At 72.7% G+C, this 57,671-nt stretch carries 43 protein-coding genes and 2 tRNA genes (2 of these 45 running past the window's edge); 17 read left to right on the top strand and 28 right to left on the bottom strand.

Annotation, left to right across the window (positions count from 1 at the left end; translation table 11 throughout):
- A protein-coding gene (locus WME89_RS16695; RefSeq protein WP_438010132.1) for a hypothetical protein crosses the window boundary here: on the top strand, positions 1-495 show its end. It extends 2,112 nt beyond the left edge of the window; 495 of the gene's 2,607 nt are visible here — the last part of the coding sequence; the start codon falls outside the window, past its left edge; the stop codon is at positions 493-495.
- A gap of 214 nt (positions 496-709) precedes the next feature.
- On the opposite strand, the gene WME89_RS16690 is transcribed toward WME89_RS16695, so the two are convergent.
- Entirely contained in the window at positions 710-1,105 is a 396-nt protein-coding gene (locus tag WME89_RS16690) for a GNAT family N-acetyltransferase (protein WP_438010131.1), read from the bottom strand.
- A 102-nt stretch (positions 1,106-1,207) separates the two neighbouring features.
- Between WME89_RS16690 and WME89_RS16685 the strand changes: the two genes are divergently transcribed.
- Positions 1,208-2,896 (top strand): L,D-transpeptidase, encoded by a 1,689-nt coding sequence (locus WME89_RS16685; protein ID WP_438010130.1) that lies wholly within the window; start codon positions 1,208-1,210, stop codon positions 2,894-2,896.
- A gap of 174 nt (positions 2,897-3,070) precedes the next feature.
- Positions 3,071-4,372, top strand: coding sequence for a UDP-glucose dehydrogenase family protein (locus WME89_RS16680; RefSeq protein WP_438010129.1), 1,302 nt, complete (start codon positions 3,071-3,073; stop codon positions 4,370-4,372).
- A 53-nt stretch (positions 4,373-4,425) separates the two neighbouring features.
- On the opposite strand, the gene WME89_RS16675 is transcribed toward WME89_RS16680, so the two are convergent.
- The 6 genes from WME89_RS16675 to WME89_RS16650 form a co-directional block, all read right to left on the bottom strand.
- Positions 4,426-6,030 carry a sigma-54-dependent transcriptional regulator gene (locus WME89_RS16675; protein ID WP_438010128.1) on the bottom strand — a complete coding sequence of 535 codons (1,605 nt, stop codon included), beginning with the start codon at positions 6,028-6,030 and terminating at the stop codon, positions 4,426-4,428.
- Entirely contained in the window at positions 6,027-8,345 is a 2,319-nt protein-coding gene (locus tag WME89_RS16670) for an ATP-binding protein (RefSeq protein ID WP_438010127.1), read from the bottom strand. The genes WME89_RS16675 and WME89_RS16670 overlap by 4 nt, the downstream gene beginning before the upstream one ends.
- Before the next feature lie 270 nt (positions 8,346-8,615).
- On the bottom strand, positions 8,616-10,589 hold the full coding sequence (locus WME89_RS16665) for a hypothetical protein (protein WP_438010126.1): 1,974 nt from the start codon (positions 10,587-10,589) through the stop codon (positions 8,616-8,618).
- Complete coding sequence (locus WME89_RS16660; protein WP_438010125.1) at positions 10,586-11,692, bottom strand: hypothetical protein; 1,107 nt, start codon at positions 11,690-11,692, stop codon at positions 10,586-10,588. Before WME89_RS16660 ends, WME89_RS16665 begins: the two co-directional genes overlap by 4 nt.
- Before the next feature lie 144 nt (positions 11,693-11,836).
- Positions 11,837-12,145: a hypothetical protein gene (locus tag WME89_RS16655; RefSeq protein ID WP_438010124.1), complete on the bottom strand. Its 309-nt coding sequence runs from the start codon at positions 12,143-12,145 to the stop codon at positions 11,837-11,839.
- A gap of 309 nt (positions 12,146-12,454) precedes the next feature.
- Entirely contained in the window at positions 12,455-13,930 is a 1,476-nt protein-coding gene (locus WME89_RS16650; protein ID WP_438010123.1) for a DUF4178 domain-containing protein, read from the bottom strand.
- Between the two features lie 196 nt (positions 13,931-14,126).
- Here WME89_RS16650 and WME89_RS16645 point away from each other — a divergent pair, with 196 nt between their 5' ends.
- From WME89_RS16645 to WME89_RS16635, 3 genes are all read left to right on the top strand, one after another.
- Complete coding sequence (locus WME89_RS16645; RefSeq protein ID WP_438010122.1) at positions 14,127-15,719, top strand: polyamine aminopropyltransferase; 1,593 nt, start codon at positions 14,127-14,129, stop codon at positions 15,717-15,719.
- Between the two features lie 4 nt (positions 15,720-15,723).
- A complete protein-coding gene (locus tag WME89_RS16640) occupies positions 15,724-17,373 on the top strand; it encodes an FAD-dependent oxidoreductase (RefSeq protein WP_438010121.1) in 1,650 nt (549 codons plus the stop codon).
- Between the two features lie 350 nt (positions 17,374-17,723).
- Entirely contained in the window at positions 17,724-18,542 is an 819-nt protein-coding gene (locus WME89_RS16635) for a PP2C family protein-serine/threonine phosphatase (protein ID WP_436617418.1), read from the top strand.
- 287 nt (positions 18,543-18,829) lie between these two features.
- On the opposite strand, the gene WME89_RS16630 is transcribed toward WME89_RS16635, so the two are convergent.
- The 4 genes from WME89_RS16630 to groES all read right to left on the bottom strand — a co-directional run bounded on the left by WME89_RS16630 (position 18,830) and on the right by groES (position 22,020).
- Complete coding sequence (locus WME89_RS16630) at positions 18,830-19,597, bottom strand: MBL fold metallo-hydrolase (protein WP_438010120.1); 768 nt, start codon at positions 19,595-19,597, stop codon at positions 18,830-18,832.
- Positions 19,598-19,601: 4 nt separating this feature from the next.
- Positions 19,602-19,745 carry a hypothetical protein gene (locus WME89_RS16625; RefSeq protein ID WP_438010119.1) on the bottom strand — a complete coding sequence of 48 codons (144 nt, stop codon included), beginning with the start codon at positions 19,743-19,745 and terminating at the stop codon, positions 19,602-19,604.
- A gap of 206 nt (positions 19,746-19,951) precedes the next feature.
- Positions 19,952-21,649 (bottom strand): chaperonin GroEL, encoded by a 1,698-nt coding sequence (gene groL / locus WME89_RS16620; protein WP_438010118.1) that lies wholly within the window; start codon positions 21,647-21,649, stop codon positions 19,952-19,954.
- Positions 21,650-21,714: 65 nt separating this feature from the next.
- Positions 21,715-22,020, bottom strand: coding sequence for a co-chaperone GroES (groES, locus tag WME89_RS16615; RefSeq protein WP_436617414.1), 306 nt, complete (start codon positions 22,018-22,020; stop codon positions 21,715-21,717).
- A 526-nt stretch (positions 22,021-22,546) separates the two neighbouring features.
- Here groES and WME89_RS16610 point away from each other — a divergent pair.
- From WME89_RS16610 to WME89_RS16595, 4 genes are all read left to right on the top strand, one after another.
- Positions 22,547-22,620 (top strand) — tRNA-Gln (locus tag WME89_RS16610).
- Positions 22,621-22,659: 39 nt separating this feature from the next.
- Positions 22,660-22,731, top strand: a tRNA-Glu gene (locus WME89_RS16605).
- 293 nt (positions 22,732-23,024) lie between these two features.
- Entirely contained in the window at positions 23,025-23,720 is a 696-nt protein-coding gene (locus WME89_RS16600) for an NUDIX hydrolase (RefSeq protein ID WP_438010117.1), read from the top strand.
- Between the two features lie 79 nt (positions 23,721-23,799).
- Complete coding sequence (locus WME89_RS16595) at positions 23,800-24,183, top strand: hypothetical protein (RefSeq protein ID WP_437666103.1); 384 nt, start codon at positions 23,800-23,802, stop codon at positions 24,181-24,183.
- Here the strand turns inward: WME89_RS16595 and WME89_RS16590 are convergent.
- Positions 24,175-25,152 (bottom strand): hypothetical protein, encoded by a 978-nt coding sequence (locus tag WME89_RS16590; protein ID WP_438010116.1) that lies wholly within the window; start codon positions 25,150-25,152, stop codon positions 24,175-24,177. The genes WME89_RS16595 and WME89_RS16590 overlap by 9 nt on opposite strands.
- 640 nt (positions 25,153-25,792) lie before the next feature.
- On the opposite strand from WME89_RS16590, the gene WME89_RS16585 reads away from it, so the two are divergent.
- Entirely contained in the window at positions 25,793-26,680 is an 888-nt protein-coding gene (locus WME89_RS16585; protein WP_438010115.1) for a DNA adenine methylase, read from the top strand.
- A 27-nt stretch (positions 26,681-26,707) separates the two neighbouring features.
- On the opposite strand, the gene WME89_RS16580 is transcribed toward WME89_RS16585, so the two are convergent.
- On the bottom strand, positions 26,708-26,974 hold the full coding sequence (locus tag WME89_RS16580; RefSeq protein WP_438010114.1) for a hypothetical protein: 267 nt from the start codon (positions 26,972-26,974) through the stop codon (positions 26,708-26,710).
- Between the two features lie 295 nt (positions 26,975-27,269).
- Here WME89_RS16580 and WME89_RS16575 point away from each other — a divergent pair, with 295 nt between their 5' ends.
- The 3 genes from WME89_RS16575 (at position 27,270) to WME89_RS16565 (ending at position 34,599) form a co-directional block, all read left to right on the top strand.
- Positions 27,270-31,886, top strand: coding sequence for a DUF2339 domain-containing protein (locus WME89_RS16575; protein WP_438010113.1), 4,617 nt, complete (start codon positions 27,270-27,272; stop codon positions 31,884-31,886).
- Positions 31,887-31,974: 88 nt separating this feature from the next.
- Positions 31,975-32,868 carry a LysR family transcriptional regulator gene (locus WME89_RS16570; protein ID WP_438010112.1) on the top strand — a complete coding sequence of 298 codons (894 nt, stop codon included), beginning with the start codon at positions 31,975-31,977 and terminating at the stop codon, positions 32,866-32,868.
- Positions 32,869-32,910: 42 nt separating this feature from the next.
- Positions 32,911-34,599: a right-handed parallel beta-helix repeat-containing protein gene (locus WME89_RS16565; protein WP_438010111.1), complete on the top strand. Its 1,689-nt coding sequence runs from the start codon at positions 32,911-32,913 to the stop codon at positions 34,597-34,599.
- Between the two features lie 24 nt (positions 34,600-34,623).
- Here the strand turns inward: WME89_RS16565 and WME89_RS16560 are convergent, their stop codons facing one another.
- The 3 genes from WME89_RS16560 to WME89_RS16550 form a co-directional block, all read right to left on the bottom strand.
- A complete protein-coding gene (locus tag WME89_RS16560) occupies positions 34,624-35,349 on the bottom strand; it encodes a type II toxin-antitoxin system RatA family toxin (RefSeq protein WP_438010110.1) in 726 nt (241 codons plus the stop codon).
- A 514-nt stretch (positions 35,350-35,863) separates the two neighbouring features.
- Positions 35,864-37,405: an aminopeptidase gene (locus tag WME89_RS16555; protein ID WP_437626197.1), complete on the bottom strand. Its 1,542-nt coding sequence runs from the start codon at positions 37,403-37,405 to the stop codon at positions 35,864-35,866.
- Positions 37,406-37,721: 316 nt separating this feature from the next.
- Entirely contained in the window at positions 37,722-38,834 is a 1,113-nt protein-coding gene (locus WME89_RS16550) for an S-(hydroxymethyl)glutathione dehydrogenase/class III alcohol dehydrogenase (protein WP_438010109.1), read from the bottom strand.
- A 428-nt stretch (positions 38,835-39,262) separates the two neighbouring features.
- Here WME89_RS16550 and WME89_RS16545 point away from each other — a divergent pair, with 428 nt between their 5' ends.
- On the top strand, positions 39,263-40,471 hold the full coding sequence (locus tag WME89_RS16545; RefSeq protein WP_438010108.1) for a hypothetical protein: 1,209 nt from the start codon (positions 39,263-39,265) through the stop codon (positions 40,469-40,471).
- A 189-nt stretch (positions 40,472-40,660) separates the two neighbouring features.
- Here the strand turns inward: WME89_RS16545 and WME89_RS16540 are convergent, their stop codons facing one another.
- The gene (locus WME89_RS16540; RefSeq protein WP_438010107.1) at positions 40,661-41,653 is read right to left on the bottom strand and encodes a serine/threonine-protein kinase; all 993 of its coding nucleotides are present in this window, start codon (positions 41,651-41,653) and stop codon (positions 40,661-40,663) included.
- Between the two features lie 595 nt (positions 41,654-42,248).
- Positions 42,249-42,671 carry a TerB family tellurite resistance protein gene (locus WME89_RS16535; RefSeq protein ID WP_437666123.1) on the bottom strand — a complete coding sequence of 141 codons (423 nt, stop codon included), beginning with the start codon at positions 42,669-42,671 and terminating at the stop codon, positions 42,249-42,251.
- 286 nt (positions 42,672-42,957) lie between these two features.
- On the opposite strand from WME89_RS16535, the gene WME89_RS16530 reads away from it, so the two are divergent.
- Positions 42,958-44,004 carry a serine/threonine protein kinase gene (locus WME89_RS16530; RefSeq protein WP_438010106.1) on the top strand — a complete coding sequence of 349 codons (1,047 nt, stop codon included), beginning with the start codon at positions 42,958-42,960 and terminating at the stop codon, positions 44,002-44,004.
- 70 nt (positions 44,005-44,074) lie between these two features.
- On the opposite strand, the gene WME89_RS16525 is transcribed toward WME89_RS16530, so the two are convergent.
- The 10 genes from WME89_RS16525 to WME89_RS16480 form a co-directional block, all read right to left on the bottom strand.
- Positions 44,075-44,560, bottom strand: a complete 486-nt coding sequence (locus WME89_RS16525) for an SET domain-containing protein-lysine N-methyltransferase (protein WP_438010105.1) — start codon at positions 44,558-44,560, stop codon at positions 44,075-44,077.
- Between the two features lie 6 nt (positions 44,561-44,566).
- Positions 44,567-46,294, bottom strand: a complete 1,728-nt coding sequence (gene ftsH, locus WME89_RS16520; protein WP_438010104.1) for an ATP-dependent zinc metalloprotease FtsH — start codon at positions 46,292-46,294, stop codon at positions 44,567-44,569.
- A gap of 367 nt (positions 46,295-46,661) precedes the next feature.
- On the bottom strand, positions 46,662-49,571 hold the full coding sequence (locus WME89_RS16515; RefSeq protein WP_438010103.1) for a PAS domain S-box protein: 2,910 nt from the start codon (positions 49,569-49,571) through the stop codon (positions 46,662-46,664).
- 225 nt (positions 49,572-49,796) lie between these two features.
- Entirely contained in the window at positions 49,797-50,252 is a 456-nt protein-coding gene (locus tag WME89_RS16510) for a DoxX family protein (protein ID WP_438010102.1), read from the bottom strand.
- Positions 50,253-50,393: 141 nt separating this feature from the next.
- Positions 50,394-51,230: an ABC transporter ATP-binding protein gene (locus WME89_RS16505; protein WP_438010101.1), complete on the bottom strand. Its 837-nt coding sequence runs from the start codon at positions 51,228-51,230 to the stop codon at positions 50,394-50,396.
- Positions 51,227-52,159: an ABC transporter permease gene (locus WME89_RS16500; protein WP_438011941.1), complete on the bottom strand. Its 933-nt coding sequence runs from the start codon at positions 52,157-52,159 to the stop codon at positions 51,227-51,229. The genes WME89_RS16505 and WME89_RS16500 overlap by 4 nt, the downstream gene beginning before the upstream one ends.
- Positions 52,160-52,161: 2 nt before the next feature.
- The gene (locus WME89_RS16495) at positions 52,162-53,592 is read right to left on the bottom strand and encodes an ABC transporter substrate-binding protein (RefSeq protein WP_438010100.1); all 1,431 of its coding nucleotides are present in this window, start codon (positions 53,590-53,592) and stop codon (positions 52,162-52,164) included.
- A 4-nt stretch (positions 53,593-53,596) separates the two neighbouring features.
- Positions 53,597-54,601 (bottom strand): HEAT repeat domain-containing protein, encoded by a 1,005-nt coding sequence (locus WME89_RS16490; protein WP_438010099.1) that lies wholly within the window; start codon positions 54,599-54,601, stop codon positions 53,597-53,599.
- 21 nt (positions 54,602-54,622) lie between these two features.
- Positions 54,623-54,907 carry a 4Fe-4S dicluster domain-containing protein gene (locus WME89_RS16485; protein ID WP_437626184.1) on the bottom strand — a complete coding sequence of 95 codons (285 nt, stop codon included), beginning with the start codon at positions 54,905-54,907 and terminating at the stop codon, positions 54,623-54,625.
- Positions 54,908-54,925: 18 nt separating this feature from the next.
- The gene (locus WME89_RS16480) at positions 54,926-56,659 is read right to left on the bottom strand and encodes a fumarate reductase/succinate dehydrogenase flavoprotein subunit (RefSeq protein ID WP_438010098.1); all 1,734 of its coding nucleotides are present in this window, start codon (positions 56,657-56,659) and stop codon (positions 54,926-54,928) included.
- A gap of 660 nt (positions 56,660-57,319) precedes the next feature.
- On the opposite strand from WME89_RS16480, the gene WME89_RS16475 reads away from it, so the two are divergent.
- Positions 57,320-57,671 carry the start of a serine/threonine-protein kinase gene (locus WME89_RS16475; protein ID WP_438010097.1) on the top strand. Its footprint extends 4,097 nt past the window's final position, so only the first 352 of its 4,449 coding nucleotides appear in the window; it begins with the start codon at positions 57,320-57,322; the stop codon falls past the right edge of the window.

Raw genomic sequence — 57,671 nt, 5'->3', positions numbered from 1 at the left:
GACGCGGTGATGTCTCTCGAGCCAAAATGGGTCGCCGCCGCGCTGGTGGGCGACCATGCGGCCCTGGCGATCGAGGTGCTGGGGCTCGACGCGTCGGTCGAGATCGCCGAGCGCGGCGGCGGCTCGGGGCACGCGCGCATCGCCGCCCTCGCGGCGCTGTGCCGCGCTGCGCCCGAGGCGTCGCGGTCATCGCTCGCCGCCCGCGCCGTCGCGGCATACCGCGAGAGCGGGGAAACGGATGGGCTGGAGAAGGTGATCCGCTGCGCTGCCTGGATGTCGCTCCACGACGCAGCGTGGCTGTTCGCCAGGAGCCTCGGCGACGCAGCCGGCTCGGTCACGCTGGTGTCGACCCTGAGCGGCTGGGGAGGCGTGGAGATGCTCGCGCCGCTCGTGGCACGGCTCGGCGGCGAAAGCGCGCTCATCGCCGTGGCGGACGCCCTGCACGAAGCGAACGAGTGGCTCGCGTGGATGGAGTCCGGCGACAGGAGCGCCTGACGCGGCGCGCCCTGCGCCGGGAGCCGGCGGAGATCTCAGGCGGCGCGCCGACCCGCTCCAGGGGATCCGAAACTGAACCGGAAGGACGCTGACGCCCGCGCCGGCACATCGCGACCGGCCCGCGCCCCCTCACGAGGGGGGTGCGGTCGATCCGAGTCCCTGCCGAACGGCCTCCGGAGCCCGCCCGCAGGGGAGCGCCGACGCTCGGGGTCGCTCATCCCCCGAGCTTCATCAGACCGGCCTCGGTCGGCGCGAAGCCGCAGCCCCGGTAGAAGCCGGCGAGGTGCGGCTCGAAATCCACGTGAAGCCACTGCATGCCGCGCTCGCGCGCCACGGCGGCCGCGCCCGAGACGAGCTCGCGCCCGACCCCGCGGCGCCGGTGCGCCGGGTGCACCGTCGTGTCCAGCACGAAGGCGTGGATGCCGCCGTCCCACGCCAGGTTGACGTAGCCGATCAGGCGCCCGTCGGCGAACGCGCACACGAAGGCGAGGCTGTGCGCGTGCTTCCGCTCAAAATCGGTCGGCTCATGCGCAGGCCAGGAGGCGGCGAAGAGCTCATTGAGCTCGTCGTTGCTCACGACGGGGCAGGTGCGGTGTTCGATCGACGGCATGATGGCGACTCCTGGCGGCCTCGGAGAAGCTCGGTTACAGGGCCACCGGACCCGCCGAAAACTGGCCTGCCTCCCCCTCCTGTGCATTACGGTCGCCCGGCCATGGACACGCCGCCCCGAACGCGCGCCGCAGCCCCGCTCGCGGCGAGCCGCCATGCCCTCGCCCTCCTCGCCCTCGCCGCGCTCCTCCCGGGCTGCGGCAACGGAGGCAGCGCGCCCGACTCGCCGGCCGAGCACCAGGGCGCCGGCGATGGCCAGCGCCCCGCGGGCGCCTCGCCCTCCGCCGCCGCCTCCGCGTCCCCCGCCGCCCCCGCCGCGGCCGAGGACGAGCCCCCGCCCGGCCAGCCCGTGGGCCCGCCCATCGTCTCGCTCTCCGGCGTCGCCACCCCGCCCCAGCCGCCCCCCGAGGGCAGCCCGCGGCTCGCCAGCATCGCGATGCTCACGCGCGTCTACGCCAGGCCCAGCATCGACGCCAAGCGCGTCGGCTTCCTGCGCGCCGGGGCGGTCGTGGAGATGGATCCCGAGCCCGCCGGCACGGCCGGCTGCCCCGGGGGCTTCCGCAAGATCAAGCCGTTCGGCTACGTCTGCATCGGCCCCGACGCGACCCTCGACCTCGATCACGAGATCGTCCGCGCCACGGCCCGCCGCCCCGACGTCACCCAGAAGCTCCCGTACATGTACGGCACCGTGACGCGCGGCGGCCCCGCCTACGCGCGCATCCCCACCGAGGACGACCTCGCGCGGTACGAGCCCAGCCTCAAGAAGCACCTCGACCGCTGGGCCAAGGACGAGCAGAGCGGCGCCACCTACGGCCTCGACGTCTGGCTCAAGTGGCGCACCGAGCCCGCGCCGCCCGCGCTCGACGCGCTCGCGCAGCGCATCACCGACCGCGACGTCCCCTGGTTCCTGCGCGACGGCCGGCGCGCCCCCAACCTCTCCGGCCTGATCAAGACCGCGGACGCCGTGAAGATCGACGAGGTCTCGCGGCGCAACGGCATGGCGTTCATCGAGTCCTTCCTCCACGAGGGCCGGCGCTACAACGTCACCACCGACCTCCGGGTCGTCCCCGCCGATCGCTTCCGCCCCATCCGCGGGTCGGACTTCCACGGCGTCGAGATCGGCAAGGACATCGACTTCCCCTTCGCGCTCGTGCGACGCGCCGGCGGCAAGCGGTGGCGCGTGGAGGGCAAGAAGCTCGTCGAGGGCGGTGAGCTCGAGTGGCGCTCGGCCGTGCCCCTGACAGGGAAACAGCAGTTCTTCGGCGGAAAGCTCCACTACGAGACGAAGGACGGCGACTGGGTCGACGACCGCCACGCCGGCCGCATCGACCCCGCGAAGAAGATGCCGGCCTGGGGCAAGAACGGCGAGAAGTGGCTCGACGTCAACCTCACGAAGCAGGTGCTCGTCGCCTACGAGGGCACGAAGCCCGTCTACGCCACGCTCATCTCGAGCGGCGAGGCCGGGCTCGAGGACCACGAGTCCACCACCGCGACCAAGCGCGGAATCTTCCGGATTCACACGAAGTACATCTCCATCACCATGGACTCGGACGCGGTGGGCGAGGAGTTCGAGCTGCGCGACGTCCCCTACGTGCAGTACTTCGAGGACGGGTATGCGCTGCACGGCGCCTACTGGCACGACAAGTTCGGCCGCCCGAAGAGCCACGGCTGCATCAACCTGTCTCCGGAGGACGCGCGCCGCCTCTTCTTCTGGACCGAGCCCGCCGTCCCGCCGGGCTGGCACGGCGCGGCGCGCTCGCTCACCGGAACGGTGGTGTTCGTACACCCCTGAGCCACGCGGCCCCCGGCGCGTCAAGCTCCCCGCGGCCCGGCCGCGGCCCCGGCCCCGGGGCGCGGCCGCCGGGTGCTCGACGCGCATACTGCAGGCGCGGGACCTGTCGATCGCAGGCCACACTTCGCGCGACTGCCGGCTCGAACAGCAGCGGAGTCGTGGTAGATCCCGCCCATGCAGCTTGCCGTCGTTGGAACAGGGTATGTCGGCCTGGTGGCCGGCGCAGGTTTCGCGGATTTCGGGAACGACGTGGCGTGCGTCGACGTGTCCGCTGCAAAGATCGAGATGCTGAAGCGCGGAGAGATGCCGATCTACGAGCCCGGCCTCGACGTGCTGATCGCGAAGAACACGCGCGACGGCAGGCTCCGGTTCTCCACGGACGTGGCCGGCGCCATCCGCGACGCCGAGATCGTCTTCATCGCCGTCGGGACGCCGCAGGCCGACGACGGCTCCGCCGACCTCTCCGCCGTCGAGGCCGTCGGCGAGACGATCGGCAAGAACCTGAACAATTTCAAGGTGATCGCCACGAAGAGCACGGTCCCTGTCGGGACGGCGGACCGGCTCCGGCAGATCATCAGCGCGCACACCTCCCAGGCGTTCGCCGTCGCGTCGAACCCGGAGTTCCTCAAGGAGGGCGACGCGGTGAACGACTTCATGAAGCCGGACCGCGTGATCATCGGCTCGGACGACCCGAAGGCGCGCGAGATCCTGCGCCACCTGTACAACCCGTTCGTCCGGGCGAGCGACCGCATCCAGCTCATGGACGCCCGCTCGGCCGAGCTCACCAAGTACGCGGCCAACGCCCTGCTCGCGTCGCGCATCTCGTTCATGAACGACCTCGCCGTGCTCGCGGAGAAGGTCGGCGCAGACATCGAGCTCGTGCGCAAGGGCGTCGGGTCCGACCCCCGCATCGGCACGAAGTTCCTCTTCGCCGGCCCGGGGTTCGGCGGGTCGTGCTTCCCCAAGGACCTCTCGGCCATCCTCCACACAGCGAGCACGGTGGGGCACGACCTGGAGATCGTCCGCGCGACGGAGCGGATCAACGCGCGGCAGAAGCGGCTGCTCGCGAGCAAGGTGAGCGCCCACTTCGACGGCGCGCTGAAGGGCAAGACGGTCGCGGTCTGGGGGCTCGCGTTCAAGCCGCAGACCGACGACATCCGCGAGGCGCCCGCGCTCACGCTCATCGACGCGCTGCTCGAGGGGGGCGCGACGGTGCAGGCGCACGACCCGCAGGCGATGCCGAACGTGCGCGCGATCTACGGCAACCGCATCCTCCTGAGCGACAACATGTACGGCGCGGCCGAGGGCGCGGACGCGCTGGTCGTCGTCACCGAGTGGCACGAGTACCGGCGCCCCGACTTCCACCGGCTGAAGCGCATCCTGAGCTCCCCGGCGCTCTTCGACGGGCGCAACGTCTGGGAGCCCGACGAGCTCCGCGGCATGGGCTTCACCTACACGGGCATCGGCAGGAAGTAGCGTCCACGCGCGGCCCGCGCGCGCTCCGACCGTGAGCCGCCGCGCGCCACCGCTCAGGTGTCGTCCGGATCCGACGGCAGCGTGAAGCGGCGGCTGCTCGGCGGCTCCTCCCCGAGGTAGCGCGTCGCGTGCGCCGGCGTCAGCCGCCGGCTGCTCGGCGGCTCCTCCCCGAGGTAGCGCGTCGCGTTCGCCGGCGTCAGCCGCCGGCTGCTCGGCGGCTCCTCCCCGAGGTAGCGCGTCGCGTTCGCCGGCGTCAGCCGCCGGCTGCTCGGCGGCTCCTCGCCAGTGTGCCTGTCCCAGCGCCGCTCGAGCATCTTCCGGTCGACCCCGATGAGCCGCGCCGCGGCCGCCTTGTTGCCGCCGCAGCTCTCGATCGCGTGGTGCAGCACCGCGCGCTCGATCACGCGCAGCTTCGACCCGAGCCGCTCGGGCAGCGCGAGCAGCGCGCGGGCCAGCCGGTCGATCTCCGCGGTGGCGTCGATGACCGGCCGCTCGCGCGCGAGCTCCTCGAGCGTGGGGACGTCGATGAGATCGTCGTCCGCGAGCAGCGCCAGCCGCTCGACGACGTTCCGGAGCTCCCGCACGTTGCCGGGCCAGGGCCGCCGGACCAGCCACGCGATCGCGTCGTCGGTGTAGCGGAGCTTGCGCGGGAGCTCCGCGGTGAACGCGAGCAGGAGCTCGAGGAGATCGGCGTCGCGCTCGGCCAGCGACGGGACGTGCACGGTGACGACGTTGAGCCGGTAGAAGAGGTCCTCCCGGAAGCGCCCCTCGTGGATGCGCTTCTCCAGGTCGACGTGGGTCGCGGCGAGCACGCGTGCGCGCAGCGGGATCTCCGACTCGGCGCCGAGCGGGCGGAAGCGGCGGTCCTCGAGGACGCGGAGGAGCTTCGCCTGGAGCTCGCCGGGCATCTCGGCGATCTCGTCGAGCAGGATGGTGCCGGCGCCCGCGAGCTCGAGCTGGCCGCGCATGCGCTTCTCGGCGCCGGTGAAGGCGCCGCGCTCGTGGCCGAAGATGAGCGACTCGATGAGCGTCCCCGGCAGCGCCGAGCAGTTGACCGCCACGAACGGCTCGCCGCGCCGCGAGCTCATCTCGTGCAGCGCGCGGGCGACCATCTCCTTGCCGCTGCCTGTCTCGCCCCGGATGAGCACCGTCTTGCTCGACTCCGCGACGCGCTCGATGATCCGGCGCACGCGCTCCATCGCCGCGGACGAGCCGAGCAGCGCCTTCGTGCCGAACGTGCGGTCGACCCGCTCGCGGAGCCGCACCACCTCGCCCTTGAGGAGCAGCCGCTCGCGCTGCCCCTCGACGATCGGCAGCAGCATCTCCGGGCAGAGCTCGTCCTTCAGCACGTAGTCCTGGGCCCCGAGCCGCATGGCCTCCCGGATCTCGGAGAGCTCGCTCACCGACGTGACCATCACCGCCGGCGTGCTGCGCCCCGAGGCCCGCACCCGCCGCAGGATCTCCAGGCCGCCGCGGTCGCGCGGGTCGTCCGAGAGGCGCACGTCGAGCAGCAGGAGGTCCGGCGCGCTCCGCTCCACGGCCGCGAGCGCGTCGTCCAGGCCGACCGCCTCCAGCACCTCGACCTCGTCGAGCGCGGTCAGGATCTGCCGCAGCGTGCGGCGGCCGCTCCGCTGATCATCGACGACCAGGATCTTCACGCGACCTCTTCCTCTGCAGTCTTGGAGACGTCGGCGGCCGGGATCGAGATCACGAACCGCGTCGCGCCGTCGCGCCGCTCCGCGTCGATGGTCCACCCGTGCGCGCGGACGATGCGGTGCGTGATGGCGAGCCCGAGCCCGGTCCCGCACGGCTTCGTCGTGTACCACGGGGCGAAGATCCGCGACGTCTCGCCCGCGATGCCCGGCCCCGTGTCCCACACGATGAGCTCGGCGCCGCTCTCCTTCGGCGCCCAGATGACGCCGATCGTGCCCCTGTCGCCGGCCGCGTCGAGGCCGTTCGAGAGCAGGTTGACGAGCACCTGCGTCGCCTGATCGGGGTCGCAGCGGAGCTTCGGGGTCGCGCTCACCCGCGCCTCGATCCGCCGCTTGCCGAGCTGATCGCGCAGGAGCATCTCCGCCCGGCTCACGAGCTCCTCGACCGAGAGGCGGCGGCGCTCGAGCTTCCGGTGCGTCACCCGGCGCAGCCCCATCACGAGGCGCTCGAGGCGCTCGACCTCCTCGCAGCCGATCTCGACCTCCTCGGCGTCGAGGCTGTGGTTGCTCGGCCCGCGCTGGAACACGGAGCGGAAGAAGTTGATCGGGTACCGCACCTCGTGGGTGATCTCGGCCGCGAGCGTCTCGATGAGCGCCGCGCGCTCGTCGCGCCACGCGGCGGCCTGCTCGCGCCGCTGCCGCTCCAGCTCGGCGTAGCTGTGGGCGTGCGCCAGGGCGAGCGCGGCCTGGTTGCCGATGGTGCGGAGCAGGTCGAGGTCCTCGCTCGTGAACAGGGCGCCGCCGCGCTTCTTGCCCACCTCGAGGACGCCGAGCAGCCGGCCGCGGAACATGACCGTCAGCGACAGCTCGCTCACGCTCACCTCGGGCGGGCCGAGCCCGATGATCCGCTCGGCGCCCGTCTCACCGCTCGGGGCCGCCTCGCCGCCGGCGCTGCCCGCGGCGCCTGCGCCCGCGGCGTCGGCCGCGTCGACCGTGACGCGGCGGAAGGTGACCCACTCGCAGGGCAGCCAGCGCGCCACGGTGCGCTCGACCGCGGTCGCGACCTCCTCGGGGTCGATGACGAGCGTCAGCTCCTCGCTGAGCTGCTCGATGGTGGGCTTGTACTCCGCGCGCGCCGGGAAGAGCGTCCGGTCGCTGGCGCCGAGGGCGAACACGACGAGCCCCGCGCTGACGACCGCGGCGGGCGCGGCGACCTTGAGCGCGCCGATCAGCGGCAGCCCGGCGTAGCCCGCGGTGGCGGAGCAGACGATCACCGTGAGCGCGACCATCATGCCGGCGATGATGATGCGCGTGAGCGGCCGCGAGAGGAGCGCGCGGCTCCCCCACAGGTCGTAGCGGATGGCCGCGACGACGCTCGAGACCGGCGTGAGGGCGAGCGCCGGGACCGCGAACCACATGAGCGTCGACGCCGAGACGCTGAGGATGGCCAGCATGAAGCCGAGCCCGATCGCGATGTGGGGCGGCGCCATCGCGAGCAGCAGCGCGCGCAGCGTGCGGCGGCGATCCCCCTCCGCCATGGCGAAGCGGATGACGAGGGTGGTCGCGAAGAAGAAGAACGACGCGACGAACAGCAGCCCGCAGACGTTCCGGAGCGCGACGGTGGTCCAGCCCATGGCGTGCCAGGCGAGCAGGCTGGCGGCGAGCAGCCCGCCGAGCGCCCCCGTGATCCGGGCGCAGCTGGGGTAGCGCGCGATGAGCGGGACGTCGTCCGGCAGCCGCAGCGCGAGGATGAAGAAGCGCGTCGGGACGAGCGCATAGGCGACGTGAAAGTACGGAACCAGGTCGCGCGAGCTGTGGTAGTCGAACAGCGTGAACTGGAAGAGCGCGCAGAGCAGCGCGGTGCCCGCGAAGGCGCGGGCGAGCTTGCCGCGCGGGCTCGCGGTGAGCGCGATGAGCGCGGCGCCCACGTAGAGCGAGGCGACGACCATGAGGCCGGCGGCGAAGAACCACCAGGCGAGCGGGTCGAAGGGGACGAGGGTGAGGTCGACGTCGCGCAGCCCGTCCCGCGTCTCGACGCGCGCGTGCACCGTGCGCCGCCCCTCGCGCGCGGCCTGCTCGACCGCGGCGTCCCAGGTGCTGGCGCGGTAGCGCCCCGCCGTGCTCTCGAGGCGCCAGCCGTTGACCGCGATGACGCGATCCGGATACCGGAGGCCCTTCTGGAACCCTTCCCAGGACGGCAGACCGACGCTCGAGACAACGCCGTCCGGATCGAGGAGGACGCCGGGAAACGGGCGTTCATACCAGCTGAGGGCGCTCCTCATCCCGAAGCCGCCCAGAACGAGCGCCGCGATGACGACCACCGCAAGGAGCCAACGCCGATTCTCGATAGCTGGCATCGGGAGACACGGCGGCGCGCAAATTGCGCCCCGAGCCACTCACGATACGCTGGAACCCCTGGTGAACCAACGGGGCTCGCGCGCCGGAGACGCGGCGCCGCCCTCCCCGCCCCCCGGGTGCGTCCCTGCGGCGCTCTTCGCGAGGCTGATTACGTTTCGCGGCGGAGATGAGGGGGGCTCACTCCCCCCGGGTGTGTCCCCGCGGCGCGCCTGGGCAACGCCTTGGTCGATCCATCATTCATCCCGCGCACGAGGCGCCGCGGGCTCGGCGAACACAACGTAGGAAAAAACACTGAATTGCGCCTCGATCGCCTCGACAGCGGCGGCGTCGCTCGTCGATCGCTCCAGCCGGTCGAGCAGGGCGGTGAGCTCGCCCCGTACGCGCCGCGGGGGCGCCGGCGCAGGGCGGCTCCCGGCGAGGCCGCGGACGAGGATCGAGAGCTGCCGCAGCACCGCGCCCGCGCCATGGGCGCGCCGGCGCCGAGGGTCGCTCGCGGTGAGGCGGGCGTGGCGAGCGAGCGCGCAGACGCCGTGGCAGAGGCTCGGGTCGGCGAGCAGCGCACGGACAGCCCAGCGCGCGAGGCGGCGCGAGTACAGGCCGCGGGCGAGCGGCCGCGTCGCGCGGGCGTCGTGCCAGGCGCGCGCGGCGTCGTCCTCGCCGATGAACAGCAGCGCCAGCGCGATCGGATCGCCGGCGGCGAGGCAGGCCCGGCCCGCGTCGATGCGCCCGTAGCCGTGCTTGGCGTTGTGCCCGTCCCGATCGCGCGCGTCGGGGAGGACATCCCATGGATCGGCGAACGGCGCGGCCGACGCGGGCGCCGCAGGGGGGACCGGGGCGAGCGTGCGCGTGATGAGCCCATCGAGCTCGGGCAGGCGCAGCGCGGGGTTCTGCGACAGGACGAGCAGCAGGACGCCCGCGGCGAGGGCGGAGGCCCCGCTCGACTCGGCGTGGTAGAGCCGCTCGGACGCGGTCCCTGCGCCCGGCGCCGACGGGAGCGGGCAGGAGAGATCGTCGCCGGGCGCGAGCCACCGCACCGCGGGACCTCGGTTGGCGAAGGGGCGGCTGCGCCCCCGGCGGTCCCGCCAGAGGAACCAGCCCTCACCGCGGGCGCTCGGGCCGACGCAGAACACCCGCGGGTCGCTCGCGGGCTCGCCGAGCCCTAGCGAGAAGCTCGCGTGCAGCGACTCGGGTGGGCTCGACGCCTCGCGGCCGGTCGGGAACACGATCGGGCAGCCTCGCCCGCGGCGCCCGAGGCGGGCGGCGAACTCGATCGCGTCGTCCAGCATGGGCGTCGTCGAGCCTTCGATGTACGTGGCGCAGACCACGACGTCGGCGCCGTCGCTGACCGCCTGGACGATCGCGAGCGGGAGGGCCAGGACGCTCGAGCCCGGCTTCGGGATCAGGTAGAGCCGCGGCGAGGCTTCCGGCGCGACGCCGCGGAAGCCGCCGGGAAGGAGGCTCCCGACGGCCCACGCCACCATGAACACGCCGTGCGCCTGGCTGCGCGGCGGGTGCTCGAGCGTGACGAGCACCTCGTGGTCGAGGCCGAGCTCGTCGGCTGCCCGGGCGTCGTCGTCGATGACCCCGAGGCGCATCCCAGCGCCACGCCCGCAGCGGCGGCGGTCGACGCCGAGGCCGCCGTCCTCGGCCCGCAGGAACCAGCGGCCGGGCGTCTCGGGATCGTCCCCCGGCGACGCGCGGCGCGTGGGCCACCTGTCGGGCCGCGCCGCGGCGTGCGTGGCTGCGACGAAGCCCGGGGCGACGGCGGCGCTCGGCCGCAGGGCCGAGGCGACATAGCGCACCGGGATCGCCGCGGCCCAGAGCGCCGCGGCGACCTCGGCGCGCCGCCCGTGGCTGGGCGACCGGACGCGGAGCCAGAAGAGGGGCGCCCGCTCGAGGACCCGCTCCACCTGAACCTCGGGCCAGCGCGCCGACAGCGCCGCGGCCACGGCGTCGGGCGCCACCGGGCAGCGCGCAGCGACGACGACGTCGAGGGGGCCGCCGTCGTCGTCGCCGGCCGCGGTCGCGACCGGGGCATACCCGAAATCCCACGGCCGGCGCGGCGGACGCGCCGCGAGCGGGACGCCCGGCGCCTCCCGCGGCGCGGCAGGTGCTTCCGGCGGAGGGCGCGGGTCGCCGCGCAGCGGGCGCGCGGCCCCCTCCTCCGCGGGGCTCCCTCGGGTGGCCGCGCCGCGGCCCCGGCTCATGCCAGCACGGCCTTCGCCCAGGCGTTGAGCGCGTGGGCGCGGTTGGCGAACCCGGGGCTCTCGGCCTCGCACCGCGCGAGCTCGTGCGCCTGCGCTTCCCTCCCCTCCGCCCAGGCGGCCACGCGGCGGGCGCCGAGGACGGCGGCGCGCCGGCGCGCGGCGCGGAAGCACCGGCGCTCGCCGTCGAGCATCGCCCCGAGCACGCCGGAGTCGAGGACCATGCTGCGGACGGGGATCAGGGACGATGGCGCGCTGGACGCCGGCGGCTCGCTCTTCCCTTTCGGGGTCGCGGCGATGCCCCAGGGCGGCGTGCCGAGCGGCCCGTACGCGGCCGCGAGGCGGTTGTGCGCCCCGGGGCCGCGCTCCCGCCTGTCGGCGTGCGGCTCGTCCGGCTCGCCGTGCGCGCGCGATCGGAGCTCCGAGGCCAGGACCACGGCCCAGGCGCCGCCTCGCTGGTAGTCATCCTGCCAGTCCATCACGTCGTCGTGGAGCTGCAGCCCGAGCCACACCGACGAGAGCAGCCGCGCCAGCACCTCGCGCTGCGCGGCCGTCCAGCCGGCGGCGTGCGCCAGGGCGATCGACGCCGGGAAGCCGACGCTCTGCTTGGCGAGGGAGAGCGCGTAGTAGCGGCTGAAGCCGGCGGGCTCGCCGCTCGCGAGCAGGCTGCGCTCGGTCTCGATGGCGAGCAGCGTGGCGTCGTCCGCGCGGGCGAAGTCGATGGCCGGGTCGTCGACGCCGGGCGCGACGCGGCGGAGCGCCTCGTCGCGCGCCCGCCGCGCGTGGGCCAGGATGGCCTCGAGCTGCCAGGTCGGGCGGACCTGCGCGTCCTGGATGCGGTCGGTGCCAAACGCCTCGATGACGGCCAGGAGGTGCGCCAGGAGGGCGTCCTGCACCGTGGCCCCCCGGACCCCCGGCATGGCCTCCGCGAGCAGCGCGGGCGCGGCCAGGGTGATCTCGTTGCTGAAAACGGCGCTCCAGGGCACGTCGCGCGACGGCGACAGGCCGAGCGTGTAGGCCAGCCCCTGCGCGTCGGCGTGCAGCATTCCGGGGAGCGTCCGGCAGAACGCGTTGTAGAGCTCGTCCACCCAGAGCGCCTCATCCATGCGCAGGCACCTCCGTCGCCAGGCACGCTGCCCCGCCGCGCCTGCGCGCGGCGCGGGCGACGGTAGATGGCACCGGGGCGGAGCCGCGCCGGTGGGACGTACGCCGATGGCGGTGGATCCCCGCCTGTCTCCTTCGCCGTAGCATCAATAGCCGTTCGACTCCTTCCAGGGCGACAGGCACACGTTGATGCGCTCCTCGACCACGATCGCGCGCCACTGGAGCACCTGGGCGGCGCTCAGCCCGTCGAAGAAGCCGCCGATCCAGGAGCGGATGCGGCAATTGAGCAGCGCGCGGACACTGGCCGCATCCGCCGGCTCCTCGTCGGCCTCGGGCGCGACGATGTAGAGCGCGAGCAGCTGCTTGAACTCGTCGAAATGCTCCTGGTTCCGGAGCAGGGAGATGTAGAGCGCCCGCAGCTGTGCGTGCGGGTCGACCGAATTCACGGTTTGCATGGACCTCCGTCACCGGTCCGTGCCGGCTTCGGGCGTCACATTGCACGTCACGGGCCGCCGTCGACCAGCGCGTAACCTGTTGAAATCATTCGACCGCTATGGCCGACCGGCGGTGAGCGGTACCCGAAACCGACCATCGATTGCCCGAATCCGACCGTTCCGCCGGGCGTGGGTCGCGCCCGCCGCGGAGGTGGACATGAACACGTCCAACCCCGTCGCTGGTCGACTCGACATCAGCCGGATCGCGTCACGCGCGCCGGAGCGACGTCGCTCGATTCACATCCAGCCGAATCGGGCAGTGAAGCTGGATTACTTCCCGCCGCCGAAGCTCGGACTGCCGCCGCTCGGGACGAAGATGATGCCGCCGGAGCCGCCGCCCCCACCGCAGTCGCTGAACGCGACGAGGAGGATGAGGACGATGATCACGATGACGATGAGGAGGAGGACCGAGCCGCCGCCCGAGCCCCCCCCGCCGCCCGCCGCGGCGCGCGGCGGCGGCGACAGGCTGAAGGCGGCGGCGAGCTCCTTGCCCGGCAGCGGCGAGCAGAACGACACGCTGACCTCGGTCGGGGCCTGCTCGATGCTGATCTTGCCGTCGGGGCCCTGGTACTCCGTGGCCTGGACCGCCTCGCCGATCTCGACCTTCCAGTAGAACTCGCCGACGACGTACTCGACCTCGGCGTTGACGCGCTGCTTGAACGAGTACGTCTGCCCCTTGTAGCTCGCGGTCCCGCCCATCGGCTGGACCTCGCCGGGCGAGAGCGGCGTCACGAGCTGCCACGCGCCGTCCTCCTCCATGAGCCACAGGTAGCCGACGCTCGGCCCGCCGTAGAGCAGGTACTCCCGCCAGCGGTAGCGCTCGCCCTCCACCGTGCAGCCGCGGATGACGAAGCCGATGCAGAGCACGCGCATGCCGCGGAGCTGGCCCTCGGCGCCGAGGGGGACATACGGCTCGACCGGCGGCCGGGGGACCTGGCCGAGCGCGACGAGGGCGCCCTTCGTGAGGTCGCTCGCGGTGCCGCAGTACCGGCAGACGATGCGCTCCGTGGTGCCAGGGGCGGCGAGCGGCAGGTTGCCGCCGCAGTTGGGGCACGCCACGGCCGTCACCTGCGCCGCGGGCTGGTCCACGGGCGCGCCGGAGTCGAGCCGCAGCTCGGCCGGATCGATCTGCCGTCCCAGGTAGAGCTTCGACGGGATGCCCCGGCCGTCGCCGTAGTCGATCGTCCCGAACTCGCCCCGCGGCCCCGCGATGTCGACGAACCCGGTCACCACGCCCGGCGGGGCGACGTATGGCATCTCACCTTCGGCCGAGATGACGCGCCGGCGGCCGACCTCGACGACGGTGAACATCCCGTGCCCCTCGAGGTGGACGCGGCCGCCGGGCTGGAGCGAGGTCCACTGCGGCAGCCCGTTCAGCGGGAGCGGCGCCTCGCTCGTCGCGTACCAGCGCCCCTGGGCGAAGGCGACCCACGTCCACCGGCCGCTGCTCGGGAACGCGATGAAGATCTCCTGCCAGGGCGCGCCGGGCGCGCCGGCGCGATCGAGCTGCACGCGCCCGTCGACGACGAACGGCTCGTTGCCCCAGCGCCCGGTGACCCCGACCTGCAGGGGCGTCGGGATCTCGACGAGGTCGGCGACGCGCCCGACGGCGCGGAGGTCCCTGTCGGTGCGGGCGACGACGAACTTGCAGTGCTTGCACACCTGCGCCATCGCGCCCGCGAAGCGAAACGTGATCGGCGCGCCGCACGAGGGGCACGCGGCTGCTCGGTCGAAGGGCGTGCTCACGCGAGCACCATACTAGAAGCGAAGGCCAGGGAAGAAGAAGCGTTTCGACCGCTGGCTGGGCTTGTCTTCCCTCGTCTCCCCTCGTCTCCCCTCGTCTCTTCCCTTGTCTCTTTCCTTGTCTCTTCCCTCGTCCCCACGCGCGGAGGCGCGTCGGAGGAGGCTGTGGTCCAGCACGAGCGGTGCTAGGACCGCGCCGATGCCGGCCACCACGGAGAGCTCGACGGGAGCCGACGGCGCGCCTCGCGGAGACGCCCCGGCGGCGCAGCCGCTGCCCCGGCTCGTGCACCCGGCGCTCCTCGCGAGCGTGTTCGTCATCGCCACGTCGGGGCTCATCTACGAGCTCATCACCGGCACGCTCGCGAGCTACGTCCTCGGCGACTCGGTGACGCAGTTCAGCTTCGTCATCGGCCTCTACCTGTTCGCGATGGGGATCGGCTCGTACCTCTCGCAGTACATCGAGAGCCGCCTGCTGGAGCGCTTCGTCGAGATCGAGCTCGGCCTCGCGCTGGTCGGCGGGCTCTCCGCGCCGATGCTCTTCCGCGTCTACACCGCGCTCGGGGCGTTCCGCGCGCTCCTCTACTCGCTGGTGCTGCTCATCGGCGTGCTCGTGGGGCTCGAGATCCCGCTGCTCATCCGGCTGCTCAACTTCTCCCTGGACCTCAAGCGGCTCGTCGCGCGGGTGCTCACGCTCGACTACATCGGCGCCCTCGCCGCGAGCCTGCTCTTCCCCTCGATCTTGCTGCCCCGCCTCGGGATCCACCAGACGAGCCTCTTCTTCGGCCTGCTCAACGCGGCGGTCGCGCTCACGAGCACGTTCCTCTTCCCGCTCGAGCGCGCGGTCGTCGTCCGGCTGCGGGCGCTCTGCGTGATCGTGCTCGCGGGGCTCGGGGTGGCCTTCGCGCTCGTCTCGCGCTTCGTCGAGCGCTCGGAGGCGCTCTACTTCGGGGCGCCCATCGTCTACGCGGCGCAGTCGCCGTACCAGCGCATCGTCGTCACGAGGGGCCCGCGCACGACGCGCCTCTTCCTGAACGGCAACCTCCAGTTCTCGTCGGACGACGAGCACCGCTACCACGAGGTGCTCGTGCACCCGGCCGTCGCCGCGCTGGGGCGCGATCCGCGGCGCGCGCTGATCCTCGGCGGCGGCGACGGGCTCGCCGCGCGCGAGCTGCTCCGCTACCCGTCGGTGGAGCAGATCCTGCTCGTCGATCTCGACGCCGCGGTCACCGGCGCCTTCCGCGACCTGCCGCTCGCCGCCGACCTGAACGGGGGCTCGCTCCGCGATCCGCGCGTCGTCGTCCGCAACGAGGACGCGTTCAAGTACCTCGAGGAGTCGACCGAGTCGTTCGACCTCGCGATCGTCGACTTCCCGGACCCGGGCAACTACGCCGTCGGCAAGCTGTACACGGACGCCTTCTACCACCTGCTCCGGCAGCGGATCTCCGTGCGCGGGCTCGCCGTCGTCCAGGCGACGTCGCCCCACTACGCGCGCGAGTCGTTCTGGTGCGTCGTGACCACGCTCGAGGCGGCCGGCTTCGAGACGGCGCCGCTGCACGTCTACGTGCCGAGCTTCGGCGAGTGGGGCTTCATCCTGGCCGGCGGCGAGGGGCTCTCCGCGCCCGGCGCCCTCCGGATCGATCCGTCGCGGCTCCGCTACCTCGACTCGAGCGGCCTGCCGGAGCTCTTCCGGTTCCCGCGCGACCTCGGCCGCGTCGAGGCGCCGGTGAACCGGCTGAACGACCAGAAGCTCGTCTCCGTGTACACGCGCGAGTGGGCGGAGTGGTCGCGGTGATCTCGTGAACCGCCGCGGCTTCCTGAGCTCCGTCGCCGCGGGCTGGCTCGTGCACACGGCCGCCCCGGGGCGGCCGCCGCTCGCCGGCGAGGTCGTCGGCGCGGCGCACGGCGCGGGCCACCTGCTCCGCGGCGGCACGCCGCGCGCGCCGACGATGACCACGTCCGGCCCCGCGGAGCGCGCGGACGTCGTCATCGTCGGCGGCGGGGTGAGCGGGCTGTCGGCCGCGTGGCGGCTCGCCGGCGCCGGGCTGGATCTGCGGGTGCTCGAGCTCGAGCCGCGGCCCGGCGGCACGAGCGCGTGGGGCGAGGACGGCGTCGTGCCGTACCCGTGGGGCGCGCACTACCTCGCGGCGCCGAACGTCGAGGCGCGCGCGACGCTGCGGCTGCTCGAGCAGATGGGCGTCGTCACCGGCTGGGACGCGGCCGGGCGCCCCACGTTCGATCCGCGCAGGCTCTGCCACGCGCCGGGCGAGCGGCTGTTCTACGAGGGCGCGTGGCACGCCGGCCTCGCGCCTGTCGACGCGCTCCCGGCCGACGCGCTCGAGGAGCTCGAGCGGTTCCACGCGCTCGAGGAGGAGCTCACCGAGCTCACCGGCCGGGACGGGCGCGCGGCGTTCCAGATCCCGCTCGCTCGCTCGTCGCGCGATCCCGAGCTCCTCGAGCTCGACCGGATGAGCATGGCGGCGTGGCTCGACCGCGAGGGGTACAGCACGCCCTTCCTGCGCTGGTACGTGCGCTACGCGATGCTCGACGACTTCGGCGGCGAGCCGGAGGAGATCTCGGCCTGGGCGGGGCTGCACTACTTCGCGGGGCGCAAGGTGCGCACGCCGGAGCTCGCGGGCAGCCACTACCTCATCTGGCCCGAGGGCAACGGCCGGCTCGTGAAGGCGCTGCTCGAGCGCGCGGCGCCGCGCGTGTCGCTGGGCGCGCTCGTCACGTCGGTGCGCTCGCGGCCGGAGGGCGGCGTCGAGGTCGGCTACATCGACGTGCAGCGCGGCGAGGCGCGCCGCGTCGAGGCGCGCGCGGCGATCCTCGCGGCGCCCGCGTTCGTCGTGCGCCGGCTCCTCGCGGGCGGCGCGTCGGGCGAGCTGCCGGAGCGGACCGCATCGGCGTGGCTCGTGGCGAACCTGCACGTCGAGCGGCCCATCGACCCCAATCACGCGTGGGATTCCGTCCTCTACGGCGCCGAAGGGCTCGGCTACGTGGACGCGCGCCACCAGCTCACCGATCTCGCGGCGGCGACGACGCAGCGGTCGCGCCTCGCGACGCCGGTGCAGCGCACGGTGCTTACCTACTACCGCGCCTTTGGCGGGCCCGACGTCGCCGCCGCGCGCGCGGCGCTGCTCGGCGCGCCGTGGGCGTCGCTCGCCGACGGCGTGCTGCGCGATCTCGCGCCGGCGCACCCGCACCTGCGCGACGACGTCGAGCGGATGGACGTGATGATCTGGGGCCACGCGATGCCGCGCCCGCGCCCCGGCTTCCTCGGCGCGCGGCCGTTCGAGCCGCCCTGCGCGCTCGCCGAGCGCGTCGCGTGGGCGCACGTCGATCAGCCGGGGATGGCGCTCTTCGAGGAGGCGCAGGCGTGCGGCGTGCGCGCCGCCGAGACGATCGCGGCCGAGCTCGAGGTTGCGATCGGCGAGAGCTGGCTCTGAGCGCGCGCTTGCCGCCTCGAGGCGCGCTCGCCCGACCGCGCAGCCCGACGCCCGCGCGCTCGCCCGACGGAGCGCGCACGCGGGCGCCGCGCGTCCTGCGGTTCAAGGCGTCCGAAGCGCGCGGCGCGCCCTCGTCCGGGCGCGCGCGGCGGGGAAACCCACGTCCCCTCTCATCTTTCAAGAGCAAAGTGCGCGCGGCGAGCGGGCGCCTCCGGGATGGTCTGTAGCCCCCCGACCGGCCGCTTCTTGCGGGCGCGAAGCGGCTGCTGTGGGAGATCCGGCCCAGGATTTCAGCTTTGCCCTCGCCTTGAACTTGCGCTGCCCCCCTGCTCCGCGTCTACTCTCTGCCCATGTTGCGGACCCGGTTTGCCGGGATGACGGATACCGGGCTCCTCCGGGACCACAATGAGGACAACCTCCTCGTCAGCGAGGAGTACCGTGTCGTGGCCGTGGCGGATGGCATGGGCGGACACCGCTCGGGCGACGTTGCGAGCCAGCTTGCTGTGAGCACGCTCTCGGACTTCCTGTCCGTGACGGTCGGGAGGGACGCGACGTGGCCGTTCCCCGCCGATCCGAACCTCACGGAGGAGGAGAACTACGTCGTCACCGGCCTCAGGCTGGCGAACCGGCGCATCTTCGATCGCTCGCTGAAGACGCTCGCGGACTTCGGCATGGGCACGACGATCGTGGCGGCGATGTTCTCCAAGGACGCCGAGCACGTGACCGTGGGCCACGTCGGGGACAGCCGCTGCTATCGCCTGCGCGACAGCCAGATCACGCAGCTCACGCGCGACCACTCGCTCGTCAGCGACGCGGCGCACATGGCGCCGTGGATGACCGAGGAGGAGGTCCGGCAGCTGCCGGCGAACGTCATCACGCGCGCGCTCGGCATCCGCGAGGACGTCCTCGTCGATCTCGTGACGGACGAGACGCGCCACGGTGACGTGTACCTGCTCTGCTCGGACGGCCTGTCCGGGATGGTGACCGACGATCAGATCCTCGAGCTCGTGATGTCCAGCGGCTCGCTGGACGCGGCGTGCAAGGCGCTCATCGATCGGGCGAACTACTTCGGCGGCACCGACAACATCACGGTCGTCCTCGCGCGCGTCGAAGAGGTCCCCGACGGCAAGCGCACCTTCAACGACGAGCCCACGCAGGAGAGCCGCTAGCTCCGCCGCGGCCTGGTCGAGGCCCGCCGCGCGCGCCGCGCGAGGGTCTCGCCGCCGCGTGGGCGCTCGAGTCGTCCTGCACGGGGAGGCTTCTCTCGCTGCACGGGGAGGCTTCTCTCGGCAGGCTGTAGGCCCGAGGAGAGCCCGTCCGTCGCGCGGCGCGGGGAGGGCCGACGTCTGAGCCCGTTTGCCCCCGCTCCTCCGGCGAAGCCGGGGGAGCGACGGCTCAGGCGAGCTCGGCGGGGCCCCCGCGCCGCGCGACGTCCAGCCCGCGACCGACGCGCCGGTTACAGGACGAAGTGGTCCATGAGCTGAAGGACCTCCAGGTTCAGCCCCTTCAGCGCGGCGCACTCCCGCTCCACCTCGGCCTGGAAGACCGGCTTGATGTGGTAGAGCATCGTCGGCAGGTCCTTCGGCGCGCGGTACTTCTGGAGCTCGAGCGCGAGCGTCTGCGGCGTGTGGTGGCCGCTCACCGTGGCGAGCCGCTGCTCCCGATCCGGGAAGCTGACCTCCATGAGCAGCGCGCGTAGGTCCTGCTGCTGGTTCAGCACCTCCCACAGCCGGTCGGTCGGCCCTGTGTCGCCGCTGTACGCGATGGCGCCGCCGCTCCCCTCGATCACGAACGCCGATGCGTCGATCGTGTGCGTCACCTGGACCGCGCGCACGAGCCGCCCGGCGACCATCGTGGGGCGCTCCGGCTTGAGCTCGAGGTACTGGATGGTCGGCTGCGCCGGGGTCGGGATCACCGCGAAATCAGGCCACAGCACGCCGTTGAAGAAGTGCTTCTTGAGCGTCCGCAGCGTCTCGCGCGTGCCCGCGATCACGAGCGGCGGGGACCCGAGCTGGCAGCGGTTGTCGGCGATCGTGGCCAGATCGCGGATGTGATCGAGGTGCGCGTGGCTCACGAGGCACGCCTCGAGCCGCTCCTGCTCCTTCACCTCGAGCCCGCTCGTCAGCGAGCCGGCGTCGATCGCAAGGACCTCGTCCACGACGAACGCGCACGTGCGATGCCTGGGAGTCTCCCCGCCGTGGCAGCCGATGACGCGCAGCTCCACCGGCTCAGCTCTCTCCGCCGAACGCGATCTCGGCGTCGCGCTGCAGCATGGCCTGGAGCCGACGCGACCCGAGCGCGAGGCAGCGGGGGGAGAGCACTTCGCCCGGCAGGGACTCGCGGCCATTGCGGGCGAACGACGACTCCGACATTGCCCGAGAGTCTAGCGCCGTGCGCGACCGCGGGTCAAAAACCCAGGCAAAAGCTCTCGACCTCACAAAACGCGAGGGGCCCTCCAAGCGAACATGCTTTGGAGGACCCCTCGGCCCGCTGCTCGGCAGCGGCGCGCTCACGCCGACGGCGCCGGCGCCACCCAGGAGCGGCGGCCGCGCGCGGCGTGGACGACGACGGCAGGCGGTCAACCCATGTCGAAGTCGCCCATGCCGCCCATGCCGCCCATGCCGCCCATGCCGCCCATGCCGCCCATACCCCCCATGCCGCCCATGCCGCCGGGGGCCCCGCCGGCCGCGGCCTTCTCCTTCTTGGGCTTGTCGGCGATGAGGGCCTCGGTCGTGAGCATCAGCGCCGCGACGCTGGCCGCGTTGGAGAGCGCGTGGCGCACGACCTTGGCCGGGTCGATGACGCCGCCCGCGAGCAGGTCCTCGTACGTGTCCGTCGCGGCGTTGTAGCCGAACGTGGCCGCGCCCGACCGGACCTTCTCCACGACCACCGTCCCGTCGACGCCCGCGTTCTGGGCGATCTGGCGGACCGGCGCCTCGATGGCGCGCCGCACGAGCCGCACGCCGGCGTCGCGCTCGTCGTTGAACTTGAGCGAGTCGAGCACGGAGGCCGCCCGGAGCAGGGCCACGCCGCCGCCGACCACGATGCCCTCCTCGACGGCCGCGCGGGTCGCGTGCAGCGCGTCCTCGACGCGCGCCTTCTTCTCCTTCATCTCGACCTCGGTCGCCGCGCCGACCTTCACCACCGCGACGCCGCCGGCGAGCTTCGCGAGCCGCTCCTGGAGCTTCTCGCGATCGTAGTCGCTCGTCGTGTCCGCGATCTGCTTGCGGATCGCCTCGATGCGGCCCTTGATCGCGCTCTTCTCGCCCTGGCCGTCGACGATGACGGTGTTGTCCTTGTCGATCTCGACGCGCTTGGCGGTCCCGAGGTCGCGCACGGTGGCGCTCTCGAGCTTCTGCCCGAGGTCCTCCATGAACGGCGTCGCCCCCGTGAGGATGGCGATGTCCTTCAGCATGTCCTTGCGGCGGTCGCCGAAGCCGGGCGCCTTGACGGCGGCGACCTTGATGGTGCCGCGCAGCTTGTTCACGACGAGCGTGGCGAGCGCCTCGCCCTCGACGTCCTCGGAGAGGATGAGCAGCTCGCGCCCCTGCTTCACCACCTGCTCGAGCAGCGGCAGGAGGTCGGCCATGGCCGAGATCTTCTTCTCGTGCACGAGGATGAGCGGGTTCGTGAGCACCGCGGTCATCTTCTCGGGATCGGTCACGAAGTAGGGCGAGAGGTAGCCGCGGTCGAACTGCATGCCGTCGACGGTCTCGAGCTCCGTCGTCATGCGCTTGTTCTCCTCGACCGTGATCACGCCCTCCTTGCCGACCTTCTCCATGGCGTCGGCGAGGATCTGGCCGATCTCCTTGTCGCCGTTGGCGCTGACCGTGGCGACCTGGGCGATCTGGTCCTTGTCCTTGGTCGGCTTGGCGGACTGCTGCACGGCCTCGATGACCTTCGCGACCGCCGCGTCGATGCCGCGCTTCAGGTCCATCGGGTTGTGGCCGGCCTCGACGAGCTTGAGGCCCTCGCCGAAGAGCGCCTGCGCCAGCACCGTCGCCGTCGTCGTGCCGTCGCCCGCCTTGTCGCTGGTCTTCGAGGCGACCTCGCGCACCATCTGGGCGCCCATGTTCTCGAGCTTGCCGGCGAGCTCGACTTCCTTGGCCACCGTGACGCCGTCCTTCGTGACGACCGGCGCGCCCCAGCTCTTCTCGATGACGACGTTCCGCCCCTTGGGCCCGAGGGTCACCTTGACCGCATCGGCGAGCGTGTTGACGCCCTTCAGGATCGCGGCACGGGCGCCGCGGCTAAAAACGATCTGCTTCGCAGCCATCTCTCAATCCCCTCGCGGCCGCGCGGCCGCATTGCAACGCTTGCGTTCGGTTGCGTGGATCCGGTTCACGTCGCGGCGGAGGCAGACTCGGTCACGGCGAGCACGTCGTCCTCGCGGAGGAGCACGTGCTCCTCGCCGTCGAGCTTCACCTCGGTGCCGCTGTACTTGCCGAACAGCACCTTGTCACCGACCTTCACCTCGAGCGGGCGAACCTTGCCGTCCTTCAGGACCTTGCCGTTGCCCACGGCGACGACGCGCCCCTCGATCGGCTTCTCCTTCGCGGCGTCGGGGATGATGATGCCCCCCTTGGTCTTCGTCTCGCTCTCGACACGCTTGACGACAATCCGATCCTGCAGCGGCCTGATTTTCATGGTGGCTCCCTCGTCCTCGGCTGGTTGACTGACCATCGGCTCGCCGGAGGTCCCGCTATCCCCCGCCGCTGGGGCCTTCCGCCCACGCGACGAGAGCTAAGTGCCCGGGATCACAGTTGCTTGGCACTCTCCATGGCCGGTGGCTAAAACCGCGCCGAAAGTAAATCAGGCTCCCGGCGCGTCAAGGGCGCGCAGCAGGCAGTCGCGACTTTTCGGCTGTCACCGCGCCCGGGAGGCGAAACAGGAATTTCTGAAGATGCGCCGACAATCAGACCGCGACGGCCGCAACGTGGGGGTAGAACGAACGTGGGTGGGTGGGACGTCGGGGCGGGCCGGCCGCCCGACGCGGACCGACGCGGAGACGCGGACCGGCGCGGCGCAGGCGGCCGAAGGGCGTGGCGCGAAACGCACGGGAATTTCGGCCCCGAGGACTTTTCTTCGCCGGGCACGATTTTGATCGCTTGACATACCGGGCAGCCCAAGTAGATTCCGCGGCCCGTGGCGCTGATGCAGAGCGCTCACCCCTTGGGGGATCGTCTAACGGCAGGACGCAAGATTCTGGCTCTTGCTATCAAGGTTCGAATCCTTGTCCCCCAGCCAGGCCGTTCGGCTCTGCTGCCGGCCTTCTCGACAGAACAAGGTCCCATCGTCTAGCGGTTAGGACATCGGCCTCTCACGCCGGTAACGCGGGTTCGATTCCCGCTGGGATCGCTACATCGGCATCAGCTTCGCTCGCCAGCCCTCGCGCTGTCCCTTTCGGACGCGAGCTCGACGAGGGCGCTCGGCGCGCCCCGGAGCCGCAGCGGAGCGGCACGTCGTACGCGACGCCGGACGGTGCCCGGTGCTCCAAGCACCGCGCATCGCGCCCTCGATGAGGGCGCCGTGCTCCGGCTCTCGCCGCTCGGGCGCGGCGCCGCGAGCTCGCGCGTCGCACCACGCGGCGGAGTGGAACCGAAGGGGTCGCATAGGCGCCCGTCCTTAGGACTTGCGCTACGCTCGATCGCATGGCGGCGCAGGACGGGGACGAGCCATTCGATGTCTTCGATCGCAGCGGTAAGCCGCTCGGCGTGCGCAAGGCGCGCAGGCTCGTCCACCGTGACGGCGACTGGCACCGGAGCGTCCACGTGTGGGTTGTCCTCGAGCGAGAGACGGACGCCCGACGCAGCGACGCGGAGCCCTGGGTGCTCTTCCAGCAGCGCAGCCCGGACAAGGACACCTGGCCCGGCGCGCTCGAGGTCGCCGTGTCGGGGCACTACCGCGCCGGCGAGGATCTCGCGGAGGCGCTACGCGAGGCGGAGGAGGAGATCGGCCTGCCGCTCTCGCCGGCCGAAGTGATCCGGCTCGGCGTGCGCCGCAGCGTCGACGATCACGCGCCGGGCATCGTCGACCGCGAGCTGCAGGACGTGCTGCTCGCGACGACCCGCCGCCCGCTCGCGGCGTTCCGTCCGCACCCGGAGGAGGTCACGGCGCTGCTGTCGCTCCCGCTCGCCGCGGCGCTGCGCCTCGTCCGGGGCGAGGCAGAGAGCGTGAGCGGCCTGCAGATGCAGGCGCCGGACGCCGCGGGTGCCGTGAAGATCGCGCCGCGCGACGTGCGGCTCGACGAGTTCGTCGTCGCCCGCGACGGCTACTACGAGCGCGCGCTCGAGAGCATCCGCCGCCGCCTCGCGGGCGAGACGCCGTCGCTCTGGTCGCTCGGCTAGGCAGTCCTCTCGCCGCCCCGTCGCCGATTTCTTGGGCATCCGCGCCGGGCGGGGCAGAGTCGCGGCCGGAGGCACAGCGATGAAGCAACAGAAGACGCCGAGCGATGGCCCTCGAGATGCGGTGGGCCGTTATCTGGCGTTGGCCATGCAGGCGAGCGGCGCGCGCGCCGTGGCCCTCGCCGGCGAGGAGGGGTCGCTGCTCGGGGGCGCGGGCGGCGTGGAGGGCGACGACGATCTCGCGCTCCTCGCGGCGCTGGGCGCCGGCTGCGCCGACAAGGTCGCCGGCTACGCCGAGCTCGACGAGCTCGTCGATGCCGTCGCCGGCGGGGAGGACTTCTACGCGACGCGGCTCACGGTGTGCGACCGGACCGTCTACCTCGCCTCGATCGGCGCGCGCGTGCCGCAGCAGAAGAAGGTCGCCGTGGAGCTCGGGAAGATCCTTGCGCCCGTGCTGTCAGCCTGAGCCGCGGCGCCCCTCGACCGGCGCCGGCCGGCGGGGCCGCTCGGAGGGGCCCGCCGTGGCGAGGACGAACCCCTCGGCCCGGTGCGGCGCGAGGCCGCAGCGCGCGTTCATGCGCTTCGCGATCTCGTCGCCGACCCTGACGAGCGCGTAGAACCACCGGATCCCGAAGCGCTCGTGCCCCTCCCCGAGCGCCGCGGCCTGGAGCGGGGCCCCGAGCCCGCGGCCGCGGTAGTCCTCGCGCAGGCAGGTGCAGATCGGCATCCCGGTCCACGAGGGCGCCTCGCCCACGTCCGAGATCCAGAGCGGCGGGGCGCCCAGCAGCCCGAGCTGCGAGAGCGCCTCGCGCCCGCCGGTCTCGACCGCCTGCGGGCGCGTCACGACGCACAGGGTGGTACACCCGACCAGCGCGCCCTTGCCGTCGCGCAGCGCGAGGGTCAGCGAGCGTCCCTCCCCGCCGCGCAGGTACCAACCAGGGAGCGGCGCGTGGCCGCTCTCGGCCTGGAGCTCCTGGATCGAGCGGATCGCGTCGTCGTCGTCGTCCGGCGACACCCTGGACAGGCGGAGGCCCGCCGGGAAGGAGCGAAACCGGCCGAGGCCCTGCACGGCGGCGCGCACCTCGCCGGCCGGGGCGCCCATCACCGAGAGCCCCTCGCCCACCGAGAGCCCCGCCTGGCGCAGCGACGCGGCGAGCGCCGGCAGCTCCGGCCGGGGGGCGTGCAGGAGCACGCGCTCGAAGCAGCGCACGAGCGTCTCGCGCCGCTCCGGGGGCGTCCGCTGGGCGTGCAGCAAGAGGAGCGAGCGCCCGTCGGTGGTGATGCCGTCCTGCTCCGCGATCCAGCCGCGCGCGGCGTAGAGGATCCGCTGAGCACGGTAGTCGGCAGCCTCACCGAAGCAGCCCGGTCCACCCGCCGGCGCGGGGCCTCGCCGCTGCGGGGCGTCGTCGCGATCGAGGTCGAAGGCAAGCATCATGGCGGCATTCCTCCTGTCGAGAGGGAATGGCGGCTTCCACAAAAGCCGCCCTCCGGCGCGGGGCGCCCGAACGCTACGCGCGAGCGAGCCCCTGCCGCGCCGCCCAGGTCCACCGCGAGATGGCCCGAGGCGGCGGTGCGTGAATGCGGGAGAACGCCGCTCCACCGAGCGGCTGATCGGCCCGCGTGACGAGACTTCAACTTATCCCTGCTCGGCTGCCGCGCAAGCGACGACATGCCGTGATCCGGGCAGCGGCGAGAGCCGGCCACGCGCGCTCACGCGTGCTTACAACTATGCGTAATTGTTTATTTATCCGCCCGATATCCGCGCTCCATCACAAGGCACCTCACCGCCCGTCGAGCCCGGCTCGTGGACATAGAACGACCTAGCCTGGAGCGACGCGTGGGGCGGCCCGTCGCGCCGGGGGTCTCGGACGCCGGGGGCGGCCGGCGAGGCGCCGTGGACGGGGAGGTCGCGCGCCCTGAACCTCGGCGGTTGAGGACGATCGCGCGCCTGAGCCTCGGCGGTTGAGGACGATCGCGCCCCCTGAGCCTCGGCGGTTGAGGACGATCGCGCCCCCTGAGCCTCGGCGGTTGAGGACGATCGCGCGCCCTGGTAGGTTGCCGTCCAGTATTGCGCGATGACCACCGCACTTGTCACCGAACCCGACAGCGCCGCGCCCCAGCTGGCACGCCCGTTCCTCAAGTGGGCCGGCGGCAAGGGCCAGCTCCTCCGGCAGTTCCAGCCGCTCCTGCCCGCCTCGTACGGGCGCTACTTCGAGCCGTTCGTGGGGGGAGCAGCGCTGTTCTTCTGCCTGCAGCCGAAGCGCGCGGCCCTGACGGACGTCAACGCCGAGCTCATCGACTGCTACCGGGCGGTGCGCGACAGGGTCGAGGAGGTCATCGCGGCGCTGGGCAGCCACGCCTATGAGCAGGAGCACTACTACAGGGTGCGCGACCTCGACCCGGCCACGCTCTCGCTGCCCGAGCGCGCCGCCCGCACCATCTTCCTGAACCGGACCGGCTTCAACGGGCTCTACCGGGTCAACAGCGCCGGCCGCTTCAACGTGCCTTTTGGCCGCTACGTGAACCCGTCCATCTGCAATCCGCCCCAGCTGCGGGCCTGCTCGGCGGCGCTGCAGGGCGTCGAGCTCGAGGTCCGCGACTTCGAGCGCGTGCTCGAGCACGCCGCGGAGGGCGACTTCGTCTACCTGGACCCGCCGTACTCGCCCGTCTCGTCGACAGCGAACTTCACGTCCTACAGCGCGGGCGGCTTCAGCTTCCGCGACCAGGAGCGCCTCGCGGCGCTCTTCGCGGCGCTCGACGAGCGGGGGGTCCAGGTGATGCTCTCGAACTCCGATGTTCCCGAGATCCCGCCGCTCTACAAGCGGTTCAGGATCGACCGGGTGGCGGCGCTCCGGAGCATCAACGCGAAGAGCGACGCCAGGGGCCGCGTGGGAGAGATCGTGATCCGGAATTACGGGAGCAAGCGAGGCCGCAAGGCGGCGCAGGCGGACAAGCCGGGCTGAGCCCCGCGCCGCGGCGGGGCGTGCCCGTCAGTCGATGGTCTTCGACTCGTGCTTCTCCGGATCGGGGGCCACGCGCTCCTCGGCGTGCGCCATCGCGACCTCGATCTCCTCGTGGACCTCGCTCGAGGTGAGCTTCTTTCCCGACGGATCGACGGCCTCCCACGTGAAGCCGCGCTGCTCGCCCGGGCGCTCGGGTATCCAGCGGACGCGCAACGTCCAGCCGCGTATCTCGGCCTGATAGCCGCCCTCCTCGTGATCTCGCTGCCATGCGGAGATGGTCGGGTGCCTCAGCATCGCGAGATCTCCTGAGCAGCGGGGCGAGAGGACAAAAGAACTGTTCCCGAATGGCCGCGCTCCCCCCCCGAGCAACGCCGCCGTCCGGGAACACGGGGAAGATAGCAGGCGCCTGGCGCGCGGCGATCAGGCAGGCGTGTGTTCCTCATGAGGATGCACCTTACTCCAGTCCCGGCGCGCGCCGAAAGGCCCTCGCTGTCCCGCTGGGCCGTCGGTGAAAACCGCGTGAACAGCACAGGCGTCATCGCGCGGACGGGCGACGCCGTCGGCGTGGTCTCCATGCTAGGAAGTCTGCATGGGGGCAGGGATACTCGTTTTTTTCGGGCTCGCGCTCGTCGCTTATCTCCTGGTTGCCCCCCTCGTGGCGTTCGTGTTCGCCGTCCGGGCCAACCGGCGCAATGAGGATCTCCTGCTGCGGATCCACGCCCTCGAGCACCGTGTGGCCGAGCTCTCCGGGCAGCGCGACCGCGCCGGGCTGGCCGCGACGGCGCAGAGCCTGCGCGGGGCGAGCGCCCTCGGGCCCGGGCAAGCAGCTCAGGCCGCCGTCACGCCCCTGGCGGTCGCGCCGCCCGCGGTCGGCGCCCGTGCAGCCGGCGCGTTCCCCGCTGTCGATGTCAGCGCGGCGGGCGCGCCGCCCGCGATCACAGCCGGAGAAGCCGTCGCGCTTGCCGCGGTCGACGTCAACGCAGCCGGCGCGCTTCCCGGGGCCTTCGCCGGTACCGGCGCGCCCACAGCGCTCGCGCAGCCAGGAGAGGCCGGCGCCGCCGTTGCGCTGTCGACGGCCGTGCCCGCAGCGCTCGCCGCCGGCGAGGCAGGCGCGCCCCCGGCGGTCGCGCCGCCGGACGTCGCCGCCCCGACGGAACCTCGCCCCGCCGGGGCGGCCCACGAGGGCGCCTTCGGCGCCGGCGCGATCGCGCACCGCGGAGCGCCGGAGCGGCCCTCCATCGAGGAGCGGCTCGGCCTCACGTGGCTCACCCGCGCAGGAGCGGCCACCTTCCTGCTCGGCGCGCTCTTCTTCTTCAAGTACGCCTCGGACAACGCCTGGATCGGGCCCACCGGTCGCGTCGCGATCGGCGCCGCGACAGGCGCCGCGCTCCTCGGGGTCGCCGAGGCGATCCGCGGGCGAACGCAGCGCCGCTTCGTCCACGCGCTCATCGGGCTCGGGCTCGCGGTCCTGATCGCGTCGGTGTGGGCTGGCGCGGTCCTGTACGAGCTCATCCCGATCTCCGCCGCCTTCGCGGCGGAGACGGCGCTCCTCCTCCTCGGCGCCGCGCTCGCGCTCCGCCACCGCGGCGAGGCGATCCTGCTCCTCTCCCTGGTCGCGGGGTTCCTCAACCCCGTCGTGCTGTCCACCGGGCAGGACCGGCCGCTCGTCCTGTTCGGCTACCTCCTGCTCATGACGAGCGTCGTCCACGCGGTCGCAGCGAAGCTCGGCTTCCGCGTCGCGCCCTGGCTCGCGCTCGCCGGACACACGGCGCTGTTCTCGGGCTGGTACGATCGGTACTTCGACGCGAGCGCCCCGCCGGTCGCCGGCGCAGCCCCGGACGCGGCGCCCTGGCTCGATCAGCCGGCCGAGGCGCTCGCGGGGCCCTACCTCCCGCTCGCCGCGCGCGCCGTGCCGCTCGCGTTCGTCGCGCTCGCGGCCGCGCAGGGCGTGCTGCGCGCGCTGTGGGCGCGCCGCGCGGAGGCCCGGAGCGCCGCCGCCGCAGGCGCGGCCCCGCGCGGCGGCCCCGCGCTGGCCAGCGACGACCACGCCGCCGCGCCGGCCGCCGCCGCTCCGCCCGGCGACGCCCGCGCTGCCGCGCCCGAGGACGCGATCGCGCTCGGCATCGCCGCGCTCGTGCTCGCGCACGCCGGCGCAGGCGCGCTCTTCCTCGACTCCCCGCGCGCGCTCGGCGTCGCCGCGATCGCGCTCGCCGTCGCAGCGACCGCCGCGCTGCGCGCGCTCGGCGCGAGCCTCTGGCTCCTGGCGCCGATGAGCTCCGCCTTCCTCGCCTTCGCCGCGACGATCGAGGACGCGCCGGCGCCGCACCGGACGGCGCTCGTCGCGCTGGTCGCGGCCTGGACGCTCGTCTACCTCGCGGGCTGGCTCCGCGGCGCCGGGCTCGCGCGCCTCGACCGGGGGATCGCCGTCGCGTGCTCCGCCGGCGCGGCGCTCTTCGCCTGCACCGCGGGCATGCTGCTGCTCGGGACCGACGCGGCCCTCTTCGCGCTCGCGATCGCGTGCGCCACCGCCTTCGTGGCCTGGGTGGCCGCGCGCGCCGAGCTCCCGGCCCTGCTCCTCGCCGCGGCGACCGCCTCGGCCGGCGCGCTCGCGGCCGCGGCGCCCGGCGCGCTCGCGCCGGCCGCGGCCGCCGGGGACGCGCCCGCGGCCGTGGACGCGGGCTTCCTCGGCGCCGCAGCCCTGGTCATGCTGGTGTTCCTCGGGGCCGTGGGCGCCTCGGCCCGGCGCCGGCGTGAGCCCGGCCCGCCGGCGCTCCCGTGGCCCGCCGCGCTCGCCGCCAGCGTGGCGACGCTCGGGTTCGTCGCGGCCGCGCTGGGCGCGACGCCGGACGACACGCCGACCCTCCGCGCGCTGCTCACCGCCGGCGCCGGCGCCCTGGACCTCGCGCTCGGGGCGGCGCTCCTGCGCGCTGGCCCGGCGCTCCTGCGCGCCGGCGCCGGCCGCGCGGCCGCCGCGCCCCCCGCGGACCGCATCGCCCTGCTCCTCGGGCAGGCGCTCGCCCTCTTCGCCGCGGCCGTGGCGTTCGGGCTCGGCGGGGCGACGGTCACCGTGGTCTGGGGCATCCTCGCGGCGGTAGCGGCCGCGATCGCGGCGCGCACCGGCGAGCGCGCCTGGCTCGCCGTCACCCTGCTGCTCTTCGTCGCCGCCCTCGCGCGGGCGCTCGTCGTCGACCGGGCCGAGGCCGAGGCGCTCGTGACGACATGGTTCGCGACGGGCGGCCGCGACGGGGCGATGGCCGTCCCCGTCCTGCTCAACGCGAGGACCTACGCGTTCGCGGGCGTGAGCGCGGCGCTGCTCGCCGCGGGGCGGCTCTTGTCGCGCGGCGCGACCGCGCGCGCCGACGGCCCCGCGCGCGCCGAGCTGCGCGCCGCGGCGCTCGGCGCGCTCTGCGCCGGCTACACCCTGCTCATCGCCACCGTGGTCCTCGAGGTGCGGAGCGCGATCACCTCGCTCCCCGCCGCGCCCCCCGCCCCGCTCGACGACGCGGAGTTCACCGAGCTCCTCGTGCAGCACCGGACCGCCGTCGAGGCCCAGGAAGGGAGCCTCGCGGTGGCGACGACGCTCGTGCTCGCCGTCGCGGCGATCGCGCTGCTCACGGCGGGGTTCGCGGCGCGCGACGCCTTCCACCGCTACGCCGGGCTGTGCCTGTTCGCCATCACGATCGCGAAGCTCGTGGTCTGGGACGTCTGGCACGTCGAGCGCATCTACCAGATCGCGCTGTTCACGGGCGTCGGCGCGCTGCTCGTCGGCGGGGGCTTCCTCTACGCGCGGTTCGGCCGGCGCCTCGTGACGCTGCTGCGCGCCGGCCCGAAGGGCGCGGCCGGGCTGCTCGCGCTGCTCGCGGCGACGGGCCTCGCGCGTCCCTCCGAGGCGCAGACGAGCGCGGCGCTGCCGGCCGGGAAGCACGCGCTCGTCCGGCCCATCGAGGGCGTGGACGCCGCCGGCGACCACCGCGTCGACGTCGATCTCGACCTCTACCGCGAGAGCCGCGCCGCGGAGCTGCTCGCCGATGTCCGCATCGCCGGCCCCGACGGCGCCGAGGTGCCGTACGTGCTCCGCGGGCCCGGCGCCGCGCCGGGCGCCGGGCGGATCGCCGCCACGATGCTCGACCCGGGCGTCGACACGGCCGGCGCGACGCACGCGACCTGGGCGCTCGACGCGCCCGGCACGCGCCACTGCCGGATCGAGCTCACCGTGCTCGGCCGAACCTTCCTGCGCGAGGCGCGGGTCGACACGGGCGCGGACCCGCGGTCGCTCAGCGAGGTGGCGCGCGGCGCCTACGTGTACCGGATCCCCCAGGGCTCGGAGACCGTCGAGCACCTCTCGGTCTCGTATCCCCTCTCGCGCGCCGCCCTGGTCCGCGTCCGCCTCCTCCCCGAGGGCGCCCGCCCGCGCGACGCGGCGCGCGACACGGTCACGGACGTCCGGATCACCGGCGGCGCCGTCGCGTGCGAGCCGCCGGCCGACGCCGGCAAGGCGGCGCTGCTGCCGCTCGCGATCGTCGAGACGGAGCGGAACAGCGAGGCGAAGACGACCCTCGTCACGCTCGACGCCGGCGCCGAGGGCGCGCCGCTGGAGGCCGTCCTGCTCGACGTCGCCACGCCGGAGTTCAGCCGCCGCGTCGACGTCGCCTCCACCACCTACCGCGCGGTCTGGCCCTCCGTCGGGGGCGGCCTCATCCATCGGATCCGGCCCCACGGCGAGTCCGGGGTGGCGCTCGCGCTGACGCGGATCCCGCTGACCCCGACCCGGAAGCGCTTCCTCCGCCTCACGATCCACGACGGCGACTCGGCGCCGCTCTCCCTGTCGGGAGCGCAAGGCGAGGTGCGGGCCCGCGAGATCGTGTTCCGCGCTGCCCTGCCGGGCCCGCACCGGCTGTACATCGGCGACGCCCTCGGCGAGCGGCCCCGCTACGACCTGGCCGATGTCCTCGACCGGGGCGAGCCCGAGCAGCCGCCTGTCGCGGCGCGGCTCGGCGCCGCGCAGGCCAACCCCGCCTTCGGCGCCGCCCAGGTCGCGCGCGATCTCCCGTTCACCGAGCGCCACCGCAGGCCGATCGGGCTCGCGCTGGCGCTCGGGCTGCTCGCGCTGTCGGTGTGGACCGCGCGGCTCCTGCGGCGAGGGACGCCGCCCGACGAGCCCGTGCCGCCGCGGCAAGGGGCGGGAGACAGGGAACCTCGACCATGACGAGCTTCCTCGCGCTGGCGACGCCGGGCGGCGTCCGCGCGCCGTATTTCATGGCCAGGATTGTTGTGGCGGACGATACGATGCGTCCATGCTGCTTCCCTCGTTGGAGAACCTCGCCTGCTTCGAGGCAGCGGCGCGGACGCTGAATTTCCGGACCGCGGCGCGCGCCGTCGCGCTCAGCCCCGCCGCGTTCGGTCAGCGAATCAAGCAGATCGAGGAGCAGGTGGGCGCGCCGCTGTTCGAGCGCACCACCCGCCGGGTGCAGCTCACGCCGCTCGGGCTCGCCATGCTGCCGCGCGCCCGCCAGTGCCTGGCGATCGCCGAGGACTGCCTCCGCACCGCGATGAGCCCTGCGCCCGCGCCCGTCGAGCTGACGCTCGGCACGCGCTTCGAGCTCGGGATGTCCTGGATCGTCCCCCAGCTCGGCAAGCTGACGCGGCGGCGCCCCGAGCTGACGCTGCACCTCTACTTCGGCGCGTCCGACGATCTGCTGAGGCGCCTCCACGACCGCAGCGTCGATTGCGCCGTCACCAGCGCCCGCTGGAGCGCCGCGAGCCTCGCGGCGGAGACGCTGCACGAGGAGCGCTACGCGTTCGTGGCCTCGCCCAGGCTGCTCCAGCGCGAGGAGTTCACCCGCCCGGAGCACGCCTCGCGGCACTGCCTGCTCGACATCGACGCGACCATGCCGCTGTTCCGGTACCTGGCGGACCAGATGGGCGGCGTCGGACGCTTCGCGTTCTCGCGCCACCGCTGGGTGGGGCTCGGCGCCGCCATGAAGACGCTGGTCCTGGCCGGCGAGGGCGTGGCCGTGCTGCCGCTGCACATGGTCGCCGCCGAGCTCCGCGCGGGCAAGCTGAAGCGGCTCCTCCGGTCCGCCATGCTCGCGCGCGACCACTTCCGCCTGGTCTACCGGCGCGACGACCCGCGGAGCGCGCTTTACGCGAAGCTCGCCGAGTCGCTGCGGGCGGCGCCGATCCAGTGACGATCACGCCGAGCCCGTGGCGTAGACTCGCGACGAGGAACCATGAGCGAGCTCACCCCGGGCGCAGCGTGCTGCCGCAGGACGCCGATCACGGCGCAGGACATCAACGGCGGACCGGACCCGGACCGCCGTGTCCCCTTCGTCATCACGGCGCCCGGCCAGTACGCCCTCGCGGAGGACGTCGACTGGGTGGCGGCGGACGCGGACGCGAGGGCGATCACGATCGCGAGCGACGACGTGACGCTCGACCTGTGCGGGAGGACGCTGCGGCAGGTCAACCCTCCGGAGCCTCGGGCCGTCCCCGCGGCCGCGAGTCCCTGCCGGGGCGAGGTGGTCTCCGGGAACGTCGGCGTCTTCGCCGAGGGGCGGAGGCGGCTCGTCATCAGGAACGGCAGCGTGGTCGGGGTCCAGGGGGTCGGGATCGTGGCCAAGGACTGCCGTCAGGTGGATCTGCTCGGCCTCTCGGTCAGGCGGTGCGGCGGCGACGGGGTGATCGACACGAGCTTCCTGTGCCGCAACGGCGGGATCTTCGTGATGGGGACCCAGGACGCGAGCAACAACATCACGTTTGCTTCCGACATCCGGATGCTCGACTGCGTGTGCTCGGAGAACACGAGCCGGCTCGATCACGTCGTGACGCTGGGGGCGCTCGTCCTGTTCTGCGACGACGTGGAGGTGAAGCGGTGCGTGTTCAACCACACGGCGAACACCAGCGCTCGGCCCAGCGGCGTGCAGTTCAACGTCGTCGGCGCCGACTTCGTCATCTGCCGCAACGTGCTCGTGGAGGACTGCGAGGCGCACGACAACACGTCAGGCGGCGAGCCGGCCGGCTTCTTCGCGTGGGGGGAGAACTACAAGTTCCTGCGCTGCCGGGCGAACCGGAACTTCACGCTCACCGGCAACCGGGCGTGCGGATTCAACATCTCGACCACGAGCAACCTGGAGATGGTCGATTGCGAGGCGGACGGGAACTACAACGCGAACCCGGGCGCGTCCGCCGATGCGGTGAAGGACTTCTCCGCGCTGGGCTTCCGCATCGGCAGGGCGGTGTACCGCGCGTCGATCGAGGGTTGCCGCGCGCTCGGCAACCACAGCGTGGGCGTGAACGCGCCCGCGGGCGGCTTCGCGCTCCACTCGACCCGCCAGGTGGTGCTGCGGCGCTGCACGGCCGTGGGGAACAGGAACGCGAGCGGGACGGCCGAGAACGACGGGCTCGCGGCCGGGTTCATCGCGTCGGCGCCGCTCCCCGATCCGGAGGGCGGCTTCGTGGGCGGAGAGGACAACGCCTTCATCGACTGCATCGCTGACGGCAACACGGTCCACCGTATCCCCTTGTTCGTGCAGGCGCCGGCCCCTCCGGTCGACGCCGGCCTTTCGCGCGGCGATCCGCGGAAGGGCGCCGGGTTCCTGCTCGACGGCCAGCGGGACGCGCGGATCATCGGGTGCCAGGCCGCTGGCAACGACGGGAAAGGCATCTGGCTGAGGGCGTGCGCGCGCGCGCTCGTCGAGGGGAACACCCTCTCGAGGAACACGCTCCACGGCATCCAGAACGAGGCCCCCGCGGGCCTGAGCGCGTTCGCGGGCAACCGGGCGCACCTGAACGGGACGCGCCATCGTCACAACTACGTTGGCCTGCCCTCCGGGACGCCCGTCCGCAAATGGACCCTCGGCTCCCCTCCCCTCCAGCGCGCCTCGGAGGGGATCGACAACCTCAGCGTCCGGCTGCCCTGACGGGGTCGCCGGCCGCCGCGCGCGTCAGCGATTCGCGTCCTGTGCCTGCTCGATGCGCGTCCGTATGGCGGCGATCGCGTGCGCCGAGCCCTCCAGGTTCTCCGCGTTGAGGAGGCTCTTCGGCAGCGGCAGCTTCGGCCGGAGGAAGACGTCGAGGGACAGGCGCGTCGTCTGGGCGTCGATCTTCTCCAGCCGCCAGGTGGCCTGGAGATCTTGCACGTTGCCGGAGACGAAGCGGGACGAGTAGGTCTCGGCGCCGTCCGCCAGGACCGGCTTCTGGATCTCGACGCGCGCCCACATGGTGACCGCGCCTTGCAGCGCCGAGACCTCCATGTAGACGTCCCACCCGCCCGAGGGCGTGCGGCCGAGCAAGCGGCACTTCTTGTAGTGCGGCATGAACTCCGGATAGCGATCGAACGAGAGCACCGTGGCGCGCACGCGATCCATCGACGCCTTGACGATCGCCGTCGATCGTCCGCGCGTGAAGCCGGTGCTGCCGATCGGGACCGCGACGCTCGTGATCCCCGCCCGGTCGGGCGCCGGCTGCGCGCGCTCGGCGCTCAGGTCGTCGCCCGCGGCGGCCGTAAGGACATCGCCGCTGTCGCGCTGCGGCGCTGGCAGGCGTGGTGAATCCAGGTTGTTTGCCCCTTCCCCCGCGGCGCACGCGGTGGCCGCGAGGGCGAGCCATCCGGAGAGCGCGGGCCGGATCAGGGCGCGATGGAAGGTGGCGGTCGAGCGACTTGTCCCCATGACCGCCGAGCTTGCCAGCCACGTGCCGGCCGCAGCCGCGGCGCCCTGATACCGCGCAACACATCCCCGCTCAGGCCCCACCCCACCACATCACCAAGGACGGACCCAACGCCCCGCCCCGCGCGTGTGCGCGCAGAAGAACAATGCCCCTCTGCGTCCCCTGCGGCCCTCCGGCCCAAGCAAGCCGTTCAACGCCAGGAGAACCCCGACTCTCTCTTCCCGGCCTTCCACCTTTCTCTCGCCCGATCACCAGGCCGCATGAAATCACGAGATTCCTCGGCAACAGAAAGCCGATTCCCCCTTCTCTTCCCCTGATTCCCCGACGACGTTCGCCGGGGCTCACCCGCACAGGAGACGGGCCCAGATCGGCGTTTTCGGCGCGGAGGCGTACTTCATGTACGCCGAGCACCGAAAACGTCGAGGTGGGCCCGTATCCGAAGCGGGTGAGCCCCTAAGTCGGCCGCACCGAAAACGTCGAGGTGGGCCCGTATCCGAAGCGGGTGAGCCCCTAAGACTAAGATTCACCGGATAGGTAGGCTGTTAGGCTGGGGATCGGGACGCCCGTGGGGCGGCCGAACTGCCAGTCCACCGAGTCGACCCCGACGCCGCCGATGTCGAGGTGGATGAACGGCAGCGTGCCCCCCTTGAGCCCGGAGGCGATGTCGAGGAACGCGAACGGGAACTGGTGCCCGCGCGGCGTGCTCACCGAGGCGAGGCGGTTCGAGGACACGACATCCTCGGCGCTCGACCGGGGGGCGACGAACGCGTAGTCCTCGCGCCGCGGCCGCACGCGCTCCATCGGCTCGCCCCAGCGCTCCGCGAGGACGTCCAGCCGGTCGAGCTCGGGCCGCGCGGCGGAGTTGCAGATCGCGCCCGTGTACGGCCCGTGCGCGCGGTAGACGTGCCCCGTCAGCGTCGCGACCGAGAACAGGATCGGGTCGGCGGCGCCGCTCATCGCGAGCTCCCGCGCGAGCGCGAGGAGGTCGGCCTGGATGAGGCGCCCCTCGGCGTCGGTGTTGCCGATCCGCACCCGAACGCCGGCGCGGCTGCGGATGATCTCGTCGCTGACGTAGGACTCCTCGCCGATGCTGTTGCGCACGAGCCCGAGCAGCCCGACGATGCGCACGCCCTCCAGGCCGAGCGCCGCGGCCGTGCGCACGAGCCCGGCGACAGCGCCGGCGCCGCCCTTGTCGCGCGACATCCCGGCCATGTTCCCGTCCGTCTTCAGGTCGACGCCGCCGGTGTCGTAGGTGACGCCCTTGCCTGCGAGCAGCACCGTGCGCCGGATCTCCCCGCGAGGCCGGTAATCGAGCCTCACGACGCACGGCCGGTGGCGCTCGACGACCCGCGACGCCCGCGAGACCGCGCTGATGAGCGGGTAGTCATCGACGTTGCGCTCGACCTTGACGAGCACGCCCGTCCTGGCGAACGCCGCCTCGCACATCTCGGCCACGCGGCGGGGCGCCATCCGCTCCGGCTCGGTGCCGGTGATGTCGCGGCAGAGCGCGCGGCCGACCTCGATGGCCGCGAGCTCGCGGGCGCGCGCCTCCGGCAGCCCGAGCACCGCGACCGACTCGGCCGACCGCGGGGCCATCTCCGCCTCGCGCGCCTCGAGCGGCGTCCACTGGCTCCCGAGCGCGGCGAGCGCCCCCACCTCGATCGCCCGCGCGAACCGCGGCGCGGACGGCGCGCGCACGACGAGGAGCGGCCGGCTCGCCCCCGCCTCCACCGCGCGCGCGAAGCCGGCCGCCGCCGCCTCCGCCACGGAGCGCACGTCGTCGACCTCCTCGGACAGCGACCCCATCGGCGCGAGCACCAGGCGCCCGCCAGGCACCCCGGGCGCGGGCAGGACGAGCGGAGCACACTTGCCCTCCAGCGCGCAGTCAGCCCGCACGGCCGCCTCGACCAGCGCGCTCACGGCGGCCCCGAGCCCCCCCGCGTGCTTCGCGATCGGCGAGGGCGCGACGAGGACGACAGCATCGCAGGCCGCGGTCGCCGCGGTCGCCTCGGCGAGTGCGTTGGCGGGCAGCCCCGCCAGGGAGGTGACATGGACCATGGCGGCGGATGATGTCACAGAGGGCAGCATTTTTGCAGCACCAGTCGCCGCCGACTGGGCACCGACATCGCCGCCTGAACGCGCGACAGGCGCGCAGGACGCCGCGGGTCCGCGCATCCCAACTGTCGACGTGGGCACACGGACACGCAGGCACCCCCGCGCGCTTCCGCCCCGGTGGTCACGCGCGCGGCGGACGGACCGGACCACGCCGCTCGCCAGCCGGCCTCCCGCCTCGCTCCCCGCGCGCTGGATTGCGCGGCTTACCCGCGCGCGAGATGGGGAGAGCGCGGGTGAGCCGCGAGACGGGCGTGCGCCGTCAGGAGAAGAGCACGACGCTGCGGATCGACTCGCCTTCGTGCATGAGATCGAAGGAATGATTGATGTCGTCGAGCGGCATCGTGTGGGTGATGAGCTCGTCGATCTTGATCTTGCCCTCCATGTACCAGTCGACGATCCGGGGGACGTCGGTGCGCCCCCTGGCGCCGCCGAACGCGGTGCCCTTCCACACGCGCCCGGTGACGAGCTGGAAGGGGCGCGTCGAGATCTCCTCTCCGGCCCCGGCGACGCCGATGATGATGCTGGTCCCCCAGCCCTTGTGGCAGCACTCGAGCGCCTGGCGCATCACCTTGACGTTGCCGATGCACTCGAAGCTGTAATCGGCGCCGCCGCGCGTCAGGTCGACGAGGTAGGGCACGAGATCCCCCGCGACCTCATCCGGGTTGACGAAGTGGGTCATCCCGAACTTCTCGGCGAGCTCACGGCGCTTCGGGTTGATGTCGACGCCAACGATGAGATCGGCGCCGGCCATCCGCGCGCCCTGGATCACGTTCAGCCCGATGCCGCCGAGCCCGAAGACGACCACGTTGTCGCCCGGCCTCACCTGGGCGGTGTTGATGACGGCGCCGATACCCGTCGTCACGCCGCAGCCGATATAGCAGACCTTGTCGAAGGGGGCGTCCTCGCGGATCTTCGCGACGGCGATCTCGGGCAGGACGGTGAGGCTCGAGAACGTCGAGGTGCCCATGTAATGATGAATCCGCTCGTTGCCGATCGAGAAGCGGCTCGTTCCGTCCGGCATCAGCCCCCGGCCCTGCGTGGCGCGGATGGCCTGGCACAGGTTGGTCTTTCCGCTGGTGCAATACGAGCACTGCCGGCACTCGGGCGTGTAGAGGGGGATGACGTGATCGCCCTTCTTGAGGCTCTTCACGGACGGGCCGACGTCGACGACGACGCCGGCGCCCTCGTGCCCGAGGATCGCGGGAAAGAGGCCCTCCGGGTCCTTGCCCGAGAGGGTGTAAGCGTCGGTGTGACAGACGCCCGTGGCCTTGATCTCGATGAGGACCTCGCCCTCGCGAGGGCCCTCGACCTGGACGTCCTCGACCGTGAGCTTCTCGCCGGCCTTGTGGGCCACGGCTGCGCGCGCTTTCATGATCGGTGGTTCTCCTCCCGCTAGCGGGGCGTTCGGGGCCCGAGCGGCGCCCGTGCCCCTCCAATAGCCGGCCGGGGAAGCAGGTTTCAAGGGGAACCCGGGCGCCTCCGGCCGATGCCGCCGCCCGGCCTGCCCGCGCGGCGACGACCGACGACGACCCGACGACGCAGCCCGCTCGCGGCGCGCTGCCCGCGCGGGCGCCGGCCCCGCCGTGAGCGGCCCACTCCCACTCCACCACACAGGCGACGTGCGCTGGTCGTGGGGCAGATGACCTCCATGGCGCACGCGCATTGCGAGCGGTTCGAAACTGGCCAGCTCGGCGTGCCAGCTCGGCGTCACCGAATCGCGGAAAGGTGCTCTCGACCAGCGCGGCAGGGAATCGGATGGCGCTCGTTCACCAGCGAGCGTACCATCGCCCCGATACTCTTATGAACACCCCTCATTGTCCACTCGGTCGCAGCGCGCTCCTCACAGCCGCTTTCCTGGCGCTCACCGCCTGCTCTGTGGTCTCCGCGCCGGACCCCAAGGCGGCCGGCGATCAGGCTGGCGGCGGGGGCGCGCCGCCCGAAGGCGGCCACGGCGGAGAGGGCGGCGGCCAGGGCGGCGAGGGCGGTGTCCCCGCGTGTGTCGACGAGTGCCCCGCGGAGAACGGGGGTATCACGGTCGGCTGCGAGACACGCTTCATGTTCGGAATGAACTATGCGTGGCACAACTTCGCCGGCGATTTCGGCGGTATCGCCGGGTGGGGCAAGCGCGGAGTCGCGGCCGAGGCGGACACGCACGCAGAGAACCTCGCTGGCATCCGCGCCCACGGGGCGACGGTCGTGCGGTGGTGGGTGCTGCCGGAGCTGCGGGGCGAGAGCGTCGCCTTCGACGCGAACGACGACCCGACCGGCCTCGGCGCGACGACGCGCGACGACGTCCAGAGGGCGCTCGAGCTCGCCCACGCGGCGGACGTCAACGTCATCTTCTGCCTCTTCTCCTTCGACAACTTCCACCCGAGCCGGGTCGACATGGACGTGAAGACCGTGGGCATCACGCCCATCGTGACCGACGCGGAGCGCCGGGCGAAGCTGATCGCGAACGTGGTCAAGCCGCTCGCCCAGGCGGTCGAACAGAGCCCTTACCGGCACCGGATGATCGCCTGGGACGTGATCAACGAGCCCGAGCTGGCCATGACCGGATCGAGCCCGTACGGCGACCCGGACTACGACCCGGACCCCCAGGTGGACGCGATCCCCCATGAGCAGATGGAAGCGTTCCTCCGCGACACGATCGGCACGCTCCGCGCGGAAAGCCGCGCGCTCGTCACGATCGGCTCGGCGTCGATGAAATGGTCGCTGGCCTGGTCGACGACCGACATCGATTTCTACACATTCCACATGAACGACCGTGTCAACCGGTACTGGCCTTACAACCAGTCGCCCGCGGACTACGGCATCACGGACAAGCCGGTGGTGATGAGCGATTTCCCCGTCGCCGGCCTGGCCACGGCCAGCTTGCAGATGCTCCTGGAGAGCTGGTACAGCCAGGGATACGCTGGCGCGATCGGCTGGTCCTACAACGACGCGACCACGACCGAGCTCGAGGCGATGAAGGCCTTCGCCGACGCGAAGGGCTGCGGCGTGCAGTACTGAGCCGCCCACCGAGCCCTCGCCCCTCCGCCCGTCTCTTCACATCCCCATCTCTGCCGCACGCGACAGCGCGGGGCTCACCCGCACAGGAGACGGGCCCAGATCGGCGTTTTCGGCGCACAGGCGCACTCCGGTGCGCCGAGCACCGAAAACGCCGAGGTGGGCCCGTATCCGCCGCGGGTGAGCCCCGCTCTATGGAAGCCAGTAATCGACGAGGGATGCGCCGGTCACGTCGTGGGCGACGCCGCTCGCGATCGCCCACTGGGCCAGCGCGCGGCCCAGCGCCGCCATCGTGGGGAAGCGCTCGTCAGGGGCCTTGGCCAGGCCCCGCTCGATGACCTCCCAGAGCCGCGGGTGCGCCTCCAGGGCCTCCGGGCGCAGCGGCTCGACGCGCAGCACGTCGTGCACGATGGAGATGCTGCCAGGACCGCCGAACGGGCGCCGGCCGCTCACGAGCTCGTACAGCACGACACACACGCTCCACACGTCGGAGCGCGCGTCGGACTCCTGCCCGCCGCGCACCTGCTCGGGCGCCATGTAGGCCGGGCTCCCGACCAGCGCGTCCCGCTGCTCCCCGACGACACGCGTCGCCGTGAAGGCGATCCCGAAGTCGATCAGCTTGGGGACCGTCCTGCGCCCGTCGCGCACGAGCACGATGTTCGCCGGCTTCACGTCCCGGTGCACGACCCCCGCGCCGTGCGCGGCGCTCAGCGCTCCGATCACCGGCAGGAGCAGCTGGACGCCGGAGATGGGCGACATCGGGCCAGACTCGGCGAGCAGCTGGGAGAGCGACCGGCCCTGGAGGAGCTCCATCACGACGAACGGCTCGCCCTCCTCCGTGACGCTGAGATCGAAGATCCGCACCGCCGCGCGGTGAGAGACCCGCGCCGTGGCCTGCGCCTCCCGGAGCAGCCGCGAGGCGGCCTCCGGGGCGGCACAGTCGCGACGGATGAGCTTGAGCGCCACGTCGAGGTTCAGGGCGAGATTCCGCGCCTTCCAGACGGCGCCCATGCTCCCCTCGCCGATGATCTCCGTGAGGCGATAGCGCCCCGCGAGGACGTCGCCTGGGGCGTAGCGCCGCAGCGCGGCCGCCGGCGCGCTGGCGGCCGCCGGCTGGGCGGCGGCGGCCGGCGACAGGCCGGCAACGCCGGTCCGCAGCGTGGCAGGCGGCGCGCTCGCCGGCATGTCGCCAGCTGGGTCCAGGGGCGCGACATCGCCGCCAGGACGCCAGACCGAGCCAGACGGCCTCGACAGCGGACCGGTGGTCCGGATGTCGACAGGCTCGAACGGAGGGCGGTGCGCCACCGACCAGCGCGGAGATCGCGGTGAGCGGTACGCGCGCGGCGACGCTCTGCCGCCGCTGGCAGGACGGGATCGATTCGACGCGGGATCCATCGATGCGCCATGTGGCGTCGTGGAGCTGTCAGTTCGTTGGCTGTCCATGACCTTGTACAGGAAGTATTAGCAAGGAGCAGGCCGATAGAAACCGCCGCAAATGCGCTCCTTACGCGCCCGCCGTGGCGCCAGGGTGCGGGGTCGAGACCTCAGCTCCGGCGCCTTGCGCCGCCATCTCCCCTCAGGCCAGGCGTGTCGCCCACCGGAACGGCCCAGGACAGCGCGCGGCCGGCTCCGGTGACGCAAGAGCTGGACGGCGGCGCATCCCCTGCGCGTGGCACACAGCCAGACACATCAGGGGCCGGTGTCAGCCACCCTCACCCTTGCCCTCGCCCGCGGCGGCAGTCCCGCGCCAACGTGGCCGCGGCGCGGCCCCGCTCGCCGCTCAGCGCTTCGAGCCGGGCGCGACGCGCCCCCTGAACGCGATCGGCACCTCCAGCGCCTCGGCCGCCTCGACGAGCAGGGCGTACTCGCTCGCGTGGATCACGCCGTCGGCGGCGACGAGCCGGACCGCCAGCTCGATCGCGGCCTCGCGCATCCGCACGTCGGGCAGGCGCGCGCGGAGCGACGCGAAGCGACCGCTCCTGCCCTCCTCGCGCACCGAGCGATGGACGACGGCGATCAGCGACTCGACGATGTCGGCCCCGAGGCGGCCCTCGCTCATCGCCGCCGCGTGCCCCGCGAGCTCGGCGCGCTCAGCCTCGTTGATGGATCCGTCGGCATAGGCGGCGAGGAACATGATCTCGACCATCGCCTCGAGCTTGGTGATCTCGAGGTGAGGAAAGGAGAGCTGTGTTTCTTCCATCATGAGGTCCTCGGGGTACCGTATCACGACCGCGGGGCACGGCGCCCCCGCGCTCGCCCGGCGCGTCGAGCGCGCGGGGCGAGCGCGCGAGATCACGCGAGATCGCGCGGGGCCGCAGGGACCGCGCCCACGAGGCCCGCCCGTTCGCCAGGGCCGGCGCCGCGCGCCTCGCGCGGCGGCCGCGCTGCGCCCGCGTCCGCGAGCGCAGCGACCGTGTCCGGAGCGCGCGGCGCGCGCGGCGAAACTTCTCATCGAGCGCGGCGCCGGTTGGTGCTCAACTCCTCGCACCATGAGCGCCACCACCCCGACCGACCTCTTCCTGTCGCTGACCCCGCACAAGGTGATCGAGGCCGTCGAAGCCGCCGGCGTCTTCTGCAACCGCGTCTGCTACCCGCTGAACTCGTTCGAGAACCGCGTTTACGAGGTCGAGCTCGAGGACCGCACCCGCATCATCGCCAAGTTCTACCGCCCCGGTCGCTGGACGCGCGAGCAGATCCTCGAAGAGCACCGCTTCCTCGCGGAGCTCGCGGAAGCCGAGATCCCCGTCTGCCCGACGCGCCCGTTCCCGGACGGCGAGACGCTCAAGCAGATCGACCACATCCAGTATTGCCTCTTCGAGCGCATGGGCGGCCGCGCCCCCGACGAGCTCGGAGACGAGCTCTTCACGCGCCTCGGCCGGCTCGCCGCCCGCATCCACAACGTGGGCGCGGGGCGGACCGCCGAGCGCCGCGTGCGGCTCTCCGCCGACACCTACGCGCGCGAGGACCTCGGCTGGCTCGCCGAGCGCAAGGTCATCCCCGCGGCCGTCGGGCGGCGGTACATGGCGGCCGCGCGCGCCGTCGCCGACGCGGCCGAGGAGCGCCTGCGCGGCGTCGACGTGCACCGCATCCACGGCGATCTGCACCCGGGCAACCTGCTCCTCCGCGACGGCGCGCTCCGCGTGCTCGACTTCGACGACATGGTCGTCGGCCCCGCCGTGCAGGACCTCTGGCTCCTCCTCCCCGGCCGCGACGCGACCGCCCGGCGGCAGCGCGAGCTGTTCCTCGACGCCTACGAGGAGCTGCGCCGCTTCGATCGGGCGACCCTCGGCCTGATCGAGCCGCTGCGCGGGCTCCGCCTGATCCACTACGCCGCCTGGATCGCGCGGCGGTGGCACGATCCCATTTTCCCGAGGACTTTCCCGCACTTCGGCACGGAAGCGTACTGGCGAGACGAGGCGAGCTCGCTCGAAGAAGTGATCCAGCTCACGCGCGCAGGCGATGCCGGCGGGCCTGGCGGGGGCGAGGAGGAGGCGGCGCCGCCGAGCGGGGGCAAGTACTTCTGGGACCTGAACTGAGGGAGCACGGCGCCGCGCGCGCCGCCGGCGGCCCCGCACGCGCCGCCAGTGGCCGCGCGCGGGGCTCCGCTCAGCGGGCGCCGCTCGACGGCGGGGCGCGCTGCGCGAGCTGGCGCGCGATGTGCGGCGCGACGCTGTGCCCCGAGAGCGCGCCGGGCGGCAGCTGAGAGGCGCCCGCGATCTGGCCGAGGCAGCGGGCGCTCCCGCAGTGGCACTCGAACGGCGACGCCATGGTCCACTCCGTGGAGGGATAGAAGAACGTGACCTCGTCGCCCGGCGCGATCGGCCGCAGCGCGACGAGCGCGCGCCGCTCGACGTCGAAGCAGGCGTTCGGATCGCAGCTGTGGTTGGTGAACGCCAGGAACCCTGGCGTGAGCTCGATGTGCTGGTGCTCCGAGACCTGGAGCGTCATCCGGGACGGCCGGTCGTGCACGGCGGCGCCGCCGAAGGTCACGAGCACGTCGCCCGCGGCGAACGCCACGAGGCTGCGGACGCAGCGCTGGCCGTGCCGATCGCGGGCGTCCCGCTCGAACCGGGGGTCCTCGGCCGGTGCCACGGCGGCTCAGGCGGCCTGGTGGGTGGCGCGCTGCCGTCGATCGGCCGGGAAGCAAGCCTCGATCTCGTCGCTCCCGAGCGTCTCCTTCTTGAGGAGCGCGCTGACCAGCGCCTCGATCTCCGCGCGACGGGACTTCACGATGTCGATGGCGCGCGCGAGCTGGGCGTCCGTGAGCGCCCGCGCCGTCTCGTCGACGCGGTCGAGCAGGGCGGGGCTGCGCGACGGGTGCCCGTCGCCGACGCAGATCGGGCCGAGGTGGCTCATGCCGAGCTCCGCGACCATCTTCCACGCGATCGTCGAGGCGCGCTGGATGTCGTCCGAGGCGCCGGCCGTCATCGTCCCGAGGACGACCATCTCGGCGGCGCGGCCGCCCATCAGCATGCAGATCTGGTCCTCGAGGTACTCCTTCCGGTACATCAGCCGGTCCTTCTCGGGCAGCGCCTGCGTGACGCCGAGCGCGCGGCCGCGCGGGAGGATCGACACCTTGTGCACCGGATCGCAGTTCCGGGCGAGGAGCCCGACGGCGACGTGCCCGGCCTCGTGCACGGCGGTCGCGTGGCGCTCCTCCTCGTCGACGAGCACGCCCTTGCGCTCGAGGCCCATGAGCACCCGGTCGCGCGCGCGGTCGATGTGAGAGGGGTCGACCGCCTCGGCGCCCTCGCGGGCCGCGAGGATGGCCGCCTCGTTCAGCAAATTCGCCAGATCGGCGCCCGAGAAGCCGGGCGTGCTGCGGGCGATGTAGCCGAGATCGACCTCGCCCTGGAGCGGGATGGGCCCGGCGTGGACGTTGAGGATCTCCTCGCGGCCGCGCACGTCGGGGAGCGGCACGGTGACCTTGCGATCGAAGCGCCCCGGCCGGAGCAGCGCGGGGTCGAGCATGTCGACGCGGTTGGTCGAGGCGATCACCACGATGCCCGTCGCGTGGTCGAACCCGTCCATCTCGACGAGCAGCTGGTTCAGCGTCTGGTCGTGCTCCGCGGAGGCGGAGTCGCCGTGGCCCTTCGCGCGGGCCCGCCCGACGGCGTCGATCTCGTCGATGAACACGATGCACGGGGCGGCCTTGCGCGCCTCGGCGAAGAGCGCGCGCACGCGGGAGGCGCCGACGCCGACGAACATCTCCTGGAAGCTCGACCCCGACGCCGAGAGGAACCGCACGCCCGCCTCGCACGCGACAGCGCGCGCCAGCAGCGTCTTGCCCGTCCCGGGCTCACCCGTGAGCAGCACGCCGCGCGGGGGGCGGCCGCCGAGGCGCGCGAAGCGCTCGGGGCTCTTCAGGAACTCGACCGTCTCGGCGAGCTCCTGCTTGACCTCGTGCATCCCCGCGACGTCGGCGAAGCGCACCGGCGACCGCGCGACCCCGGCCTTGGCGTCGGAGAAGTTCTTCGGGCTGCGGCGCCGGCTCACCGTGAAGAGCGCGAAGCCGATCGCGGCGAGGACCACCACCGGGAGCACGGCGGCCGCGGCCCGCGACCGCTCCTCCCGGGAGGCGAAGTCGACCGAGGCGCCGGCGCCCGCGAACCGGGAGACGAGCTCCTGCCGGAGCGTCGGCTCGTCGACGACGGCGGTCACGGCGACGCCGCCCGCCTGGCGAACGAAGAAGCGATCGCCGCTCACCTCGACCGCGGTCGCCTGCCCCGACTGCGCGATCTGGAGCAGCTCGGTGTACGTCGCCGCACGCTCCCTGGGCGCAGCGCGGAGCGCGAGCCCGAGGGTCACCGCGAGCACCACCCCCATGATCCCGAGTACCCAAAGCCGGCGACCCGCGGGCCCCAGCCGCCTACCCACGTGCAAGAACCAGGAATTCACTGCTGCGCCACCTCACTACCCCGACGTCGGGCCGGAGCGGATCTAAGGTGTAGCAAGGATACGGACCTCAGGAAGTTCCTTCTGCGATCATTCTGAGCGGCCTGAACGCAGAATACTGCGAAAGGATGGTGGTACCGAAAACGAGAACGCGGAGAACCGACAGGCCTGTAATGAAACTCGCGAATATGCTGAAGAGCTCGCCATGTAATTGACGAGCTCTTCAGTCAACTGCAGAGCTTGCCAACCAATCTGCCGTCCATGATCGACCTCTCCGCGGGAGAGGCCAGCGGGACGGCTACGTTGCGGCTGCGTCCGCGGCCGCTCTCGCGAACGGTATCGAGAAGTGGAATGTCGTCGTGGCCCCGGGGGTGCTCTCGACGGAGATGCTCCCTCCGTGGGCCTCCACGAGCCCCCGCGTGATGTAGAGGCCCAGGCCGACCCCGCGGACGCGGCGCGGCCCGCTCCCGGGCGCGCGCGAGAAGCGCTTGAACAGGTGCGGGAGAACCGCTTCTGCGACGCCCTGACCCCAGTTGGTGACAGCGACGCGCGCGCCGGCCGCCTCGGCGCGGACAGCGACGACGATGTCGCGGCCAGGCTCACCGTATCTGGCGGCGTTCGAGAGCAGGTTGGTGACGATCTGCTCGAGCCGCCCCGGGTCCGCCCAGACGGCGGGAACGCCGTCCTGCACCTCCAGACGCACGGCGTGGCCCGCGGTCGCCCCGGTAGACATCTCGAGGATCTCGCCGAGCTGCGCGCGAAGATCCACACGGCGGCAATCGAGCGTGAGCTGCCGCGCCTCGATGCGCGAGGCGTCGAGGAGGTCGTCGATCATGCGGCGCAACCAGTCGACCGAGGCGCCGATCCTCCCGAGCTGCTTCTCGCCCTCCACGGCGAGCTGCGCGCCGAACCGCAGGCGCAGGAGCTGGCTCGCTGTCGCGATGGCCTGGATGGGCTGGCGGAGGTCGTGCGCGATGACGCCCGTCCACTCCTGGCGCTGCCGCTCCAGCTCCTTGAGCGCCGTGATGTCCTGAAAGACGGCGATAGCGCCCTGGATCTCGCCGCGCTCCGAGCGCACCGGCGCGGCGTTGACCAGCACCGGGACGAAGGCGCCCTCGGCAGGGCGAAAGAGCAGCCCCTCGGTGCCCGTCACGACCTCCCCGCGGCAGAGGGCCCGGGTCATCGGACGCTCGGACCACTCCGCGGGTTCTCCCGAGGGCCGCCGGTGGTCGAAGAGCAGCGAGTTACCCCAGGGATCGAGCTCGCCCGCGCGGTGGATCGCATACTGGAGCGCGATCCTGTTGCACGTGACGAGCCGCCCCTCCGCGTCGACCAGGAGCGCCGCCTCGGGCATCTGCTCGACGACCTCCTGGAGCCGCTGGCGCTCGCTCGCCTCGGAGCGGTAGAGGCGCGCCGCCTCGATCGCGCCGCAGGTCCGCTCGGCGAGCAGCGCCACGACGCGCTCGTCATCCTCGTTGAACGGCGGGCGGCCGGGGCGCTTGCCGAGGTAGAGATTCCCCACCGTCCGGTCGTGGAAGCGGAGCGGCACGCCCAGGAAGGCGTGAATCGGCGGATGGTGCCGCGGCAATCCGAGGAAGTCAGGGTGCGCTCGGATGTCGTCGACCCGGACCGGGCGCTCGCCGCGGGCCACCGCGCCGAGGAGGCCGACGGGCCGCGGAGGCGTGCCGAGCTGCGCTGTCTCCTCCGCGGCGAGGCCGCACGGGACCCACGGGTCAAAAGGCCGCCGGTCGTCCTCCGCGATGCCGACCGCCGCGTAGTCGGCGCCCGAGATCGCCTTCGCGTGGAGCGCGATCACCTCGAGCACGGCGCGCAGCTCGGAGCGCGGCAGGCTCGCGAGGGCCTCGGACACCGCCACGCTCGCGGCGCCGATGGCCTCGAGCTGCGATCGGAGGCGCCGCTCCGCCGCGTGGGCGCGATCGACCACGGCCTGCATCGCCTTGCGACGCCCGATGTCGCGGCAGATCCCGGAGAAGCCGGTCATGCGCCCCGCGTCGTCCGCGATGGTCGACACCGTGATCTCGACGTCGATGGCCCTCCCGTCCCTGGTCCGGCCCACGATCTCGAAGGGCTCGAGGCGCTCGCCGCGGCGCAGGCGCTCGAAATCCGCCTCGATCTTTTGCGCGTGCTCGGGCGGGTGGAGGACGGACACCTTGCGCCCGATCGCCTCCCCCGCGCTGTAGCCGTAGAGGCGCTCTGCGGCCAGATTCCAGCTCAGGATGGTCCCGTCGAGGTCGGTGCCGATCACCGTGTCGTCCGAGGAGCGCATGAGGGTCGCGAGGAAGGCGCGCTCGTCCTCGGCCCGTCGCCGCGCCTCGTCGAGCTGGTCCAGGCGCGCCGCGCTGACCCAGAGCACCGTCCCGAGGAAGAGCGTCGTGACGGCCGAGGCGAGCGAGAACGACGCCGCGATGGGATAGGCCCCGAGATCTGCGCCGATCAGGAAGAGACGACCGAGGACGATCGGGACGAGGACGACGAAGGGCAGGAGGCGCCGCAGGAGGACGCCTCCGGGCGCGCTGGCCATCAGCACGGCGAACGCGCCGCAATCGGGCCGCGCCGCGAGGATCCCGGCAGACAGCGCGAGCAGGGCGACCGCGGCGTGGAGCGGCATGCCCGTGAACGGGAACAGCGGCGGCAGCCCGTAGAAATAGCCGACGCCGAGCAGGTAACCGCTCAGCACGGTCAGCGCGAGCGCCACGACCACCAGCACGCACCGCACCAGGCGCCGGCAGGCGCGCGGCGTCTGCACGGGCAGCGCCAGGAGCGCCGCGCCGATCAGGGCGAGGCCGAGCGCGGTGTTGGGCGACGGCCTGCCGGGGAACTTGCTCGGGAAGTCCACGCGCGCCGGGAACAGCAGGCGATCGACGCCGAGATCCCACCCGAAGACGTACTGCGCGAGGGAGGCGAGGGCGAGCGCCGTGACGGCGGCGGCGCTCGCCAGCCCGAGCCGGCGGAGCGGCGCTGGACGCCCCTCGCGGCCGAGCAGCCCGAGCGAGAGGCCGGCCAGGATGAAGCCAAGCGCGGCGTTGGGCACCATGCCCGGCCAGCCGCGCGCGATCGAGATGAGCGCGATCTCCCGCGTCGCCCAGCCCAGCAGGGCCGCGCATCCCGCGAGGACCGAGCAGAACGCCCCGACCGCGACACCGAGCGGCGCGCGGTTCGATCGCCCGGTCGACCCACCGTCCCCCATCGAGGTCCCCTCCCGTCAAATCTATAATACCGGGCCAGGGCGCGGTGCTCGGTTGCGCGGCGGGAAATGAGGCTCGCGCGGCGTGGCCCGAGCCGATGCGAGGAGCGAGGAGCGGGCGCGCTCCAGGGCACCCGGACGCCGGGCGCGCCCTCCGCGCGCGGCACGCGGCTCGCTCAGCGAGCGACGCCCCGGCGCGGCGCCTCGCGCGCCCTGATCACACCGAGATCACACCGCGCGAGAGCGCGCGGCGAGGGTCCGCTCCTTCGTCCCGAAGATCGCCGCGTCGGCGGAGAACCTCCCCGGCCCGACGAGGAGCAGCACGAGGGCGATGCTGAAGTAGACCGCCGCCACCTCGTAGGAGGAGGCCCCCATCGCGAAGAATGGATCACCGCGCATCAGGTGCGTCGCGACCGCGACGGCCATGGTGGCGGCGATGCCCAGCGACGCGAGCGGCGTCAGGAGGCCGAGGATCCACGCGAGGCCGCCGCCGACCTCCGCGAGCGCGGCCAGCGCCTGCAAGAACCCCGGAACGGGCGCGGTGGGCCCCATCCAGCTGAAGGGGGCCTGGATCTTCCCCCAGCCGTGGAAGATGAACGCAATGCCGGTGACGACGCGAAGCACGAGCAGCGCGGCCGAGGCCGAGGACGGCAAGTCGGTCACCCGCAGGAATCTCTTGAGCATCGGGGATAACTCCTCTCCGCTCGGTAGTAAGGAAAATCGCATGCAACATCAAGCGGGTACGCCCCGATCCGGCGCGCCGGGACGCGAGGCGCCGCGCCCCGGTCGCCGCGGGATGGCCCCGGCGAGCCGGCGCGCCGCGCTTCAGGCGCTCGGCCGCTGGTCGTGGCCGCGCGCGGCGCTCGCAGGGGCCGCGGCGGCCGCGCGCTCGTCGCTCAGGGCCTCGAGGCACCGCCGCTTGATCGACGCGAACTCGCTCGAGCCCACGATCGCGGCGCTCCTCGGCCGCTCGAACGGCACCGTGATCTCGGCGCCGACGCGGCAGGGGCGGCGGGTCATCAGGGCGATGCGGTCGGAGAGGAAGATCGCCTCGTCGATGTCGTGCGTGACGAACAGCATCGTCGTGCGCACCTGGCGGAAGACGTCGAGGAGCAGCTCGTGCATCGAGAGCCTCGTCTGGGCGTCGAGCGCGCTGAACGGCTCGTCCATCAGCACGACCTTCGGCTCGTTGATGAGGACGCGCGCGATCTCGACCCGCTGCTGCATGCCACCGGACAGGTGCGCGGGATAGGCGTCCTCGAACCCCGAGAGCCCCACGAGGCCGAGCAGGCGCCGCGACGCCTCCGCGCGCTCGCGCGCCGGGACGCCGCGCATCTTGAGGCCGAAGCCGACGTTGTTCAGCACCGTCTTCCAGGGGAGCAAGGAGCACTGCTGGAAGACCATGCCGCGCTCCGGCCCGGGCGCCTCGACGCGCTCGCCGCCGACGAGGATGCTGCCGCGCTCCGGCGCGACGTACCCGGCGACGGCGTTCAGGATCGTCGACTTGCCGCACCCGGAGGGGCCGAGCAGGCTCACGAGCTCGCCGCCCTCGACGGTGAGATCGAGGTCCCGCACCGCCTCCGTCCGGCGCCCGCCCGAGCCCAGCACGACCGACAGGCCCTGGATCTCGACCCTGCCCCCCGAGCTCACGCCGGGCCTCATCGGCTCTTCTCCTCGGGCCGGTGCCACGGCGTGAGCCAGGCGCCGACCCGCTGGACGAGCGCGCTGCTGAGCATGCCGAGCAGGCCGATGAGCAGCATCCCGAGGACGATGTCCGGGTAACGCTGCAGGTTGTACGACTCCCACGTGAAGTAGCCGATGCCGTACTGCCCGCCGATCATCTCGGCGGTCACGAGGCAGAACCAGGACGTGCCCATGCCGATGCTCATCCCCGTGATGATGCTGGGCAGCGCGCCCGGCAGGACGACCTCGAGGAAGAGGCGGAACGGGCGCGCGCCGAGGCTGCGGGAGCTCGCGATGAGCCGCGGATCGACGCCGCCGACGCCGTGGATCGTCGCGAGGAGGATCGGGAACAGCGCCCCCATGTAGGTGATGAAGATCATGCTCATCTCGGCCGACGGGAACATCAGGATCGCGAGCGGGATCCAGGCGACGCCGGGGATGGGGCGCAGGAGCTCGAGCGGCGGCAGGAGGGTGTCCTCGGCGAGCCGCGACCTGCCGATCACGAGCCCGAGCACGACGCCCGTGACGCCCGCGGCCACGAAGCCCGCGAGCGCGCGCAGGAGGCTGTTCTGGAGGTGCAGCCAGAGCTTCGGCGAGGCGAAGAGCTCGCGGGCCGCGACGAGGACGTCGGTCGGCGCCGGCACGTTGACGAACGAGACGACCCCGAGGTCCGCGCGCGACGCCGCGGCCCACTGCCAGAGGGCGACGCACGCGGCCGCGGAGAGGGCGCGCAGCGCGGCGCGGCGCAGGTCGCGCCCGGGGCGCCGCTCGCGGACGGCGCCGCCGGGCGCGGGGGACGCGCGGCGCCCGGCGGCGCTCGCGGCGCCCTCGGGCGCGGGCGCGAGGGTCGCGCGGCGCGCGCGGCTGCCGAGCGCGGGCCCGGCCGGCGCGCTGGGCTCGGACACCATCGTCATGGCGCCACCGCCGTGAGCTTCGCGGCGTCGGCCCGCAGGGTCGCGAAATCGACGACCGACGCCGCGTTCTCCGACGCCCACCGCTCGGCTTCCTCCTTCGCCAGGAACGCCGAGACGCTGCCGTCGGGGCGCCTCGCGTACCACGCGCGGTCGGCGAGGAGCTTCACCCCGCTAGCGCGATCGTGCACGAAGACGACGCGGACCTCCTTGCCCTCGGCGGTCAGCTGCCGCAGCGCGGCGAGCGCCGACACAGGGCTCCGATAGGCGCGCACCTTCGGCTCGCCCCTGACCCAGATCTGCGCGGCCTGGGTCGGCTCGGAGATCGGCTCGCCGGACAGCGCGTCGCTGCCGGAGAGCGGGAGCTTCGCGTAGCTCGCGAGCCGCGCCTCGTAGTCGAGCCCGAGCTCCTCGGCCGCGCGCCGGATGAAGCGATCGTCCACGAACGTGCCCACGTCGAGGCTCGTGTCCGTGCGCTTCAGCAGCGTGAGCGTGTCCACGGCCACCTGGAGGGCGCGGCGGACCTCGGGCTTGATCGTGAAGTCGCGCGTCTGGATGCCGAGGGGGCCGTGGAACATGTAGGCGACCTCGGCGTTCACGCCGGTCACCTTCTCGATGAGCTCGCTGTACTTCTCGGGCTCCTCGGCGAAGAGGCGATCGGCCTCGAGCGCCGCCTTGAGGAACGCCACGACGATCTCCGGGTATTTCTCCGCGTAGGCCGCGCGCACGAGCACGCCGTGCGCCGTCGGCACCTTGACGCTGGATCCGTCGTAGATCTTGCGGGCGATGCCGCGGAACGGGAACAGCTCGGCGAACGGGACGAAGTCGGCGTGCGCGTCGATCTTGCCGGCCTTCAGCGAGGAGCCGCCGACCTCCGGAGACTGCGAGACGAGCGTCACGTCCTTGTCCGGGTCCCAGCCGAGGTCGCGGATCGCGCGGAGCAGCATGCCGTGGGCCGACGAGCCGAACGGCACCGAGATCTGCTTGCCCTTGAGGTCCTTCAGGCCCTGGGCCGGGGAGTCGACCGGCACGACGACGCCGTTGCCGCTCCCCAGCGCGCTGCCGGAGAGGGTGGAGATGAAGAGGCTGCGGCTCCCCTGCTTCTGGAACGCGACCCCGTTCAGCACGCCGGGGAAGTCGGCCATCGCGCCGATGTCGAGCTTCTCGGCCACCATCTCGGTCGTCAGCGGCGGACCGGAGGTGAAGTCCTTCCACTCGATCTCGTAGGTGACGTCCTTGTACTTGCCGTCCCTCGGCAGGTGCTTCTCGAGCAGCTTGAGCTCCCGGATCAGGAGCCCGCCGGTGGCGCAGTTGATGGTCGTGTCCTGCGTCCCGATGGCGATGCGGATCGTCTGCTTCGCGTCCGGCTTGCACGAGAGGCCCACGAGGACCACCGCGAGGAGCAGGAGCGCGCGGATACCATGCATCATCGACTCAATCCCTCGCGAAGGTCTCATGTCGTCCGGCTCCGGTGCGGATGGCGTCGAGCGCGCGGGACGCCGCCTTGCGCACCTCGACGTCGGCGTCGCCGAGCAGCCGGTGCAGCGGCGCCTCGGCGGGCGCCGCCCGGAGCTCGCCGAGCGCCTGGGCGGCGGCCTTGCGCAGATCCGGGAGGTCGCTCCCGAGCAGCCGGATCAGGTCCGGCGCGGCCGAGGCGGCCCGGAGCCGGCCGAGCGCGAGCGCCGACTCCTTGCGGACCTGCCAGGCGCTGTCGTCGAGCGCGCTCCGGAGGTGCGGCGCGGCGAGGCCGTGCGCGGAGCGGCCGAGCACGATGGCGGCCTCGACGCGGACCCGCCAGTCGGGGTCGGACAGCAGCTCGGCGAAGTCCTCGGCGAGCGTGGGGGCGCCGGGCGTGTCGAGCGCGCCGCCGGACGCGTGGAGCGCGTCGAGCGCGCCGATCGCGACCTGCCGCACCTGCGCGTCGGGGTCCCGGAGGCGGGCGCGCAGGGCAGGCGCCGACTCGGGCCGCCGCAGGTAGGCCAGGGAGAGGACCGCCTCGCGCCGCACCTCGGGCGCAGGGTCCTCGAGGGCGCCCTCGAGGTGCGCGAGCGCGCGCGGGTCGCGGAGCTCGCGGAGCGCCACGATCACCGAGGTGCGCACGAACGGCTGCTCATGACGCACTGCGTCGATCAGGTACGGGGCCGCCTCGGATCCGCGGATCTCGCGGAGCGTGGCGGCGGCCGCCTCGCGCACGTGGGTCTCCTCGTCCTCGAGCGCCCCGATGATGGCCGGCACCGCGCGGGGGTCGCCGAGGTCCTCGAGGTGCCCGAGCGCGAGCGCCCGCACGGTCGGGTCCTCGTCGCGGACGGCCGCGATGAGGGGGTGGATGAGCTCCGGATCCGAGAGGTCCTCGAGCTGCGCCAGCGCGAGCTGGCGCGCGCCGGGGTCCGGATCCCGCAGGGCGCTCTCGAGCTCCTGCGCAAGCGAAGGCTGTGTCATGTCGTCTCTGCCTCCGGGCCGTTACCGGATGAGAAAGGGGATCTTCACGGTGATGGCCTCTTTGGGGCAGTCGATCTCGCACGCGAGGCAATACCAGCACTCGTCGTAGGCCATGTGCGCCTTGCCCGTGGCGGGGTTGACCGCGAGGCAGTCGACAGGGCAGGAGTCGATGCAGATGCGGCAGCCCTTGATGCAGGACGCCTCTTCGACGACGACCGGCAGATCGAACCGGACGACGGCCTCGGCGTTGCCCACCGTCCTGGCGCGCTGGGCCTTGACGGACTCTCTATCAAGCAGGTGACCCATGGATTGACCTCGTGCGCGTCAGAGCGACGCGCTTTGCTCCTCGGACGGGATGCGCAGCCGCTGGTACGTCCTGCGCTCGCCGTCGTCGATCGGGAAGAGATACGGCTCCACCGGCCGCTTGAAGGCGACCATCTCGCCGTCCTCGCCCCTCTTCAGGTTCACGTGCGCGAACCACCGGCGGTCATCCATCTCGGGGTAATCGAGCCGGTAATGGTAGAGGCCCCAGCGGCTCTCGGTCCGGAACAGCGACGCGCGCGCGGCCATCTCCGCGCAGTCGCGGATGAAGTGGCACTCCATGACCCGCATGAGCTCGTGAGGGCTCGACGCGGTGACCTCCTCGAGCTCGTCCCGCGCGCGCATGAAGTACTCGAGGCCGAGCGTCATCCGGTTGCCCGTCTTGGGCGGCTGCAGGTAGTCGTTCACGAGGCGCCGCACCTTGTATTCGTACTGGTGCGGGGCCACCCCGCTCTTGCGGGACAGCGGGGCGAGGATGCGCTCGCGCTCGGCGTCGACCGCCGAGGCGAGCGGCTCGACCGCCGGCGTGCGATCGAGGTAGCCGAGCGCGCTCTGGGCGCAGATCTTCCCGTAGGTGAGCGCGCCGAGCAGGTAGTTGTGCGGCACGCACGCCATGTCGCCGGCCGCGTAGAGCCCGGGCACGGTGGTCTCGCCCTTCTCGTTGACCCACACCCCCGAGGCGCTGTGCCCGCTGCACAGGCCGATCTCGGAGATGTGCATCTCGACGAGGTCGCTCGCGTAGCTGTGCCCCCTGCCCTCGTGGAAGCGCCCGCGGCTCGGGCGCTCCGTCTGGTGCAGGACGCGCTCGACCTCCGTGATCGTCTCCTGGGCGAGGTGCGTCAGCTTCAGGTAGACAGGGCCGTTCGCGGAGTGGAGCTCCCGGTAGAACTCGAGCATCATCTGCCCGCTCCAGTAGTCGCTCTCGATGAAGCGGTGCCCCTTCGCGTTGACCGTGTGTCCGCCGAGCGGGCCGGTCACGTAGGCGCACGCGGGACCGTTGTAGTCCTTGATGAGCGGGTTGATCTGGAAGCACTCGATGCCAGAGAGCTCGGCGCCCGCGTGGTACGCCATCGAGTAGCCGTCTCCGGCGTTCGAGGGGTTCTCGTACGTGCCATGGAGATAGCCCGACGCCGGCAGCCCGAGCCGCCCGGAGGCGCCGCAGCAGAGGATGACCGCCCTCGCCTTGATGACCTCGATATGGCCCTCCCGGGTGTCGAAGCCCATCACCCCGGCGACCTGCCCGTCGGCGACGAGGATCCGCGTGGCCATGACGCGGTTGACGACGCGCACCCCGGCGCGCTTGACCATGCGCGTGAGGATCTTCTTGAGATCGTAGCCCTCCGGCATCGGGAGGACATAGCTCCCGTTGTGGTGGACCTTCTTGACGTCGAAATCGCCCGAGCGCGTCTTCTGGAACTTGACGCCCCAGGAGTCGAGCTCCTGGATCATCGCGAAGCTGTTGCGCGCGTATTCATAGATGGCGCGCTGGTTCACGATACCGTCGTTGGCGACCGTGATCTCCTTCACGTACTGCTCGGGAGTCGAGTGCCCGGGGATGATCGCGTTGTTCAGCCCGTCCATGCCGATCGCGATCGCGCCGCTCCGCTTGATATGTGCCTTCTCGAGGAGAACCACTCTCCCGCGCGGGAGCCGCTGCTGTGCCTCCACCGCTGCAGTGGAGCCTGCGCTTCCGCCGCCGACGACGACGACGTCCGCCTCTGTCACGCGAATGTCCATTGCGAGTCCTCAGGTATTCAGGCGCGCGCGCACGCAGACGACCCCGCCACGGAAGGTTCCAGTGGCCCCGGGTCGGACGCCCGGCGTCTCCTATCGCAGACGCGCCATCCGTTTTAACAGACGAGGACTTCCTGGGCAATCGCTTTGTGTCGCCCGGGCAGCAGTCTGTGGCTCTGGGGCAGCAACGGGTGGCTCTGGGGCAGCAACGGGTGGCTCTGGAGCAGCAACGGGTGGCTCTGGAGCAGCAACGGGTGGCTCTGGAGCAGCAGCGGGTGGGGCTCCCGGGCCGCAGCCGTGACGCTCAAGCAGCAGCCGTGCCGCTCGCGTCGCAGCGGCAGCCGGCCGGGGTGAAGCGCAGCCCCGGGGTGCCTTGCAAGCGAAAACTCAGGGCCGGCGGGGGACGGCGGCGCGACGCGCGACCGCCGAGCCGCGCCGCGCAGGCAGGCTCACCGCCCGTGCGGATCCCCGACCCGCCCAGAAAGATTCGCCTTTCCACCATGGTTGTCTCCCCGAAGGCGGGGGCGGGACGCTACCATGCAGGGCAACCCGTAGTCCTCCCATGGATCGGGGGAACCGCGCGCGGTCCTTCTTCTCATCGGTCACCCTGATCCGCCGCGCCCGGCGCCTCCCAGCCACGGCGCGAGCGCGCCGCTTCGCTGCATGGCCAAGCACCCGTCCCAGCTCGCCGACCTAGAGATCCAGCGCCGCCTCGGCGCTGGCGGCATGGCGGAGGTCTTCCTCGCCAAGAAGCGCGGCGCCGAGGGCACGTACAAGCTCCTCGTCGTCAAGCGGATCCTCCCGGCGCACGGGTCGTCGCGGCGCTTCCGCGCGATGTTCGTGGAGGAGGCGCACCTCGCGACGCGCCTGAACCACCCGAACATCGTCCAGGTCTACGAGTTCTCCGACCACGGCGAGGACGGGCTGCTCCTCTCGATGGAGTACGTCGAGGGCTTCGACCTCGGCAAGCTGATGCGGGCCGCCCAGCAGAAGGAGTCGCGGATCCCGCCGCTCG

This window comes from Sorangium sp. So ce321 (assembly GCF_051530195.1).
Lineage (GTDB): Bacteria > Myxococcota_A > Polyangia > Polyangiales > Polyangiaceae > Sorangium.
This window is presented reverse-complemented; position numbering and strand designations above follow the sequence as displayed.

Excerpts from the sequence above, each read along its gene's own strand:
- WME89_RS16690 (WP_438010131.1), bottom strand. The coding sequence starts at position 1,105 with ATGCCGTCGATCGAACACCGCACCTGCCCCGTCGTGAGCAACGACGAG.
- WME89_RS16685 (WP_438010130.1), top strand. The coding sequence starts at position 1,208 with ATGGACACGCCGCCCCGAACGCGCGCCGCAGCCCCGCTCGCGGCGAGC.
- WME89_RS16680 (WP_438010129.1), top strand. The coding sequence starts at position 3,071 with ATGCAGCTTGCCGTCGTTGGAACAGGGTATGTCGGCCTGGTGGCCGGC.
- WME89_RS16665 (WP_438010126.1), bottom strand. The coding sequence starts at position 10,589 with ATGAGCCGGGGCCGCGGCGCGGCCACCCGAGGGAGCCCCGCGGAGGAG.
- WME89_RS16660 (WP_438010125.1), bottom strand. The coding sequence starts at position 11,692 with ATGGATGAGGCGCTCTGGGTGGACGAGCTCTACAACGCGTTCTGCCGG.
- WME89_RS16655 (WP_438010124.1), bottom strand. The coding sequence starts at position 12,145 with ATGCAAACCGTGAATTCGGTCGACCCGCACGCACAGCTGCGGGCGCTC.
- WME89_RS16645 (WP_438010122.1), top strand. The coding sequence starts at position 14,127 with ATGCCGGCCACCACGGAGAGCTCGACGGGAGCCGACGGCGCGCCTCGC.
- WME89_RS16635 (WP_436617418.1), top strand. The coding sequence starts at position 17,724 with ATGTTGCGGACCCGGTTTGCCGGGATGACGGATACCGGGCTCCTCCGG.
- WME89_RS16625 (WP_438010119.1), bottom strand. The coding sequence starts at position 19,745 with ATGTCGGAGTCGTCGTTCGCCCGCAATGGCCGCGAGTCCCTGCCGGGC.
- groL (WP_438010118.1), bottom strand. The coding sequence starts at position 21,649 with ATGGCTGCGAAGCAGATCGTTTTTAGCCGCGGCGCCCGTGCCGCGATC.
- groES (WP_436617414.1), bottom strand. The coding sequence starts at position 22,020 with ATGAAAATCAGGCCGCTGCAGGATCGGATTGTCGTCAAGCGTGTCGAG.
- WME89_RS16600 (WP_438010117.1), top strand. The coding sequence starts at position 23,025 with ATGGCGGCGCAGGACGGGGACGAGCCATTCGATGTCTTCGATCGCAGC.
- WME89_RS16595 (WP_437666103.1), top strand. The coding sequence starts at position 23,800 with ATGAAGCAACAGAAGACGCCGAGCGATGGCCCTCGAGATGCGGTGGGC.
- WME89_RS16590 (WP_438010116.1), bottom strand. The coding sequence starts at position 25,152 with ATGATGCTTGCCTTCGACCTCGATCGCGACGACGCCCCGCAGCGGCGA.
- WME89_RS16585 (WP_438010115.1), top strand. The coding sequence starts at position 25,793 with ATGACCACCGCACTTGTCACCGAACCCGACAGCGCCGCGCCCCAGCTG.
- WME89_RS16580 (WP_438010114.1), bottom strand. The coding sequence starts at position 26,974 with ATGCTGAGGCACCCGACCATCTCCGCATGGCAGCGAGATCACGAGGAG.
- WME89_RS16575 (WP_438010113.1), top strand. The coding sequence starts at position 27,270 with ATGGGGGCAGGGATACTCGTTTTTTTCGGGCTCGCGCTCGTCGCTTAT.
- WME89_RS16570 (WP_438010112.1), top strand. The coding sequence starts at position 31,975 with ATGCTGCTTCCCTCGTTGGAGAACCTCGCCTGCTTCGAGGCAGCGGCG.
- WME89_RS16565 (WP_438010111.1), top strand. The coding sequence starts at position 32,911 with ATGAGCGAGCTCACCCCGGGCGCAGCGTGCTGCCGCAGGACGCCGATC.
- WME89_RS16560 (WP_438010110.1), bottom strand. The coding sequence starts at position 35,349 with ATGGGGACAAGTCGCTCGACCGCCACCTTCCATCGCGCCCTGATCCGG.
- WME89_RS16555 (WP_437626197.1), bottom strand. The coding sequence starts at position 37,405 with ATGGTCCATGTCACCTCCCTGGCGGGGCTGCCCGCCAACGCACTCGCC.
- WME89_RS16550 (WP_438010109.1), bottom strand. The coding sequence starts at position 38,834 with ATGAAAGCGCGCGCAGCCGTGGCCCACAAGGCCGGCGAGAAGCTCACG.
- WME89_RS16545 (WP_438010108.1), top strand. The coding sequence starts at position 39,263 with ATGAACACCCCTCATTGTCCACTCGGTCGCAGCGCGCTCCTCACAGCC.
- WME89_RS16540 (WP_438010107.1), bottom strand. The coding sequence starts at position 41,653 with ATGCCGGCGAGCGCGCCGCCTGCCACGCTGCGGACCGGCGTTGCCGGC.
- WME89_RS16535 (WP_437666123.1), bottom strand. The coding sequence starts at position 42,671 with ATGATGGAAGAAACACAGCTCTCCTTTCCTCACCTCGAGATCACCAAG.
- WME89_RS16530 (WP_438010106.1), top strand. The coding sequence starts at position 42,958 with ATGAGCGCCACCACCCCGACCGACCTCTTCCTGTCGCTGACCCCGCAC.
- ftsH (WP_438010104.1), bottom strand. The coding sequence starts at position 46,294 with ATGGGGGTGGTGCTCGCGGTGACCCTCGGGCTCGCGCTCCGCGCTGCG.
- WME89_RS16515 (WP_438010103.1), bottom strand. The coding sequence starts at position 49,571 with ATGGGGGACGGTGGGTCGACCGGGCGATCGAACCGCGCGCCGCTCGGT.
- WME89_RS16510 (WP_438010102.1), bottom strand. The coding sequence starts at position 50,252 with ATGCTCAAGAGATTCCTGCGGGTGACCGACTTGCCGTCCTCGGCCTCG.
- WME89_RS16505 (WP_438010101.1), bottom strand. The coding sequence starts at position 51,230 with ATGAGGCCCGGCGTGAGCTCGGGGGGCAGGGTCGAGATCCAGGGCCTG.
- WME89_RS16500 (WP_438011941.1), bottom strand. The coding sequence starts at position 52,159 with ATGGTGTCCGAGCCCAGCGCGCCGGCCGGGCCCGCGCTCGGCAGCCGC.
- WME89_RS16495 (WP_438010100.1), bottom strand. The coding sequence starts at position 53,592 with ATGATGCATGGTATCCGCGCGCTCCTGCTCCTCGCGGTGGTCCTCGTG.
- WME89_RS16490 (WP_438010099.1), bottom strand. The coding sequence starts at position 54,601 with ATGACACAGCCTTCGCTTGCGCAGGAGCTCGAGAGCGCCCTGCGGGAT.
- WME89_RS16485 (WP_437626184.1), bottom strand. The coding sequence starts at position 54,907 with ATGGGTCACCTGCTTGATAGAGAGTCCGTCAAGGCCCAGCGCGCCAGG.
- WME89_RS16480 (WP_438010098.1), bottom strand. The coding sequence starts at position 56,659 with ATGGACATTCGCGTGACAGAGGCGGACGTCGTCGTCGTCGGCGGCGGA.